The organism is Oceanobacillus sp. FSL K6-2867 (genome assembly GCF_037963145.1).
Classification (GTDB): Bacteria; Bacillota; Bacilli; order Bacillales; family Amphibacillaceae; genus Oceanobacillus.
This window is the reverse complement of sequence record NZ_CP150144.1, coordinates 2,940,092-2,997,762: the sequence shown is the minus strand read 5'-3', so window position 1 is coordinate 2,997,762 and position 57,671 is coordinate 2,940,092. Positions and strand designations below refer to the sequence as shown.

The following is a 57,671-nucleotide window of genomic DNA, read 5'->3' as shown; positions in this document are numbered from 1 at the left end:
AGGTATGGATATGTATGAGGATGAGAACCAGATAGCGTTTGTGCAAGCGGAATATGAAAAAGCACAAGGGTTAAAGGATTTGACAGAGGAAGAAGCTTTATCAGAAACGCTGTATGGTCTGCCTGCCTATTATTTTCAAGAAATGGATTCCTTTAATGCGGGTGCCTTAGCTGCAGAGTCCGAAAAACCTCTATTGCTGTTGCAAGGAGAAGATGATTTCCAAGTTTACTTTGATAAGGATTTTGCGTTATGGCAGGAAATCTTAGCCGACAAAGAAGACGCAACCTTTATTAGCTACCCTGGTCTCAATCACTTTTTCGTTGACTATGACGGACCTGATGCAGGAACAATTGCCGAATATGAGCATCCAGGCGTTGTCGATGAGCAAGTAGTGGATAATATGGCAGAATGGATTCACAAACATACAAACAAATCACAATGATAGAAAGGTGAGGCTAAATATGAAGAAGCTTTTATTTATCTTATTAGCGCTATTTGTATTGGTTGGATGTAATGAGAACGAAGCCGAACCACCAGAAACAGATGAACAGACTACAGAAGCAAATGATGCTGGGGAGCAAACGGATGACAAAGCTACCAATGAAGGTACGGATGAAACGAATCATGCAGCAGCTACTGATTCGAATGGAACGGATGCAGATTCAGAAGGGAATATTGCACTTGCTGAGGAATTTATCGAACAGCTTGCTAACGAGGAATTCGAAGCAGCAACAGCGCATTTTAACGATATGATGGCAGTACAGCTTACACCTGTTGCACTTGATGAATTATGGGTTTCCCTCCAGGATCAGCTCGGTGGATTTATCGATCAGCAATATAGCTCCACCGAAGAAGTCGATGACCACCAGGTTGTATTAATCGATGGACTTTTTGAAAGTGCTGATGTCGTATTTAGTCTCGCTTTTGATAATAACAATCAAATTGCTGGTTTTTATATTCAATAGAAAAGACTTTAGAGACGGAGTCAATGACGTGCAATATTTCGACTTGGACTTTAAAGTGGCTGAATATTTATTACCAATAAATACTGTAAAGCAAGATAACTTAATATCTGAGGGAACTATTATATTGTTCATCTCTATTTCCCAAGTTGGTTTTATTTATTTCCAGTTGCATTGTTTACTGTATTATACTAACTGGCAGTTTAGTACAACAAGAAGACTGATAAAAATTGAAAAATAAGAATAAGCAAGAATTGATAGTAGTTATCTATAATTTTTTGTTAATATAATCACACTAATTGACACACTCCAAATAAAGCGATATTTGAGTTTACTCAAAATTTATAAAAGTAAGCATCAAAAAGTTTATTATAAAAAAAGAGCTTTTTGATGCTTATTTAATTATTTAGCCATGAATAGTAATGAGATTAATGGCAAAGTAAGAGAAAAAGTCCTGTTTTTTGTAAACAAATTTTAAGAATTGCAGTTTACATTACTTTTGCTATTATAAGTCATCTTTTTAATTTTCAAGCCTACTCGTCCTACTAAGATTTAAGCACGATTCTCTTCACCAAAAGATGCACCCAACTGATAAGCCTCATCCAACAATCCTGTAAAATGCTTCTCCTTTTCCGCAAGATCCTCAAACTCTCCGAGTGTATTATACATAAAATGTACGTTCGAATCTTTAACCCCACAGTATCCCGCCAAGCCGATGTTCAGGTGATGTTCCATCATTCGGTCATAATCTCGTTTTTTATATTTTTCCTCTGGAAAGCCAACCATAGCAATCCAACTGACTTTTTGAACGGGTAATTTTTTCGGACCATAAGCAAAACCATAATTCCAGACTCGATCAATATACCCCTTCATCAAAGCGGGCATGCTGTACCACCATACAGGAAATATATAAACCAATGCATCACTGGCTTCAATTCGTTTCATTTCCCGTCTTACTTCTTCAGAGTATACTTTGTTCGGATTATCCCAATCAGCCTCATCCTCCGGGAATACGAGTGGATTGAACTGTTCTGCGTATAAATCGACAATCTCATATTCATGACCTCCTTCAGATAGGCCGGCAGTGAACCTTTTTGTAATGTTTGCTGTGAGTGAATCCGATCTGGGGTGGGCTGTAACTGCAAGTATTTTCATATGATTTTCCTCCTGTTTCTATCCGGTATATACATCTTATAATAAATAATATCAATGATTAGAAGGTTTAACCTTTTAGATGCTTATTTTCTAACTACTTATTACTGAATAGTTCGATTAATGTTGAAATAACGGGATCTGATTAATTCAAATATAAAAAATTTATAGATTCTGAAATGATGTTCTTAAACGAACTGATGCTTTGTTTAAGAAAAATATTGATAATGATCTCAATAGAGGTCCTTATTTTGTTTATAATATTCTTTATAAGTTACTAAATGGCAATAGAATAGACACACAAATTGACATTGATTTTGACACGTCAATTGACAACTAATTTTCATCGAGACTGAGACACAACTAAAGTGTTTAATGTTAAAGACGAACGATGCACAAACTTAGCGAAGTATATTTCCGGAGCGGGTATTTGCACCATCCATGTTCGGACTTTGTTTGACAGAAACACTTATGTCCCAGTCGCTGGTTGAAAAATATTGAATATTTGAATGACAAAAAAAACATAATATATAGTCTATACCTTGATATAACAATAAAATGGCATACGTCAATTCGTATGCCATTTAGCGTGTCATTTAACTAATATGCACCTCAAAGCGGAACCCTTTATTACTTTAGATGCTGATTTTTTAAATCCTCCTGCTAAACTGGTTCCGCCAAGTGATCTTTTTTATGTCTATCTTGGTTTTGATTCTACAACGTCTCCATTTTGATACACATCATAAAATCCGACTGTTCCAGTACCTCCGTCATCCATATAATCTTGACTTCGTGCTCTCAAAGAATAAAATACGCTTCCATCTGAGTCCTCATAAAGTACACCATTGCTGCTAAACACTAGATCATCATTATCAAGGGCAGCCTCTGCATAAGCAACCGCCGATTCTACTGTAAACAACTCTGCTTGATATTCTTCAAGTAATACAGTCCATGTATTAACACCGACAATCCCGTCTTGGGCTAACCCATTCTCAGCTTGCAACCCGCGAACCTGTTGGTCTGTGTGAGAGTCAAAATTCCCATCAACTTCTGTTTCAAATCCAAAGTGATTTAACATCACTTGAATAAATTCAACTTCAAAACTTTCTTGGCTCCCCTGGTTGACGATCGGCTGTTGTTCAGGTGGCCAATTTAATATTGTTTCATATCCTGCTGGTATTTCTGATTCTGCTTGTTGAACCGATTCATTTTCTGGGGCTGCATCTACTGTTTGATTAAAATGAGGTGCACCTACAAGCGCAACCACAATCGCGGGAACTACCAATAACCATTTCTTCTTCAACATCATTCACTCCTTAAATAATTTGGTTGTAATTCAGATATTCCTTTTAGGGATGCATAAAACGCTTACTTATAAACCTCTCTGTTTTTTCACATGGAGATCACCTCCTAACCTGATTCATTACTTTTCCGTTATTGGAGTAACTTTGAATGATTAGCATTGGTTTTATAACGATCGGGCAGCTTACCGTACGTTGCTATTTTCCATATAAATTCCATGGGACCGATCTTAAAATATTGAAACCAAATGGTGCTGTATATCATTTGGATTATTAAAATTACGAAGGCAATGTTCATTAATGTTGTTTGATGCACATGACCTTTTAAATCGAATAAACTACTAGCTGTTAAAATCAGAGCGGTTTGAACAAGATAGTTCGTTAACGCCATTCTTCCCATATACTTAAGAGGTGTTAATAACTTTTGAATCCAATTGTGCCGAAGCAATAGTGTTAAAGTAGTCACATAGAATGCACTTACAAAGGGCGCAGAAATTGCACCAGCAAGATCGATTTGTCCATTTTCTTCCATTAAGAAATATTGAATAAAAAATACTGCAGGCAAGAGGCAAAGAGATGAAATTTGCACGATACGGAATGCTTTTTGATGTGCTGTAATATTTTCAAAAACGCCCCATTGCCCCATGCATAACCCCAGTAGAAACATAGGCAAGATCATAAAATAACTTCCGCCAAGAAGTACGGCAAGGATTAATAGTATGACAGTGATAATAAAGTTTATCTTCGGTTTAAACTTGTAAAAAGGAATAAGGATGAATCCGAAAATCGCATAGGGAAGCAAAGCTTCTCCTAATTGGAAGAATTGATGGATCAATCCAAACATGGATAATACGATCAACCTTTTTATAAACAAGGCTGTACTTTGATCACCGCGATTTACTGCTCGTGTCATGAAAATATAGAAACCAATTCCAAATAAAAAAGAAAAGATAATAAAAAATCGCTCGTGTACCGCATAATTTAAGATTTGGCTCCAAAAATAGTCTGCTTGAAGGGAGGAAGGTAATATTATTAGTGTAATATTCGCGAATATGATGCCTAATAGAGCAAACCCTCGCAAGAAATCTAAAGTATCAATACGTTGTTTCATCATAAACTCCTCCTTTACTTATTGATAAAGCTGAGTAAAGTGCTCGATCAGAAGCCAGAATAAATCCAAAGAACGGGATGACCTTTCCTATTGATAATGCTATGATGACGGAAAACACGGAAACCAACATCAATTTTCCTTACAACAATTTACCGAATAATAGGATGGAAATATTAATTGTTTAGTTTTCCCCAGTTGTATAAAAGCTCATAGACATATTGAGTTGAATCTCTTTCTTTATATTTATCTAGTTTCCCACTTTTCCATAGATTCATAGATACTTTAAAAAGTCCTGACTGTACAATTAAGCGTTTACCTTTCAATGCTTGATAAAAAACCTCAAACACTTTTTCATTAACAAGGTAATCGTCTTTTGCCGAGGTTTGGGTGAGCTCAGACATCTCTTTATCGCTATTCTCTCTCACTTTGAGAACGTCAACTTGTTTGTTATTAGAGCTGCCCGCCCCTTGTTTCCATAATTCAAGCCAACGATCATATGTTATATAATGATTCTTATCTGTAAAATAACTTTTATTGACGACAATCAGCACATGGATACGTGGTTGATAATCATCACGGTCTTTATTGTAGATGACTTCCAATTTTCTCACATAACCCTTTATCCTCTTTTTAACCTCTTTATGTTCCATTAGTTTTTCACAAGCTTTACTGTGCAATTTAACTTCATTTTCCAATTCATGAGCTAACACGTTTGGAGCTATCAACGTAAGAAAAATGAATTTCTTTTGATACTTCTGTTTGATATATTCCATTTGAATTGCCAGCGCTAAAGCATCCCTTCTTGCTTTAAACCAGGAACAAATCATCTGACAAGAATTGAGCTTATGCTGTTTCCTTTTTTTCAACTTTTCATCACTCGCAAACATGATAATTCTATTCTTATCCATGCATATTCCTTTCTGGTTTATCGTTAAGTTAATGTGTCCGTTTGTTAATTTATTCAACAGCATGGTTCTTGAAATATAAATTCGGGATGGTCCCTGCGAAAATCAGCAAGCTGATCCCCTTTCATTTTTGCAATAGTATCATTTTCTATATAAATATCACCTTTAGATGGGGTATCAATGTCGCTAATACATGAAGATGTTGACTTTCCAGCACCGGATGGTCCCATGATTCCTACAAATTCACCATGATCTATCGTAAAGGAAATGTCCTCCAGTGCTTTACATGTATTCGTTCCTTTTCCAAAGACTTTCTCAACATTTTTAACCTGTAATAAAGATTCCATTATTCCTTCACCTCTTTCGTATGTTGTCTTTACAATATCCCTTCATCCTTAAACTACAATCACATGAACCTTACAAAATCCTTAAATACGTTCCATCGCACAAAATTCCTGTTAAGATAGGATAAATAGAGAGGGATAATAACAAGTATGAAAAGGTGGTAAATATGGAAAGACCACGTATCCTTATCATTGACGAAGAACAAGACTTATGCCAATAAATGAAAACAAGCTTAACAAAGGAAGGGTTTTCTGAAATCGAAATGGCAGGCACCATATAATAAGGATGGAAAAGATTTCAAGCTTTCGAACTCGTACCCTGGAGCTTTGAGTTGAACATATTTTTAACACCTTCCCTCTTGTTAGGGTTGGTTTAACTACTTGTGGAAATGAACGTATGATTCGTGTAGGGGAAAAATTAGGTATGAAAATGGAAGCTCGTATTCGGAAAGTTCGCTACTACGCTAATCGGTGTGTTTCTTTAAAAAGGAATGCTCTCTTCGTATCCAATTGAAAAAAAGTAAATGTTATTATTATATTAAAGATGGTAAACATTGGAGGCTCGCCACTGCAATTAGACTTATAACGAAATTAAGTTCTTGATATATCCCGTCAAGGACATATTTTGAATCAGTGCTTTAATAAAGGAGTTGTATAAAATGGATGAAAAAAAAGATACAGAAATAAAACGCTCTTCAAAATCAGAAAACATTCTATCTCAAATCAATAGTAAAACGAAGCTAGGCGACTTACGAAAAATCGCGAAGGACATTAAAAAAGATCACGAACTAGCTATGGAACTTTGGTCAACCGAAGCGTTTTTGCCCAGACTATTAGTAATCTTAATTATGGACAAAAAACTTCTTTCACAAGATGTGCTAAATAAGCTGGATAAGGATATGCAGACTCACACTTTTGATGAGCGAAATAACTTAATGGATTGGTTAATGGCTAATCAACTCACCAAAGATAAGAAGAAAATTGCATTGATGGAGTCATGGGAAAATAGTCCTTCTGCTCTTCAAAGGCGGGCTTTCTGGTATTATCAAGGGCGATTGAGATGGACTGGACAAACACCACCTGATAACACCCCAGACTTGCTATCTGCATTAGAAGCTAATATTACGCAGGAAGAACCGGAAGTGCAATGGGCTATGAATTTCACCGCAGGCTGGATAGGTGTTTATGATGAAAAAAATCGTGCACGTTGTATTAAACTAGGTGAGAAAACGGGTCTTTACAAAGATGAAATAGTAGCAAAAGGATGTACTCCCAGCTATTTGCCGGAGTTCATTACGATTGAAGTTAACAAACGACATAATAATTAGTTGCCTCTGAAAAATTTATTAGGGTTTAATGCAAAAAATAAAGGAATTCAAAGCCTCAATATGAAAGGTGTAATAAGCTTGGAACGAAAAATAAAGAAAACAATGCGTTATTTCAGCTAGTTAGTGAAATATGCAAGAAAAATGTAAAGGATTAACCCACTATCTCTTTTTGATCTGTAGGGAGTTTATCTTTAAGAAGAACAACTTTCCAGTTACGCAGTACAAGAATACTGTTCAGTAGGAAGTAAAAAAGGACGATAGCCATAAAATTGGTAATCGTCTTCTTCATCTAAAAGTGAAGCAACGTTTCTAATCCTTCCAAGGTATGCGAAACTTTAGAACTAGCTTTGTAAGGTTTCTTTTTATCTTGAAAACCATGAATCTGACTTCCACTGTCACTTTTAGCTACATCGAGACCAACTACTGGATTCATTCATTATCCTCTCCTTGGAAGTATTTTCCGGCATCCCTAATCTTTCTTGCAGTATCATAGTTTCGCTTGTTATACGAGATTTTTGTCCTAACCAGCCTCAATCATGTTTCTACAAATAGGGGGCGAACAGTTTAGTTGACGAGATCACATTTCCCACTTGTATTCCGTTTTACCCCAGCTACAATATAATCATAAGACCATATAAAATAAGGTCAACCAGAAATATTTGGTGCTTTAATTGAATAAGACAATAATTGGTAATAAAAAGACCGACTTATCAAAAGTAGGTCTATTTTGTGCGATTCACTGTGTGTTCTGTCAGTGATTACATATGAGATTTTATATGATATTTGACTGTTTGCACCTCACAAGTAAACCCGTGACTTAAATGGAGGCAGTTCTTTTATTTGTAATCAGTCCTGTGGTTAGGTGCGCGCTTTTAATCGATTAGTCGATTGTTCAAGATATACTTCTATTCCCCCACCTTTCCTCATAAATTAAATTAAAACTATTAATCGGAATGATTACTATTTACAAATCGTAATGATTACGATATGATAGGAAATATTAAAAATCCTAAACAGGAAAGGAATACGATAAATGAGATTTATCCAGGCATTATTTATTTTAGGTTTTACAACATTTTTACTGATTGGCTGTTCTTCAACTGATGAAGGTACAACGAATGCAAAGGATTCGGATAAGCTTACTATTTACACATCTGTCTATCCATTTCAGTATGCTGTGGAGAAAATCGGCGGCGATTCTGTTGAAGCTAAAACGGTTTATCCCCCTGGCGCAGACGCACATACATATGAGCCTACATCAAAAGACATGACTGCAATTGCAGATAGTGATGCATTTATTTTTATAGGTGAAGGTATGGAAGGATTTGCGGCAAGTGCAGCAGACGCGCTTGCTAATCAGGATGTGGAATTAATTGAAATCGGAAAATACGAAGAGCTTTTCCATGGACATGGTGAAGAAGCACATGAACACGAGCATCACCATCATGAGGGTGATGAGCACAGCCACAGCAGTCATGCCGAGAAAGAGCATGAACATGGAGAAGGCAGTCATGAACATGAGCATGGGGATGAGCACGCACATGATGACAGCGAACACAGCGATTCTGAAGATAACCACGAACACGATGACCACGAGCATGACGAGCATCGTCACGAAGACACTAGTGAAACAAATGATGAAAATAGTGTTTCCATTACTATCGATGGCCTGGCTGGACATTATCATACTGGCGATTCGATTCAGTTAACTGCCCAGCTAAGCGAAGACTCTGACCATGATCATTGGCATTGGTATACATTAGAACCTGATGCGGAAGATTGGGAAACGGTACCCGATAACGGAACCGCCACATATGATGGCGAGGCTGTTGTTGATGGACAGCAAATTAAGGCTACCCTTTTTGGAGACGATCATGAAGTAGTAGCAGAATCAGAGCCAGTAACAATCGCAATCGATGATCATACTGGCGATCATGACCCGCACCTTTGGATTGATCCATTACGGATGATTGAGATCTCTCGCATCATTAAAGATGAGCTGATTGCATTAAATCCGGATGGAGAAGCTGATTACAATGCGAATTTTGAAGCATTGGAAGCGGAACTTCTTGCACTGGATGAGGAGTATTCAGAGCTATTAGCGACAAAAGAAAACAAATACATTATGGTGCCCCATGCTGCTTACGGATACTGGGAAGAGCGCTATGGTGTCAAACAAATTGCAATCAGCGGTCTATCATCAAGTCAGGAACCGTCGCAAAAACAATTAACTGAGGTTATTGACCAGGCTGAGGAACATAATTTGGATTACATCCTCTATGAACAAAACAGCCCGAACCGGCTTTCCGAGGTTATTCAGGAACAGATTGGCGCGGAAGCTTTAACGATTCACAATCTATCTGTCCTGACAGATGAAGATATTCAAAATGAAGAAGACTATATTTCCTTAATGCGATCTAACTTAGAAATACTCGACAATGTGACGAAATAATTATTTGCTGCGGCAGGGACATCAAATTGTTTAGATGAAGGACGGAGGAAATATACGTAGACTCTCATGGAAGGAAAGGCATAGGTAAGACACTGAAGTGCATAGCACAACGGATCTCACCAGCCGCCCATGGAAAACACAATATATTTCTAGAGCAAGTTATGGTTGGATTAATTTATCAAAAACAGTTTTGTCTATGCCTCACTAATTTATGGAGGGAAAATGAATTTGCTACGACAACATAAAATTCCAGTTACGATTCTCACCGGTTTTTTAGGCGCAGGAAAAACAACTTTATTAAATCGTATTTTGAACGAGGATTCGCAGCAGAAAACAGCTGTGATTGTGAATGAGTATGGAGATTTATCGATTGATAGTCAGCTGATCACCAATACAAAGGAAGAGATTATTGAAATCAACAGCGGCTGTATTTGCTGCAACGTTCGAGGTGACTTAATTTCCATTCTTTCCTCTATGCTGCGGCAGCAATTAAATGGCGAGCTGAAATTTGATCGGGTCATTATTGAAACGACAGGACTTGCTAATCCAGCGCCTGTCGTTCAAACCTTTTTAATGGATGAGGTCATGTCCCGCTGGTTTGAACTGGATAGTGTTTGTACAGTGCTTGACTCGAAGCATCTTCCTCAGCATATTAATTCAGAGGAGTTACAGGAGCAAGTCGCTTTTGCGGACGTGCTTATTTTTAATAAAACAGATCTAGTAAATGAAGTAGAACTGAAAAAACTGCAAGCACGAATTACACAAATGAACCCGAATGCAAAAATGTTGCATTCCATTAATTGTGCGATTGATATAAGTGATATTATTGGCATTCAATCATTTGATCTTGGACAAAAGCTTCAAATACATCCCAATTTATTAACGGACGAGCACCACCATCATCATGATGCTGTGAATTCTTTTGTATTTACCGACAATCGTCCCCTCAATTTGGATCGTGTCAATAGATGGTTCAGCTATCTCGTGCAAATAAAAGGTGAAAGCCTGTACCGCTATAAAGGAATTCTCCATATTGACGGGATGGAAGAACGTGTTGTATTCCAAGGTGTGCATATGTTATTTTCCGGTACAAATGACCGTCCATGGCTGCCAGAGGAAACGAAGCAAAGTGAAATCGTCTTTATCGGAAAAGATTTGGATAAATATGAATTGGAAAAAGGGTTTTACGCGTGTTTGCAATGAACACTCTATTACAAAATTAAAAGAAAGGAAGATCATAATATGGCTAAAAAGTCTAAAGTTGCTAAAGCAAGGAAGCAACAAGCACTTGTAGAAAAATATGCTGATTTAAGAAGAGAATTAAAAGCAAAAGGAGATTACGAAGCACTTCGCAAGCTGCCGAGAGATTCTTCCCCTACGCGACTGAACAATCGCTGTGAAGTAACCGGACGTCCAAGAGGCTATATGCGAAAATTCGGCATGTCCCGGATTGCTTTTCGTGAATATGCGCATAAAGGTCAACTGCCTGGCGTGAAAAAATCGAGCTGGTAGTAATCAAAAGCGTAAGCGCCCGGTTAGCGACGTACGGACTGGACTGAGCCGAAGGAGATAAAGGAAACACGGCGATCGAAGGGAGTCGATGTTGACTTTCACCGCAAGGGTATAAGTGCGACTAAGCCTCATGTCTTGACAGTCGGCAAGTCTTCTTTATCGTACGGAGGTGAGGGAAGTCTTGCTAGTCGTTGGGCGCTGGAGCTGGACGTAGCTGATTAGGTAACTAAGTTATCCACAGCATTCGAATTTTATATTTTCCTAAGGTAAGCTATTAAAAAATAGGGTCTCACTCAAAATCTCGTGGTTTTGAGTAAGACCCTTCTTTTAAATTACTTCGTATCGAGCGGTTCTAAGCGCGCTTCGATTGCTTCACGCTGATCTTCGAAGTAAGGCGGCAATGCTAATGATTCACCCAAGTGTTCAATGTCTTCATCTGAAGTAAATCCTGGACCATCTGTTGAAAGTTCAAACAAAATGCCATTAGGCTCTCTAAAATAAAGTGCTTTAAAATAAAAGCGCTCCACAACTCCTGAATTGCCAAAGCGTGCTTCTGTAATACGGTCACGCCATTTTTTCAATTCCTCTTCATTTTCGACACGGAATGCAACGTGATGCACACTGCCGCGGCCTGGTCGCTCTTTTGGCAGATCATTTCGTGTTTCTAGATGGATTTCCGCTCCTGTTCCACCTTCCCCAGTTGAAAAAACTAAAATATCATCCTGCCCCTCAACCGTTGATGGATAGCTGCCTACCTGTGTAAATGTTAGCAGCTCGTTAAGCACTTTAATTGTTGGTGCTGGATCTTGAACCGTTAATTTTACCGGACCAAGCCCGACAATACCTGTATCCACTGGAACAGGGCTGCGTTTCCAAGGTGTTCCACCTGCCACACCTTGATTCATTTCATCGGAAACTAATGTCAAACGCTGTTTCTCTGGGTCACGGAAGTGGATGACACGACGTCCACCTTGCTCCATAATCCCATCATGATCAACTTCATATTCATTGAAGCGATTTTCCCAGTAAGTAAGTGCGGCATCATTCGGCACACGCAACGATGTACCGGAAATACTGCTCACACCTGGATACGTATTCCCCGCTCTTGGGATCTCAAAAAACGTTAGATCTGTTCCTGGATTCCCAACCTCATCTGCATAAAATAAATGGTACATGGATGTATCATCCTGATTAACGGTTTTCTTAACGAGACGCATGCCAAGGACAGTTGTATAAAAGTGATAATTTGCTTTTGCATTGGCAGTGATCGCTGAAACGTGATGGATTCCTTTTAATTGCATGGCTATTCCTCCCAGTGATTTTATTATGAATTCATTTATTATTAATTAACTTATTTTTAATTAATTATATAATACGATTTATTTTGTTATTTGTCAATGGATATAACATTAACTTAACCGAATATGGCTGGTAAGAAACATCGTACTACGTGAAAAAAATGTCATATTATGTTCATCATCTTCTATGCTATAATACGAACGAGGAGGTGGTAACAATGGACAAGTCGGATCAAATTATTGAGATGCTCGGAAAAGTGATGAGTAAGTTGGATGAGCACAGTCAAACACTAGAAAACCACGGCTCTCAATTAAAGGAACACGGACAAATTTTAACTGCATTGCGAGCGGGACAGGATCATTTAAAAGCAGAGTTAGACGGGATGAAACTAGCAAGCGCAAAGGAATTTGGAGAAGTAAAGGAGCTAATCAATACGATTGCCATCAATCAAGAGATTTTGCGCAATGACACGTGGACAAATAAAGTAGACATCCAGCGTATCAAGAAAACGATGGGAATGGCCTAACATCACCTCGTTTGTGCCTCTTAGAATGAACGCTCCCGAATTAAAAATTTTTTACCTACACTTAAAAAGCAGGTCGGAGATGCTATCCAACCTGCTCTTCTCTTATCTATATAGCTTTTAACAATAACTTTTTCAAAAGCGGTGCAAAATGCTCCGGTAATTCAGCTACACTTGGTACCATGACACGTTCCCTGCCATAGATATTTTCCATCGTTGCATCTTCTCGCTCGCCAATCTCTCCATCGGCTAAAAACATTCCGATGACATCAATTCCTTTTTTGCGTGCTTCGGATACAGCGAGATGGGTATCGACAATACCGTTTTGATCATAGCCAGCTGCTGCGGGCTCTCCGTCGGAAAATACTAAAAGGAATTTATTTTTTTCGCGCCGTGCTTCTAAATCCTTTAATGCGACACGAATGCTGAAACCGTCACGATTATCCTCTTCAGGTTCGAGCTGCATGATTTTGGGACCATTGTTTTGATAAAACGAATCCGTGTGCGTGTGAATCATATGGAAATAATTCGGCTGATAGCCTTCCTTCACTTCATTCGCATCCTCCCAGAATCCGATGATGGAATGAGGAATTTGTAATTGCTTCAGCACCTCATGAAACAGCACAATTCCTTTTTTCGTTTCTTCCATTTTTCCGACCATCGAAGCGGAACAGTCAATCAGCAATGTAAAAACCGCATCGAATTCCTTCGATTCCTGATCTTTTTTATAAAATACCCGTGAAGTATCATCCAAAACAAGTGGCAGTAAATTTTTCGATAAGCGTCCTGCAAGCAGGTCTTTTCGCGGTGTCGTTTTCTTATGTTCGATCGTCTTCTTAATCGTATTGGCAAGTTTTCGCCGGAATAGATCAATTTCCGCTACATATTCCCGGTAAAGCTCCTCATCTTCTCTTGTTGGGGCATGCGCTTCTTTTATCAGCTTAACAGCATCGGCATTTTCTTCCCCATAGCTGCTTTCCGAACCTTGCTTCTGGTCCTTTGCCTCCTGCTTATCCAGTGCCTCCATTTCCGAATAGTCTTGCTGCTTACTTTCGCCGGACGTTCCTTGAATGGAAGCCATCGCCTGATCAGCATCCTCGGTTTCCCGTGCTCCACCGCCTAGCATGCTTGTTTTCGAACCTTGCTCCAGCTCAAATTGCAGGAAGTTTTGCTTCCTATCCTCATTTTTATTTTCACGGTGCCAAGTAGAAAACGTCTCATCGAAGTATTCGCTTTTTTCTTTATTTACTTCGTCTTCATCATCATTAACCAATTCATCCGTTCGAGTTAGTTCATCAAATAAGGTGTTTTTCGTATAGGTCTCGAGGTGTCCGATTGGAAAAATAAAATATTCATTAATGGAATCCTTATAATCGCGATTCAGCTTAAAAACAATCTGCTCGCAAATTCTTGCCGTTGCGTCCGTACTTGTTGCTTCATAAACAGAATAAAGCAGCGGCTTCAGCTGTTCAAGATGTGACAGCTGCTCCTCATTCGCCCTCGGGAAATTAGGATCGGGACTGTCTGCCTGAATCAGCAAATAGATCAGGCAGAATAATTCATCGAGCGCAAAGCTTCTCGTCACATTTGCAGCTAACTGCATTTCAAAGTAATTCCTTAAATAATTTCTCCGTTTTTGGAACATCACCACTGTTCCCGGGCGGCTCTTTTTCACAATTTCTTCCAAACGGATGTCCTCCAGGAGTGCGAATAACTGCGTAGCGAATTTAGGCAGCTCGGATTCCTGAATGCTTTCCATATATGCTTGCAACGTAGGTATATGAGAATAATGCAGCGTGCCGATTGTCCGTAAGAGCACATCCGTTTTAAACCCAGCTTCCTTCGTGTCCTGATCCAGCTTGCGCCAAATCTGGCTCACTGTTACCCTCTCATCAATTAGATCAATATGTGAGCCGTAGCTATATTCAAAGTCCAGATTTGGATTTCCAGATAAAACGGTCGCTAAGTCCTGTAACTGCATAAATAGTTTGGTGTCCACTTTTGAATCATGAAAACGATTCATCTGGCATTCTCCTTTAAAAAAACTTGGCAGCCACCAGGTTTTTGGGTGGATGCCTTGCTGGAATATTTTATATTATCCTGCTTGCTAAAATAACGTTTCTGCCAGGTTTTTCACAAATTCACGTTCGCGTTCTTCATCCAATTTATCAACAATCGAACGTAAAATTGCCCGTTTCGGAGGAATCAACACACTCAAATCACAAGCATCAAGCAACGCACGAATCGATGCCGCATCCTCAGACAACTTCCCTTGAAAAACAGCGGTAATTAAATCACTGGATAATTTTACAAATAAATCAATGAGCGTATTATCCGTTAATTTTGTATTGGAAACAATAAGCTGCTTTAACTGCTCGCCCTCAATATATGGAACCTCAATAACTATGAAGCGGTTTTTCAATGCTTCGTTAAGCGGAACAGTGCCAATGTATCCTTCATTGATCGCCGCAATCACGCCAAAGCCTTCTTTGGCAGTAATTATTTCATTTGTAAATGGATTCGTGATTGTTCTCCGATAATCAAGCACCCCATTAATAAGCGGCAATGTTTCCGGCTTAGCCATATTTACCTCATCAATATATAGGAAGCAACCAGCTTTCATCGCATTTGTCACAGGACCCGGGATAAACTCAATCACCTGCTTTTCATCCTCATAAGCAATTGTTTTAAACCCAAGCAAGCTTTCCGCATCCAAATCCACCGAACAGTTCACACTGAACATCGGCTGCTGAAACAACTGTGATAGCGTCTCCGCAAATTTCGTTTTCCCTGCCCCAGTAGGACCTTTTAACAAAACATTTTTCCCCATACTTAAAGCAGTAATAGCATCTGCAAGTAAATCCATATGCGGCGGCACATAGCCACCAGGTCGAATTAAATCCTGAAACTCCTCAGCTTGTCTTACTTTCCGTGTCTCATTTAGTTGTTGATTTATATTTTCAGGTAACTGATAATTTATGTTCAATGCAAAAACTCCTTCCTAGGACATTGTATACATGATTTGGGGGAGAAATCAAAGATTGGCTTTAGGGGGATGGTGTTTTGGCCGGGGAGGGTGCTGTTTCTTGGATTGATGGTGCTGTTTTGGACGGGGGTGGTGCTGTTCCTTGGCTCCATGGTGCTGTTTTCTCTGGCCGTGGTGCTGTTTCGGCCCGGGGTGGTGCTGTTTTGGCCCGAGGTGGTGCTGTTTCGGCCCGGGATGGTGCTGTTTCTTGGCTGGGTGGTGCTGTTTCGGCCCGGGGTAGTGCTGTTTTCTCTGGCCGTGGTGCTGTTTCGGCCTGAGGCAGTGCACATTAAAAGGGATAGAACATCCAAGTTCTATCCCTCTTTATAAAATCCTACAAATAAAACTCCTGTCCATCCTCCAATACAAAAAATCCAGCTGTTTCAATTAATTCTCTATATTTTTTATCCAAACCTATTACGGGATTGGAGTGGTTGAAGTGGGTGAAATAGATATTGCAGCTATTTTTATAGGCTTTAAACTTTTCCATTGAGACGGTTATTAATGGATGGGGAATATCATGATACGATCGCCCAATCTGTTCAAATTCTGCAACCGAGTAAAATGTCCCATCAATGAAGCAGTAGTCGATGTCTTTCATTAGTTCATCGAGTTTTATATTCCATTGTTCCCATCTGTCGATATCTGGAATATACAGCAATCGTTTTTGTGGACCTTGTATAAGGAAGCAAAACGTCTCGGAAAACTCATTGCGATGTGGGACAGATAGTGGAATAATACTTGCACCCTCCGGCAATTCATAAGCTTGTCCTGCTTGTAATGGGTGCAAATCAATATTGTTAAAATCAATTAACTGCTTCCACGGATAATGAGAGGATAGAAAATCGTTCATCTTTTCCCCTGCCATAACAGGCAGCTTGTGAGTAGAAACTGCTTCTTTTCCTAGAAACATCAGACCTGTGTAGTGTCCAATATGTGCATGTGTAAGAAAAATGCCATCCATCATTTTTCTCCATTGCTTTTGCTGCTGGACCATCATAAGCTGTTCTTTAAAATCTGGTGATGGGTCGATCATATACCACTTATTACTTTCCTCAAAATGCAATGATAGCGATGCAGCGAGACGGCGATAATTTTTATCCTGCCTTGCTTGCTCACAGTTTTCACAAAAGCAATTTGGGTGGGGAACTCCTGCGTCTTGCGCAGTCCCCAGAACTTTTACGAACATTATAAGATCTTCTCCTTTGTGTTTTGCAATGATGAAGTCGCGGGAATTCGTTTTATCGAGAATCCTGTGTAGCCAAATATGATATTTATGAGTGGCACAAGAAAGGCAAAAAAGATAAACGGAATAAATTCAATTGCCGGAACACCAAGCACACTTGCGGCAAAGACAGCTGGCACTCCCCATGGAACAAGGTTTATCCCTACTGTTCCTGCGGCCTCTACACTTCTCGATAAATTCAATGGTGAAAGCCCGAACTTTTTATACGTTTCAAGAAATCCCCTTGCAGGCAAAATAACTGCAAGAAATTGTGCCCCACTGGCAAAAGCTATAATAAAAGTTGATAGAATGGTTGATAAAATCAATGAGCCTACTGAACGGATTCTAGCAACGATGGTAGAAACAATTGTTTTAAATACGCCGGTAGCTTCAAGCACGCCACCAAGTGCTGTCGCGATAATAATAAGTCCAATCGTGTTGAGCATCGAGTTGATGCCGCCATTGGACAGCAATGAATCAATTTCTTCGATTCCACTTTCTGATACGTAACCAGAAGTCATTGCTTGTACGACCTCTGTCAAATTACTCCCTTGTACAAGCATGGCGGTAACTCCACCAAGAACTGCTATAAGCATCAAGGAAGGAATTGCTGGATATTGCTTTAGCATTAAAAACAATGTAAAAATTGGGACAACGAAAAGTAATGGATGGATAACAAACTGTGCTTCCAGCCCCTGCATAATTTCCCCGATTTTTTCAAGACTAGCGGCGGTGGACACATAATTCAGACCGATCATCCAATATAATAGGATCGACAATACAAACGCAGGAATCGTATCCCAAAGCATGTGACGCACATGTGCAAATAAATTTTCACCAACCATTGCGGGCGCTACGTTTGTCGTATCAGAGAGCGGCGATAATTTATCACCGAAGAAGGCTCCGGAAATTACTGCTCCCGCAACAAGCGGCAGCGGAAAGTCCATCCCCTGTCCAATTGCGATAAATGCGAGTCCAACGGTGGCAATGGAAGTAAAAGAGCTTCCAAGGATTAAGGATACAACCCCCGTTACAAGACATACAAGCGGAACGAAAAAGGCAGGATTCACAATAGCGAGTCCATAATAAATAAGCGTTGGAATTACCCCGCTCAAAATCCATGTTCCAATAATCGTACCGATAATAAATAAAATAAAAACAGCTGGCAATGCTTTTGAAACCCCATTAGAAAGGGCATTTTGCAAGTCATCCCATTGGTATCCTATTATTTTCCCAACGATACATGCGGCTGCAATTCCACTTATAAGCGGGATAAACATTCCTGCATCCCAGTAAAAAATCGACATCGCTGCTGCACCTATTAAAATAATAAGCGGAATAAGTGCCAGTAATAGATTTGGTTCTCTTCCCTTCATCCTATAACTCCCTTCCATGACGCATCCTATCTTAGTTGCAAATTAATATATGACTACTTTATATTGTTTGAAAAATTACGTCAATAGCAATAAATGTATTACTATATTTAGGTAGTTGGGGATTTTAATAGCTTTCCTTCCAAACAACAGCTACTATTTTGTCCTCGAGTGGATAAACCAGGGGAAATAAAATTACAAGCTAATGAATATGCTCTACGCCGATTCAAAGTGGTACATAAATTTTAGTATGCTTCCTGCTGAACAATTTAGATATTTAAATCCTTTTATGTCAGCATAGCGATGAAAGGAAGAATGCGGAACGCTAAGATATTTGGACTCCTAAATATTAGATATTTTTAGATTTTCTCTCCTCCCCTTGATCCGTCACTTAAAGTTTGAGGTCTGTTTTTCTTTCATGGGAAATGCAGCCGCAAATTACTGAGATAAAGTGAATACTCGAGAGAAAATAAAACCAAATACCAGAACTGGAAAAAGCTGATTTCCTTTATACAAGAAAATCAGCTTTTTAATACTTTTAACGTTATAGCTCATCCAAGTTACCTAATTTAAATTAGTCATCTAAATCGTCATCATCGTTATCATCGTTATCATCGTTATCATCGTCATATTCTTTATCTAATACTTTTCCTGTAGCACCATCAACTTCGACTTCTGCCTCTCCTTGATTCGTGTCTAGTTCTAATTCATAAACATATTGATTATCATCTTCATCTAATTCAACTTCTGTTACTGTTCCTTTTACAGCTTTTTCTGCAATTTCTATTGCTTGTTGTTTAGAAATAAAATTGTCGTCTTGAAGAATTTGTTCTTTGTCATCATAACGATCATCTTCGTCATTATCATGATCATATTCTTTATCTAATACTTTTCCCGTAACAGCATCAACTTTTACTTCTGCTTCTCCTTGATTCGTGTTCAGTTCTAATTCATAAACATATTGGTTATCATCTTCATCTAATTCAACTTCTATAACTGTTCCATTTACGGTCTCTTCAGCAGTTTCTATTGCTTGTTGTTTAGAAACAAAATTGTTGTCTTGAATCGTTTGTACGCTGTCATCTGTTTGAGCTCCTACTGTTACTGCTCCACCTAAAATTGCTGCTGTTGACAATACACCGATTAACATTTTGTTTTTCATTACCTATCTCCTCCTAAATTCAACTTTATTTTTGGTACATGTTTAATATAGCCGGCTGAGATTAAAAACAAGTGAACGTAATATTAGAATTCAATTAGAATTTAGGGTTAAATAAGATAAACAGTTTAGATAACAGGGAAATTGCTGCTTTCATTTTATACCAACCAAATTTGCATTTAAAAAATATGATATAACACATGCGTTATGAAACAAAAAAAGCCGACATTTTAATCGACTTTTAACTTTTCCTATTTTAAGTTAGACAACGCAATTAATTTACGTTGCTCATTATAATTAATGTACCATATATTGTAAAGGCCACGTCAAATGCTTTCCACATCATATTCTCGATGTTCCCGTATAGAAAGTGTTTATTTCCTATATCTTGCTTACTATTTCTTCAAATCTAGCTTTTTTATTTTGTGATCGTTGATTAATCTGATTTGGTTTATATTCTTTTAGTGGTCGTTCCGTTCCAAATGGGAAAAGTTCCTTCAGTTCCTCTGTGTTATATTCCGCAAGAAGGTGTCTTTCCAATGTCTTATATCTTATTTCAAATTCTTCTTCTTGGAATTCAGGCATCATTTCTTCTGAAGGTGACTGTTTCATGCCAGATATCCATGTTTCGAAGTCATACATACCTCTATCAATGATACCGCATAGATCTTCCAATGACTGGGTTAACTCCATCAAACAATCCAATCCATTGTGTAAAAAAAATCCATTTTTCTTTGCCTTTTCAATAGAGTGTTCTAGTCTGTAAAGATTCCCACTGTAACTAAATTCAACAAAGCAACTCGTACGATCCCAATTAAACTTGTAATTTTGAACCTTTAAACGTTTCATAACAACAGTAAGCTTTTTTTCATACACACTTTGTTCATTAGTTGGCATCCATCTTAATAAAGTTTTTGAAAGAAAATTTTTCTTGAGCATATCGTTCACCTTCCTTGTATATTCGATTAGTGCTCCCGAGACAACGTCCTTATACTAATCATTTCTACAAGAGGGAACGAAATTCCTTTAATAATCGTTTTACATTTCTCGACTATTTTTTTAGTATAATTGAAAAAGATGGTTTAATTGCTTATTCTATTTAAATTTTTTGGAACGCCTTGTCTAACTTTTTCACCAGTTAATGGAATAAGTTTATAATACAATCGCAGCTAAGACGTTAACCACTGCAAGAATCCATTTTTTAAAACCTTTATCAAAAAAAACCCTCACTTTATTAAATGAGGGATTTTGTTTACTAATTATATTATTCAACTGGTGATAGTTCGTTTTCCGTTACCCATTTATGATTTTCAACTTTTTCTCCAGTCTCCGAATCTGTATAGCTTACCATGTAGACATTGTTTTCTTCTGCCGAATCAATGGTAGCCGTAGCTCCTTTCATTCCTTCCATATGATCTGCATTTAACACAACTTCATCTCGTTGCTCATATGGCTGTTCTTCTGGATTTTCAATTTCTTCATGGATAACCCATTTATGATTTTCCACTTCTTCTCCACCAGTTGTAGGTGTATAGGTTACAGCATAAACTGTTGTGTCATAAGCGCCTTCAATGGTTGCAACAGCTCCATCCATGCCTTTCATGTGATCCGCACTCATCACAGCTTCACTTCCCACAGGATATGTTGGATCCTCTGCGTTCGCTAAATCCTCAGGAACTTCACCTGAACTTGAATGATCCATACCTGCATGATCTGATTTTTTAGAATCATTTTCTTCTTCGGAGTTAGATTTTTCATTCATTTCCGTGCTTTCGCTTGAGCCATTCTCAGTATCCGTATTACTATCAGGGGCAGTTTCCTCATTCCCGCCACAAGCTGCTAATACAACAGCCATCAGTAAAGCCACAATTCCTATCATTAATTTCTTATTCATCATTTTTTCCCTCCATTTTATAATTGCCAACTAAATTATTTTTTAGGCGCTAAGCATTACTAGGTCCAATTCATTTTTCTATTCGCCACCATTTCAGCACAATAAAAATTGCACAACCTTTCCCTGGTCATTATCCTCTTCCCCCGTACGGTATATTTTTACGAAAGAGAAAAGTGCAAATACATTGCACTTGGAAAATAACTTCTTAGATTGCCTTCTCCTGTAAAATCATTTTACATAAAAATCTAACACTAATATACTTTCCACTCTTTATGTATTTTTAAACATACATGGAATAAAATTTGTATCAGGCCTTCTCAAGAAAAATTAACCATCATATAACCCACATATATTCTATCTACTATATCAACTGCATGATTGTTATGCAGGTATTGTCACCTTCAAAAGTAGAAATTTCAGATTCTGTTGTTCTTCTATATTGTATATTGGATAGCTCCTTCTTTTGATACTATACAATAACAACCGTACTGCCCTCCCACTAACACATGGCGTTAATCCTTCTAGATTTAACATTGTTACTGTTTATTAATAACAATCCGCAATTTATAATTTGCGAGGCTTTGGAATAAAAACAAAAAAAGAGCATCAAATTATATTTGGTTTTGATGCTCCATTCATTGTACATTTTTATTTTGTGATTCATAATATTCTTTGAAAAATAGATAAGCAATATTTTTTTCTATACTTCTTTATTGTAAAGATTTATCTTACTCTCCTGATGCTGGGTCTTCTCCCTCTCCACTTGATGGATCTTCAAATCCTGATGCTGGGTCTTCTCCCTCTCCACTTGATGGATCTTCAAATCCTGATGCTGGGTCTTCCCCCTCTCCACTTGATGGATCTTCAAATCCTGATGCTGGATCTTCTCCCTCTCCACTTGATGGATCTTCAAATCCTGATGCTGGGTCTTCTCCCTCACCGCCTGATGGATCTTCAAATCCTGATGCTGGATCTTCTCCCTCACCGCCTGATGGATCTTCAAACTCTTCTGATGCTGGATCTTCCATTTCCATTTCTCCATTAGCAGGTTCTTCTTGTCCATTACTACATGCTGTAGCAAAGAAAGGCGTTAATAAAAGAACTGATACCGCCATTCGTTTTTTAAAATTCATTTTTACTCCTCCTAAAGATTTCATTAGTGTTAGTTTACTTAAATGTCTTGTGTTTCAACTCCTTTCGCTATATCTAAAACTAATATATACAAGCCTTTCCTGAAATATTGACTATTTACAGAGTATTTACTGTTATTTAATCGGACTGAAAATAATGTATTAAAAATGAAAAATAATAATTGACATATAAATAAGTAAGACCAAAACATAATACTTCATAAGAAATTGGGAAGGTAGAGGTGAGTTTATCCGTTCTCCTAACTCAAAGGAAAAACGATCGTCTAGATGCTATTTCTAAACTATTGTTTTTCTGGTAAAACAGGCATGCACCATTCTCTATATTAGTGGTTAGTCTAAGACAAGTGGGGGCTGGTGCGAGCCTGAATCTGACCATGGGATATGGAGGGGAAATGTGTGCTTCCACTGTGAGGTCTAATAGAAATGCGCAACACATTGCATAACCGAGTATGAGAGGCTCGCTGAACTATCAGATGTCAGCCGAAGCCGTAGTATTAGAGATATCTAGCATATTTGGAAAAGGCTGAATCACTTAAGGTGAATTGTCACTTTTTACGTACACAATGCTTAAACATATAAATCTTCCTAATAGAAGAAACTGTGAATACCGTGAGAATACCTGTAATATATCATGGACTTTCCGATATGTATTGAAACCTAAATTACCACTCATCTTGTAGTTGTTGATATACAATGGGATGTAGTTAAATCAGTAATTACAACTAATATTACTTCATTTACCTTTAGTTCTTCTAAATTTATATCAATAAAACTACTGTTTACTTTCTTTTTTATTATCTGTCCTTTACTACTTTCTACACGGCAAAAAAGAACTCAAAAATCGGTTGCAAATGGGATAATCAAATAATCGTTCGAAAAAGGACACCTACAAGAATTTGGGACGACCTTTTTTACAATTAATTATCTACAATCCCTCTCTTCCAGTCGTCTGATTTTTTTCAAAGTGTTTATCTTTATATTTCTGAAAAAGTCCGACTGCAATTGTTAGCCAAAATCCACTAGCGAAGTATCCGCCAATAATATCACTCGGATAATGTACACCAAGATAGACTCTACTTATTCCAATCAAAACAATAAATAGGCTGCTGAATAGGATTAAAATGGTACGTCCAGTGCGATTTGGAATATGACGCCATAAGAGGAAAGCCAGAATGCCATAAAATGCAAAGGCACTCATGGCATGACCACTAGGAAAACTATAGCCACCAATATCAATTAAACGATGAAGCTCAGGACGTGCTCGATGAAAGATTTGTTTTAAAATCCAATTTAGGATTGGCGTACTAATAACAACCGACCAAAGTAAAATGATTTCTGCTCGGTGTTTCATTACAACATATAGAAACAAAGAAGTCAGCAGAACAATGACAAGCATGGCGGAAAAAGAGCCAATAAATGTGAAAAACTTCATGATGGACGTTAGTGTTGATGTTTCGAACCCTTGAATAAAGGCAATCACTGTACGATCAAAGTTAGTAATATCTTGATTGACTACTACAAAAGTCACCATTATACTAAATCCGAAAAGCGTGACTAAACCGGTAATCAATGCTCCTGTTGAGTGCTTTTTATGTATCATACTGAAAAACTCCTTAGATGAAATTACCTTTTATTTAGAGGTATACGGAATCATCCCGTCTTCTCCAACAATACTTTAAGTATTATTACCTTATTCCCACCACTATATTTAATTGGATTATCTACAATAATGGTTACATGTTTTCTGAAACTGCTCTTCTGGAATAGCCCAAATGTATTGCATCTTTTGCATCTATTTCATTATAAATTTTTAAATTGGGATAGATGAGCATATAATTACGAACGATTTCATTTATTGTATCAGAAATAAGAAAGAATCTAATCATGAAAATTGGCTAAATAAAGGTTAAATCATTATGGAAAGATCAATAACCATACATAAGCCTGATAAAATAAATAGGTAATTTCCACCTTCCCTTTCCACTTTTTTATAATGTATACTCTTAGTTGTTAAAAATAATTTTAGGGAGGGAAGGAGATTAAAGGCATTTATCCCTCAAGGAACTATAAGAAATAGCTGTTACTTTTTTCATCCTTTTCAATGTTTTTGCATTTTCGCCACAGACTAAAATCCAAAATGTATCCTCCTCAACACGTTTCTTTCCTCAGAAGTTTATATGAAATGGGATTTAGCCATTGTCTACAAGTCAATATAGGCTATTCTGTCAAGATTTTCGCGAAGGCTATCAACATCGATTCACTTTTTATGGCCATAGTATCCAAATTAAAATATTAAGGAGTGGAAAGTTTTGCAATTAAAAAAAATTTGTCTTTCCGTAATATGTTCTCTTTTTGTTTTGATGGTAATGGTACCAGCGACACATGCAGCAGAAAAAGATAATACGATTAAATCGTTCGACTATATAACTGTCGATGAAAAAGATGTAAATTCGCTGACCAATGTAAATGTCAAATCCAACGAAGAAATAAAAATAACCCTGGTTCTGCCTGAACAGAATCAAAAGGGAGATTGGTTGGCGCATGGATTTACGAGCGAGGAAACTTTCCAAGCATTTATTGAAAAAGATAAACAGAGACTTGAAAACGAAGTCGATATCATGGCCAGCGGTCCTTGTTGTACTGATTTCTATGAGTATAAAAATAAAGGTGGACAGTATATTTATTGGAGATCTGGGTTTAAAGACTTGCCTTCCAGCTGGAATGACAGAATTTCCTCTTTAAGTACAGCTTCTCCATCTAATAGCTATATGACAATTCTGTGGGAGCATACTTCAAATCAAGGAAAAGGCAAAGGTGTCTCATTTAGACATTCCGATTGGTATGGTAAAACAGCTAATATGGCTTCGGATTGGAACAATAAGGCTTCGGCAATCGAAATCAGAAAATAACCAGAGTTTTTAAAAACCGCTATTCTCCCATCGCTTTAAAAGGAATGGGAGAATAGCGGTTTTTATCATTTTCATCGCATCTGTTACCTGTTTTACTCAAGAAACGGGCGGGATTGTTGAATATCATAAGCCTATTTCTCTGCTAAAAAATGCTGATTCCATATCTCGGGTTATTGGCGGGATATAGACGTCTTTATCTTTATCATAGCTATTCACTGAAAAGTCTACTATACGTCACATTTCACTCCCTAGATATCCTTGAGATCTTTCAATTCGGTCTAACTCACCAAGGATTGCTATTTTAACGCAAAATAACTTCCTGCTCGGATACCCCAAAACTAAATCCGAAGTCATGAATCAAGAAGTTCGTCCTTTCCAATTAATCACAATAATTCCTGCCGCCACTAGCATAATCGCGAAAAGAATAAATACATTTAATGTCTCTCCAGGAATAAACATCGCCGATAGCACGGTTCCTGAAACAGGAACGACAAATTTGTAAATACTTATCTCGCCAGCCTTATTATATTTTAAAATCGAATACCAGAGCGCAAATGCAACGGCCGATAAAATTGCGGAATAAATAAATAAAGCCGTACCGAGACCATTAAAGATAATTGCATTTTCACCGAGCTGCGGATAGCCGACGGCAAGTAAAAGCACTGCACCTATCGTCAATTGCCAGCCTGTCAATGCAAATGGATGGATTCCAACCGCTAATTCTTTTGCCATAATCGTTCCGATAGCACCTGTCAATGCAGCTAATATCATATAGCCTTCCCCAGTAAATTGAAATGCCAGCTCAAATTCCTGTCCCCAATTCGCAACGATAATTCCGGCAAAACCAGCGACTAAACCGATAACCTTTTTCCAATTCATTCGGTCATTTCGATAAAAGAAATGCGCTAATATCACAGTAAAAAACGTTCCGCTTGCAGATAGAATAGAGCCCTGCATGCCCGACACTTTTGCTAATCCATTGTAAAAGAAAAAATATTGCAATGAGGTTTGAACAATGCCAAGAACTACAATAACAAGCAATTGCCTGCGCGTAATGAGAACCTTCTTCGGATTGGTTAAAAGCAGTCCAACAAGCACAATAAGTCCCGCTAGTAAAAAGCGCAATCCCGCAAAAACAATTTTTGCAAAGGTATCATCGGGTGCCATCTGGAGTTCTTCATAGCTTACCTTTAAAACAGGAAAAGCACTCCCCCATAACAGCGAGCAAAAAATCGCAATCCCAATGACTGCCCATTTATTTTGAAACATGTTTTTCACGTAAAATTCATCTCCTGCTAAATCTAGTTGTACAATAGTCTAATGTAGCTTATTGATAGGTAGTTGGTCAAGAAAAGAAAACTGGGGATCACAGGTCTTTAGCTAAGCTGCATTTATATAGCATAAGAAATTTTTTCTTTCTTATTTGCCAAAGAAAACTTGGCATTTATATAAATAGAAGAATGCATATAGTTTAAAATAACCCAGCTGGATTTAGCTGGGTTATGCCTTAACAATTAAATAATCGGATAATACTGCTCATATCTCGGGTTGCAGTAATAAGGCGGTCTTGGCCCGATTTTCGGAACGAGCCACAAATTCGGATTATCATCATACCGCATTTTTTCTTTTTCATTTGAATGTGTCACTAATAACAGCTTTACCTCCGGGCTGTAATAATCATGCATTGTCATAACCTCCTGCCTGCGCTTCCCAATTACTTTATTCATCTCATACAGCTCATGAGCACGTACATGTAATCGATGCACAACATTCGCCCATTTTACATAAATTAATTTCAGCATGTATGATGGAGGAGGAATATAATGACAGACGAGCGAACCTATCCAATGTACCCCAATTACGGAAAGATAACGCAGTATGAGGATATCGCTATTACAGTGCCTGAGCAGCGTCAATACCGGCAGCCGGGTGTTGAAGCCAAAATGGTACCAAGGCCAATCATTGAAAACCCGAATTATAAAGGAAGCGGAAAGTTAAAGGGAAAAGTTGCCCTGATTACCGGTGGTGACAGTGGAATGGGAGCTGCAGCAGCGATTGCCTTTGCAAAAGAAGGAGCAGATATAGCCATTTCCTATTTTGATGAACATGATGATGCAAACCGTACGAAAAACAGAATCCACGAACTGGGCAGGCGCAGCCTCCTGTTACCTGGTGACCTTAGAAACAAACAGCAATGCATCGATATTGTTGAAGAGACAATCAATACATTTGGCAGGCTTGATATTCTATGCAATCATGTCGGGATACAGTTTCAGCAATTAAGCTTGCTCGATATTACCGATGAACAATTCGATGACACATTTAAGGTAAACATCTATTCCCATTTTTACACCACACGCGCCGCACTTAAATACTTAAAAGCCGGCAGCTCCATTATAAATACCTCTTCTGTTGTCGCTTTCGACGGAAATGATCAGCTCATTGATTACACAGCAACAAAAGGAGCAAACATCGGCTTTACACGAGCATTGGCAAACAGCTTAGTAAGTAAAGGAATTCGTGTGAACGCAATCGCACCCGGACGGATATGGACACCACTCATCCCATCCAGCTTTTCCGCTGACCAAGTACCCCTTGCCGGTAACCCAATGGATCGCCAAGCTCAGCCATTCGAAGTAGCTCCAACCTTTGTCTACCTTGCCTCAGACGACTCAAAATTCGTAACAGGACAAACATTGCACGTTAACGGCGGACAGGTGCTTTCATAGTATTGTGCTGATAATTTAGGGCGGGGGTGGTGCTGTTTTGGGACGGGGTGGTGCTGTTCCGGCCGGGGATGGTGCTGTTTTGGGACGGGGTGGTGCTGTTTCGGCCGGGGATGGTGCTATTTTTTTGGGTGGTGGTGCTGTTTCAGCCGGGGGTGGTGCTGTTTTTTTGGGTGGTGGTGCTGTTCCGGCCGGGGATGGTGCTGTTTTGGGACGGGGTGGTGCTGTTTCGGCCGGGGATGGTGCTATTTTTTTGGGTGGTGGTGCTGTTTCAGCCGGGGGTGGTGCTGTTTTTTTGGGTGGTGGTGCTGTTTCAGCCGGGGGTGGTGCTGTTCCGGGCGGGGATGGTGCTGTTTTTTCGGGCAGTGGTGTGACATGGCAAGTGCGGTCTTTCAATTGTTTTGCTTACTATATTAACGGGTAATTAGTTAGCAGTTGCTAATTAACTTTATTTTCTTATTCTAAAAATCCTTTCTTAATAAACAATTATACATTTTGTGAAATTTATCACTTATTCGCTTTTTTGTAACATAAACAACGCTTAGATCCATTAAATTAAGCTTATAATAGAGGTAGAGAGGGAGGGTTTTTCCTATGAAAAAGAAAAATTTAGTCGCCCTTTTACTAGCGTTTGCAGTTCTAATAATTATCATCGCCTTGCCAAATCCGGATACACTCCCGGTAGCAGGCCAGCGTGCGCTTGCTGTACTTGCATTCGCGGTTATTCTGTGGGTGACAGAAGCTGTGGCGTATCCTGTAAGTGCTGTCATGATTGTTAGTTTGTTGGCTGTCCTTATTGGTACTTCTCCAACAGTGGAAGATCCGACAATTGTATATGGTACGAAACAAGGTCTCAGTATGGCTGTCGATGGATTTAGTTCATCCGCTGTATTGCTTGTCGGTGGAGCGCTTGTCCTTGCAACAGCGATGGAGCTTACCGGATTACACAGACGGATTGCGCTTTACATTATGTCAAAAGTTGGGACAAAGCCTGGTGCACTTGTTCTCGGTACGATTATCGTCAGCTTTGTGCTTGCATTATTTGTACCAAGTGCAACTGCCCGTGCAGGTACATTGGTTCCAATTCTGCTTGGTATTATTGCTGCATTTGGACTAGCTAAAGAAAGCAAATTAGCTGCACTGCTGATGATTACTGCTGTCCAATCGATTTCCATCTGGAATATCGGGATTAAAACTGCAGCAGCTCAAAACATGGTCGCACTTGGTTTTATGGAAAAAGCATTTGGAATCGATGTTACATGGGGGGAATGGTTCTTATATGCCGGGCCATGGGCGATTCTGATGTCAGTTCTCCTCTACTTCGTTATGGTCAACTTAATTAAGCCGGATATGTCCGAAATTAAAGAAGGAGTAAGCATCAAAAAGCAATTACAGGAACTCGGGAAAATCAGTGGTAAAGAACTTCGTCTAATTATCATTGCGGGAATGTTATTACTTTTTTGGGCAACAGAAGGTACATTACATCCACTTGATTCAACGACCATTACGATTATAGCAGTAGCTGTCATGTTAACGCCGATAATTGGAATTTTCACTTGGAAAGAAGTACAATCCAAGGTTCCATGGGGGACTTTAATTGTTTTTGCAACGGGGATCTCTTTAGGAACGGTACTATTAGCAACAGAAGGTGCAACATGGCTATCCTCTAATACATTTGAAGCACTTGGTGTTACGAATATGTCTCTAGTTGCAATGATTGCAGTTCTTGCATTATTTAATATTTTAATCCATTTAGGGTTTGCTAGTGCGACAAGCTTAGCATCTGCATTTATCCCAATCGTTATCGCACTGGTCGGCTCGATGGAACCAGCATCATTTAATGGTCCAGGACTGGTATTAATCATGCAATTTGTGATTAGCTTCGGCTTCCTATTACCAGTTAGTGCACCACAGAATATGCTTGCATATGGGACAGGAACCTTTACGATGAAGCAGCTACTGAAATCCGGTATCCCACTTACGGTCGTGGGCTATCTTCTCATCCTTCTGTTCAGTGCGACGTATTGGAAATGGGTTGGATTGCTCTAAATGCAGTCAAAATAAAATAGGGCAGTCGAATTGACTGCCCTATTTCTGGATTAAGCTATTTCAACAGACCAACCAATTGCAAGCCATGTAAAATCCCATCTTCGCCTACTTCTTTTGTTACGAATTTGGCAGCTTTTTTTGCTAAATCATGTCCATTTCCCATTGCAATGCTATTGTGAACATATGTCAGCATTTCAACATCGTTCAGTCCGTCACCAAATGCATAAACATGTTCAGGGGAAACTCCTAAATGCTTTACTAGATTTTCAATGCCCTTCGCTTTTGATCCACCAAGCGGCAACACATCCACCGAATATTGATGCCAGCGGACAAAATCAAGCTGATCCACTGCCGCCTTGTATGCTGTTTCGTGATCATTTTTACAAAAAAGCAATGCTTGGTAAATTTCATTCTTTTCATAGAAGCTTGGATTAAATCCTACTTTATTATCCACTTTCAACGAATCTATTGCTTCTGTCAATTCAGCATGCTCTTCCACATTTGAATACCAGCCTTCATGGTCCATATAGACCAGCGGATGTTCTTGCTGTCCGGCATGGGCTGTTAATTGCTCCAGTAAATCGCGTTGGATTGGATTTTTAAAAACAACTTCATCGTCCCTTACGACATATTGCCCATTAAAACTCACAAACGTATTGATATTTAACACTTCACGCAAGTCTTTAAAGTTAAATGGGGAGCGACCTGTCGCAATCGCAATTTCATGCCCATCTCCCTGCAGCGTTTCAATAGCTTCCTTTGTCGAAGCAGGAAGCTGCTTTTCATCATCATACAATGTTCCATCTATATCAAAAATAATTAACTTTTTTTGCATGCTGATACCTCTCTCCATGGTATTTCTACTTTTAGCTTAAGGGAAAAGGAGGGGGAATGCAATTGATTAGACTGGTGAAATGGTATGAATCTATGACTTTATCATGATAAAGAATGTTACAATTGAACTTTCCTTCTTTTTAAAACTCCATCCTTAATTTTCTTTCACTCACATCGCTATAGTGAATACCCTTATCCTATCTAGACGAAAAAATGAGACGCATAAAAAGTGTCCTATTGCTACAAACTTCCAACAAACTCTTTAACCTTTCAACCTTTGTTAAATCTTAATCTCATGCGCTAAGTTTGTACATTGTTCGTTTTTAACATTAAACACTTAGTTATGTCCCAGTCTTGATAATTATTTTAAGCTCCTATTTTTTCTTTCACATACTTTTCATTCTTACTGAATATTGTAAGACCAGTTGTGTTCTTATGGAATTTAGGAAAGAAGAAGCTTGCGATATATCCAAATCCAAATGATGTAAAGAAAGATACCATACTTACAGCAAATGGAGTTAACTCCGTTTGCTGGATAAAGTATGAAGCAATTGCACTTAGGAATAATCCAACTAATACACCCGGGGCATTTGCACGTTTCGTGAAGATCCCGAGTGCAAATATACCAGCAATCGGCACACCGAATAATCCGGTTATAGCCAAAAATAAATTCCATGTTTCAGCACGATTCGTGGAAATAAGATATAAAGCAGCAGCTAATCCAAGGATACCAGCAATGATAACTACCCATCTTGCAAGTGCAACATCATTGGATTTCTCATTATTGAAAAAACGTTGTTTAAAGTCAACCAATATACAAGCTGAAATACTATTAAGACTTGATGAAATGGTAGATTGAGCAGCCGCGAAAATAGCTGCAATCAGTAAACCTGCAACACCTACTGGCAATGACGTCACAATGAAATATGGAACGATTGCCGAGGTGTTAAACCCTTCAGGAAGGGCTTCCACATTATTGTAATAGCTGTAAAGCACCGTTCCCATCCCATAAAATATAGGAATTGTGATTAATGCAAGAATTCCATTTGTCCACAAGGATTTATTTGTATCTTTGATAGAACTTGTTGTCTGGTAGCGCTGTACAACATCCTGACTCGCTGTATACTGATGCAAATTATTGAAGATGGAACCAAGGAAAATAATTGGGATTGCTGCAGCTGCAGTACCAAACTGAAAGTTTTGCGCTGTAATAAATTTTTCATTTGACATCGCATCATTCAATACAGTTGAGAAACCACCATTAACTGCAGAAATACCAAGTACAACAACAAACATTGCACCGCCGAGTAGTATAATCCCTTGAATAACATCACTCCAGATTACACCTTCCATACCACCTAAGAATGTGTAGATAATACATAACCCTCCAACAGCTGCTGCAATGAGCACCGGATTAATTTCTGAAACGGAAGTAATGGCTAATGTTGGCAAATAAATAACAATCGCTACACGTCCAATATGAAATAAAACAAATAATAAGCTCCCTATCACCCTTAGTGAAGGTCCGAATCTTTCTTCAAGATATTCATACGCTGTTGTTATATTAAGTTTTCTGAAGAAAGGAATATAGAAATAAATCAATATCGGTATAATCGCAAATATTGCAAGGTTCCCTGCTGCATAGGACCAGTCCGTTAAAAATGCCTGCTCTGGAGTAGACATAAATGTAATCGCACTCAAAGTTGTCGCATAAATACTGAATCCCGCTGCCCATGCAGGAATTTTACCACTTGCTTTAAAGAAGGCATCCGTATCCTTACCGGCCTTTTTCGTGAAGTATAGACCCACGCCAAGCATAGCGATTAAATAAACAACTAATACGATCCAGTTTACTGTACCAAGACCCACTTTTTCCATTATTTTTCCTCCCCTTTGTATGCGCTTAAATATTTACTATTCAAAAAATTAATTAATGAGTCCGGGACAAAAGTACTTTTATGAAATAAAAACCGAACATGATTGGAGCAAATAACCGCTCCGGAAATATACTTCGCGCACCTTAGGGCGGCTGGTGAGCCCTCTTGTGCTATCGCACTACGGTGTCTCACCTATGCCTTTCCTCCCTCAGGGGTCTACGTATATTTCCTACACTAAGTTTGTGCACCGTTCGTCTTTAACATTACACACTTTAGTTATGTCCCAGTCTCTGTTTGGTCTTATGAAAACCTAGCATTCGTTAAAAGTATTCTTGTAATTCTATTTTGCTTTCTTAGAAACTCTTATCTATTCTTAAATTCAAGCTTCCTGGGTGAGGCTTATTTCAGCTTAAACTTGTTTTCTGTCTGCGAAGTAAATGCTTCGACGCATTACTTGCCCACTTGTACAGAAAAAATACAAGTACACTCTCTGCTTAAATCACAAATTAAAATCTTTCACCAGTTTTTCCACAGCTTCCCTTTTAGCTGGATCAAATGGACTCATTGGCCGCTTCACTGTTCCAGCATCGATACCCTTCACATTCAATACTTCCTTCAATGTCTGATACAACCCAAGTTCCAGAACTTTTTCTATGATATCGTTCATGACATGCTGTACTTCATAGGCGCTGGCAACTTCTCCCTGCTGCACCATTTCAAAAATTTGTTTTGCAAGATTACCATGGATATTATAGGTACTTCCAATTGCACCGTCCACTCCGGAGACCGCACCATATATTAGCATTTCGTCAAATCCTGAATAGATCAGTTTATTTGGATATTTCTTACGCAGACGCTCTAACATAAAGAAATTGCCATCTGTATATTTAACACCGATAACTTTTTCATTTTGGAAAAGTACATCAAACTGTTCCAATGACATGGATACGCCTGTCAAAGCTGGAATAGCATAAATAATCATATTGTTGCCTGTTGCTTCAATAATTGTTTCATAGTAATTCTTGATCTCATCAAACGTAAATTTATAATAGAATGGCGTAACAGCTGAAAGGCTGTCATAGCCCAATTCTGTTGCATACTTCCCAAGTTCCACAGCCTCATCTAGATTGATTGAGCCAACTTGTGCGATTAATTTAATTGCTCCATTCGTTTCTTCATGTGTAATTTTAAAAATTTGCTTCTTCTGGTCGGTTGTCAGCATGAAGTTCTCTCCAGAGCTTCCGTTTACATATAACCCATCAACTTGCTGCACGTCGATATTATTTCTGATTACTTCACGTAACCCCTGTTCTTTAATTCTCCCCTGATCATCAAAAGGAACGAGTAACGCTGAAAATATACCTTTCATGAAAAATCCTCCTAAATTTTATAATTGCTAAAACGCATTCATAAAGTTATAATATTGTCAGACCAATTTTCAATTTCATCATAAAAGGGTTTTCACAAAATGTCAACACTTTTCGTAAGGGGTTTCATTAAAACTATGAAAATATGATATGATTTAGGAACAAAAGCGCAAGCGCCCGGTTAGCGACGTACGGACTGCGCCCCGTAGTTTGGGGTGGTTCGACTGGTCGAACATTCCTACGCAGGAGATAAAGGAAACATGCCCCTTTAGGGGTATGCCGACGTTAGGCGCAGCCTGGTTTTAGTCGGCCATCCTTTTTCCTGGAGTCGATGTTGACTTTCACCGCCAGGGTATAAGTGCGACTAAGCCTCTGGCACAGCCAATCGGCAAGTCTTCTTTATCGTACGGAGGTGAGGGAAGTCTCGCTAGTCGTTGGGTGCTGGAGCTGGATATGGCTGTTTAGGTAACCAAGTTATCCACAGCATTCAAATTTTACAGTTTCCTATCCAGGAAAAAAAGAGGGATCAGCGTGGAAATTCAGAAGACTTCTCTAGTGAATATTGTTATCGAAAGAATAAAAAACTCTATTCTGGAAAATAAGTTAAAACCAAATGATAAATTTTTAACGGAAAAGGAGCTTACGGAGCAGCTGAAGGTAAGTCGAACTGTAGTAAGAGAAGCATTAATCTCACTTCAAGCTGTGGGGATTTTAAAGATTAAGCCCGGTGGCGGAATCTACATTGCAGACACGAAGCTTGGAACGATCAATTCCATTTTAAAACATCATTATGAAACGTACGGTGTAAAAATAAGGGAATTAATCGAAATTCGAAAGATCATCGAACTTGGGGCATTGCGCCTGATTATCGAAAAGCAGGTTCCATTGGATATACTACAGCTAAGAGAAATAAATGAGTCCTATCTTCAAGCGATTACAACCAATGGGGATACGAAGAAGTTTGATCGTATTTTCCATCAATCCCTTATTAAAGCAACTGATAATGATACCTTTTATGACTTCAGTGAAATTATTCATCAGTACTTTGCTCTCGTAAGAATAGATTTAACAGAGAATCAGGAATCCTTAATAGAATCGTACAAACAGCACAATGAAATTGTTGATGCCATTAAGGATAATGATTTGCTTCATGCTCAGAAAACAATGACTGATCACTTTGAACCAATTTTTACTTTTATTAAGAAAATGGAGGAAGAATCGTGAAAATGGATCCAGTCGACGTGACAGAAAGAAAGTCTCTAAAAAAAACGGTCATACAGGAAATTAAAAAATATATAATCGATCAGCAACTAAAGGCAGGAGACAAACTTCCGACAGAGCGTACATTCACTATGATGTTCGGGGTAAGCAGGTCTGTGGTCAGAGAGGCCTTAAGTTATCTCGAAAATACTGGGGTTGTTACAACAACACAGGGAAAAGGCGCATTCATAAATGAATCAAACATAGAAAATCTCCTGAACAGCTTTTTCTTCCTTTGGCAGGTTAATGATGGGCAAATCGAGGACATATTAAGCTTAAGAATCATTTTTGAGTCAAGTGCCATTGATGAAATTATTCGGCAAAATCGAATGGACGAACTAACTGAATTAAAAAACAGGGTGGATGACAGTAAAAACTGCCAATCATTAGAGGAATTCAGAGAAGCGGATATTGCTTTTCATAAGCATCTTCTAGAAGCAACCAATAATAAGCTGTTTATTCAAATGACGAACATGATTACAACTTATTTTTTTGAAACGGAATATATTGAAATGACAATAGACGAATATCAAAAAGCTGCATCAGAGCATTTACAAATTGTAGAAGCAATGATAAAAGGAAATGCTGAACAAGCAAAATCATTACTCACAGGACATATTCAAAACACAAAGGTATAGGGGGCTTCATATGGGGATTTACCTGTCCATTGATATTGGGGGTACTTACATTAAATATGCCCTGATGGATGAACAGCATAGACTTTATAACCATCAGAAGATTGAAACACCCTTAAATATCAATCATGCCATTTTAAAACAGATTGAAACAATAGTAGAGAACACAACCGTTCAATACGAGATTGATGGAGTCGGCATCAGCACCGCAGGGATTGTAGACAGGACAGCAGGGGAAATAATTTACGCTGGACCGACCATTAAAAACTATAAAGGTACAGCTTTCAAATCTTTACTCACTGACAAATACAAGCTGCCGGTACATGTTGAGAATGATGTAAATGCAGCACTGCTCGGAGAAATTTGGAAAGGTGCTGCCAGAAATCAGAATAATGTTGTTTGCATTACCTTGGGTACAGGAATTGGCGGTGCACATTATGATCATCAACTAAAGGATGGATTTAACCGCCAGGCAAATTCAGTGGGATATTTATTGTATGACCCAGAAACACAAACAAACTATGAAGAACGCGCATCAACAGCAGCACTACATAAGAGAATAGAAAAAGAATTAGGAAGCGAATTCTCAGTAAAAACCGTCTTTGAACATGCGAAAAATGGAAATGAATCCTGTGTTTCCATTATTGTGTCCTGGGCAAAAGAAGTAGCAAAGGGACTAGCACAAATTATTTTAATATCAGACCCAAAATGCATTCTAATAGGTGGTGGCGTTTCAGCTCAAGGGGATTATCTTCTCAAACAGATTCAAAATCAGCTCGAAGTATTCCTACCGGAGAATTTCCTGAAAACGGAACTGAAGATAGCTGAATTATTTAATGACGCCGCATTATATGGAGCTGTGTATCCTTTTTTTAATAAGAAAAATAACAATTTTTGATTGGGGGAATAAGATATGCTGGAAAAAATAAAAGGAAATTTGATAGTGTCCTGTCAGGCATTACCTGATGAACCACTACATAGTTCATTTATTATGTCCAAAATGGCATTAGCAGCATTAGAAGGTGGAGCAAAAGGCATTCGAGCCAACTCTAAAGCGGATATTATCGAAATTAAAAAGGAAGTCGATCTGCCAGTAGTAGGTATTGTAAAACGTGATTATGAAGGTAGCTCTGTTTTTATAACTGCAACTTATCAAGAAATAGACGAATTAATGGAAAGCGGCTGTGAAATGATTGCAATGGATGCGACAAACAGGGAACGACCAAATAATATTGAACTTGCAGAGCTTGTGAGCTATACACGGGAAAAGAATAGTAATATTGAGCTCATGGCCGATATTGCTACACTCGAGGAGGCTGTTCAGGCAGAGCAACTTGGGTTTGACTGTATATCCACTACTTTGCATGGTTACACCGAAATAACAAAAGGTAAAAAGCTTTACCATGATGACTTAAAATTTTTGAAGGATGTTTTGGAAAATGTGAACATACCAGTTATTGCTGAAGGAAATGTAATCACACCAGAAATGTACAAGCGTTGCATGGAACTTGGCGCATATTCCAGTGTCGTTGGTGGAGCGATTACAAGACCGAAAGAGATTACGAAACGTTTTGTTGGAATGACGGAGTGATAATAAAGTAGGATAGGTGAATATCGCCTCAGCCCCCGGTGTGGATTTCCCCACACCGGGGTTTCTAGAAATCGGTTCGCGAGTTTTGCATCGTTCTTTAACAACAACGAAAATTGAATTGATAGTTTTAGAGCTTTTATACTTTTCCAAAATGACATCGTTACTTTTGACTTCTTCGTTCTCCCTTGCCTTGGAAAGATGATGTTGATAAAAGCAAGTGCAATACTTCGAAGCGTTCCGTTTCATCCATTTCGAGCGTTATACCACCTGGTTTTCGCTTGATACTACCATTTGAAATCTCTGGTAAATACAAATCAATTGGTTTTAAATCATTTCGCACTGTCTTTTCTGAACAATCCAGGCGCAAGGCAAGTTCCTCGATAAGAAGTGGCTCTTGATATTCAGTTAAAAGTATTTTTAGTAGTTCTTTTTTTCTCTCATTCATCGTTTATCTACTTGTTAATATAAAAAAAGATATAACTCCAAACAATAATGGATATTATATCTTCTTTTTATTAATCACATGCTCTTAAGTTTTGAATCATTTATAAGCTTATTTTTCTTACATCTAGCATCTTAATCCATATGCGAGCCACCATTAATATCAATCTCTTCCCCAGTTATATAAGAAGCTTCCTCTGAAACTAAGAATGCGATTGTGGAGGCGATCTCATCGGTTTCACCAGGGCGGCCGACAGGTATACCATCGATCACTTTTCTTGCGTCTTCTTCAGGGAGTGACTTCCAAATTTCCGTGTTTACCAGGCCTGGTGCTACACAGTTAACGGTAATTCCATCAGTCGCTACCTCACGTGCTAGATTTTTTGAGAATCCTAATACCGCTGCTTTTGATGCTGAATAGTGTGCTCCGCCAAACACGCCACCGCCTCTTTTAGCAGATACGGAAGATAGACTTACTATTCTTCCAAATTGTTGTTCCTTCATCGGTTTTAATACTGCTTGTGTACAGAGGAATAATCCAAACATGTTTACATTAAACACTTTCGTCATATCTTCTAACGTCATATCCTCTACGGTTACTTTTTGAGAGATTCCTGCATTGTTAACCAGAATATCAATTCTTCCAAATTCGGCTAGAACCTGTTCTATCATCGCATCCACCGATTCTTTACTCGTTACATTTACCTCTACCCCGAGCGCCTTGCTTCCGGATTCCTCTAACGCTTTTACAGTGTCTTGAATTCCTTCAGCATTTAAGTCCGCTACAACAATGGCTGCACCTTGCTTTGCTAATCTCAGGGCAATATTTCTCCCAATTCCTTTTGGAGATCCACTCCCGGTTACGATAGCCACTTTATTATTTAATTTAAACATGTTTAAATCCTCCTAGTTGTTGTTTTTCGAGTATGATATTTCCTTACATATTTCATTTTTTGTTTCAGATATTTTTTGTGCCACATAAATTCCTATAAGAATAGCAATGTTATTTTTGGTATAGCAGCTATTACAATAAGCCCAATTAAAAGAACAAAGAAGAACGGAATGGATGCTCTAGCCAATACCGGTATACTTAATCCTGAGATTCCGGAACCAACAAATAAGTTTACACCTAATGGCGGTGTGATAAATCCAATTGCCAGTGCAGTAATCATTACAATTCCAAAGTGTATTGGGTCCATTCCGATTTCCATAGCAACTGGAATCAGAATTGGTGTAAATATAATTACTGCTGCTGATGTATCAATAAACAAGCCGATAATTAATAGCATCATAATAATAAGCAGCAATATAATGAAGTTATTTTGAGAAACAGATAAAAATACGTCTGCAAATGCCTGTGGTATTCTTTCCATCGATAAAATATTTCCAAATGCATTTGCAGTTCCAATAATAATCATGATTGCTACAGAACTTAGTGCAGAGTTTCTTAGTATTCCATGAAGGTCACTAAGCTTTATTTCCTTATGTAAGAAAACACTGACAAATAAAGCATAAACCACTGCTACAACTGCAGCTTCTGTTGGTGTAAAAATTCCACCATAAATCCCGCCTAGAATAATGATTGGGACCAGCAAGGACCATTTCGATTTATTGATTGCTTGGAATAATTTCTTAACACTGAATTTCTCATTTGTTCCTTTGTAGCCCATTTTTTTCGAATAAAAATATGCCCAAACTATTAAGAACAGCCCGATCAGAACACCTGGAAGAATACCCCCAATGAATAAATCTCCAATTGACTCATTTGCTGATACTCCATATAAAACCATTGGTATACTTGGTGGCAAAATAATTCCCAGTGATCCTGCGGCCGCAATAAGAGCTGTTGCAAATTTTTTATCATATCCTTCTGCAGCCATTGCGGGAATCATAATCCCTCCAACCGCTGCAACTGTAGCAGGCCCAGATCCTGAAATGGCTGCAAAAAACATTGCTGTGATAACAGCAGCCATTGCAAATCCACCTGTGAACCGTCCGACAAATACATTAGCTAAGTCAAACAGCCGTGTTGAAATTCCGCCTTTCCCCATTATTTCCCCAGCAAGGATAAAGAATGGGATTGCCATTAAGGGAAAGCTGTCTGTAGAAGTAACTAATCCTTGAGACAGGAAAGTAATCGATAGGTTAGGAGAATAAATAGCTGTAATAAGACCAGCCATTCCTAATGCTATCCCAATAGGCACAGTCAATGCAGTAAACAGAAAGAAGGTGCCGAATAAAACAAAAACTGTCATGCTGTTTCCCCCTGTTCATTAGTCAGCTGCTTTGAATCTTTATTCTTTAACTCTTTTAATTGCTTTACTTCAAGTAGCATATTTTGGATAAGCCGGATAGAGGTTAAGGCCATTCCTACAACCGGAGCAGCATATACCCAAGCTAAAGGTATTTGCAATGCAGCTGATTCCCTGGTAACTCGCAAAACAATATCCAAACCAAAGTAGGTCATAACCATTGCAAATATTAAGAATAAAAAATTAGCAATTAGCGCGATAACCAGTTTCCCCTTTTCCTGAAACAACATTGTTATTGCATCAACACCTAGATGCCTCTTTTTCTTTACCGCATAGCTTACACCTATATAAATCAGCCATATAAACATATATCTTGCCAGTTCTTCAGACCACGTCAGCGAGTTATCAAATACATATCTCATAACAACCTGCATGAAAATAATCACAACTGTAAACGCACTCAAAAATACAAGGATGTATTCTTCAAAATGCTCGTCTAACCACCTTACTACCTTCATAACTTCCCCCCCTGATTTAATCCAATTACTCAGCCGCCTCAATCACACGATCTACAAATTCCTCTCCAAATTTCTTTTTGAAATTCTCATAAACAATATCTACATTTTCTTCAAATAATTTCGTATCCGGATAAATTACGGTCATACCAGATTCCTCTAATTCCTCAATTATTTGTTCTTCCTTATTTGTTACTAAATCTCTATGAAATTCTGCTGTCTCTAAAGCGCTCTCTTCAACAATTTTTTGCTCTTCTGCTGTAAGTGACTGCCAAAATTCTTCACTGATTGCAACAGGCATTGGAATGTATTGATGGCCTGACATAATTAAGTGATTCTGAACTTCATTAAATTTACTTGCATACGTATTGGCAACCGGATTTTCCTGTGCATCAACCGTTCCTTGCTGAAGCCCCATATATAATTCTCCAAAAGCCATAGGAGTCGGGTTTGCACCTAAAGCTGAAAAAGTGCTTAACGATATCGGAAACTCAGGAGTTCTAATTTTAAGCCCTCTTAAATCTTCCAGATTCTCAATAGGCTTATTTGCAGTAATATGACGGAAACCGTTTTCAAAATAGGTGAGAATTCTCAGGTTATCTTCCAAGAAAGGTTCTGCCAGCTCTTTTCCAATTTCCCCATCTAAGACCTCCCACGCTTTTTCATAGGATTCAAATAGATATGGCAGTTCAAATACTCCAATTCTTTGATCATATTGACTGAATGCACTAGCTGTGACCATTTGTAAATCGTTTAATGTAACACTTTCCACCTTTTCAGATTCTGACCCTAGTTGATCACTTGGAAATATAATTACTTCCATTTCCCCATTTGATTTTTCTTCCACTAATTCCTTAAAATGCTGCACAGCTATATGTCTTTCGTTCGTTTCCGCAGCATCATGGCCAAACCGGATTGTCGTAACATCTTTAGAAAGCACATTACCTGTTGTAAAGAAAACTACTACTAATCCAATAGACAATGCAACAATCAACGAAACTACTATATTTCGAAGCTTATTCAATTCTTCCCCTCCTATCCCCCTGCAATATCGATCGTGAGTAGTAAAAATTTAAGTGATTCTTTAAAGGGTGAATTTAGATTAAACGATTTCATACATAATATCTTCATATACCCCTACTAGAAGCTGCAGGATTCTTTTTTATCTTAATACACTTTTCACTAAGATAGCTAAACTTTTTGCCAGCTACCTTAGTGAATTAAAGCTCACCACATTCTTTACCGCTGCATCTGGTTTTTTTCTTCTTTACTTATCCTGTATTCTTTCTATTATTTATAACTGTTTTACTAAAGTATCTCTTCAGCCATATTTACAATATTTTCTACAGTTATTCCGTTTAACTCTAACAGTTTTTCGTAAGGAGCAGATTCTCCAAATTGGTCCTGAACACCAATTCTTCTTACTACCCCTTTTCCTTGCTCGGCTACTATTTCACTAACTGCACTGCCTAAACCATTAATAATATTGTGGTCTTCCACTGTCACAATCTTACCGATTTCAATACATTCTAAAACAGCTTCCCGATCAATCGGCTTAATCGTATGCATATCCAGCAACTTAACTGAAATACCTTTGTCTTCCAATATCTCTGCCGATTGTAAAGCTAAATGAACCGTATCTCCATTTGCAATTAACGCAACATCCTTACCATCTTTTAAGTGTTTGGCTTTTCCAATTTCAAATTCCTCATTTTCATCATAAATCACAGGAACCGTATCTCTCGTAAAACGAAGGTAAACTGGACCGTATACCTCAGCTGCTTGTTTTACTAGTTTTCTAGTTGAATGATAGTCTGCGCCCATAATCACTGTCATATTCGGCAATGTACGAAGCACTCCCATATCCTCGATTGCTTGGTGACTCCCACCATCATTGGCAGGTGTTAGTCCACCATGGGAGCAAGCAATTTTAACGTTCAAATTCGGGTAGCAAATTTCTTGGCGAATCTGTTCTGCCATACGTAAAGAACCAAATACTGCGTACGTGCTTACGAACGGAATTTTACCAGTTGTTGCAAGCCCTGCAGCTAATCCCGCTGCATTTTGCTCTGCAATTCCAACATTAATATGCTGCTTTGGAAACTCATTCATAAATTTTGTTGTTTTACATGAACTGCCAATATCAGCGTCTACCACTAAAATATTTTTGTTGTCACGACCCAATTTTGCAATTTCATCACCAAAGGCTTGTCGTGTTGCTATTTGTTCTGTAGCTTTCAAATCTATTACAGTCATGCATGTAACCCCCTTGCTAATTCTTCCATTGCCAGATTGTACTGTTCTTCATTTGGTGCTTTTCCATGCCAGCCAACGACATTTTCCATATAGGAAACACCTTTTCCTTTCACCGTGTTACAAACAACACATTTCGGCTTTCCATTTTTCGCTTCTCTTACTTCATCCAAAGTTTCAACGATTTCTTCCATGGAATGGCCATCAATTCGTTTCGTTTCAAAGCCAAATGCCTGAAATTTCTTTTCCAGATCATGGTTTGGCATAACCTCTTCTGTCGTTCCATCAATTTGCAGTCCATTATCATCAATAAATACAACTAGATTATCTAATTCATATTTCACAGCTGTTTGTGCAGCTTCCCAAATCTGTCCCTCTTGGCATTCTCCATCTCCAACAACCGCAAAGACACGATAGGCTTTTTCATCCAGCTTTCCACCTAGTGCCATTCCCACAGCACAAGACAGACCTTGTCCAAGAGACCCTGTGGAAATATCTACACCTGGGCATTTTTTGGAATCCGGGTGTCCTTGGAATGGAGAACCATATTCTCTTAATGTGTTGATCGTTTCTAATGGCACAAACCCTTTATGCGCCAAAGCAGCGTATTGAATCGGTGCTACATGCCCTTTCGATAAAACAAAGCGATCACGATCTGCCCACTCAGGTTCTTCTGGATTCACATTCATTTCGTTAAAATATAAGGCAGTTACGAAATCCGCCGCTGAAAGTGACCCTCCCGGATGACCAGATTGAGCTTTATATACCATAGTTACTGCTGTTTCTCTTAATTCTATTGCCTTCTTTTTTAATTCTTCAAGTGTCATACTTTCCATTCCCATCACCTCTGTTGTAAATGATTAAATCTACATGATTAATAGCAATTAAACGATTTCCAAAATAAAAATAGGGAAAGCGCAGTCAATCAATATATATGTGTGGTAAATCCATTAACTTAATAAACAGAATTATATATTGTAAGCGGAGTCATGTCAACACCGATTTTTTAATTTCATGGTTGCATAATCGATTCTGATTGAGCTGAAAACAAAAAAGAGCCTGGAGTAGTTATAATATCCAGGCTCTTTCTAAATAATAATCTTGGTTACCCAAATTGAGTATGTGAACCAGAAGTTTAAAGCAATCCACTTTCCTTACGATACAATTTTTCTGGGAAAACTTATCGTCAAGGAAAATCAATTAACACTTTAATGGCATTATCCTTTTTTGTTGCCGCAGCTTCCATAGCTTCGTTTATTTCATCCAACTTAAAAGAGTGTCCTGTTAAAACCTCTAATGGATATTTTTGCTGCGAAATGATGTTGATAGCTTCTTGAAAATCTTCTCTTATGTACATTGACGACCCAAGAATTTGAATTTCAGACATAAACACTTTATTTAAATCCACTCCCGTTTTGCCTTCAAAAATAGCAATGGAAATCATCTTTCCCTTTTTAGAAATAATTTCAAAAGCATCGTCTACAACCGATTCAAAACCTACCGTTAAGAAAACCTTATCCACACTTCCCAGATGTTCTTTCACATAATCTGTTAAAGAACATTCCCCTATATCTACCGTATCTGTCATACCTAATGCCTTACCTGCTTCTAAATTATGTTTTAATGTATCTGTAATGACAATGCGATCAGCCCCGGCATTATTAGCTGCTACTGCTGTCAATAAACCTATTGGACCTGATCCAAGAATTGCTACTTTATCCCCTTTTTCTATCCCTGCAATTTTAACAGCATGAACTCCAACCGCCAGCGGCTCTGCAAGAGCACCAACCTTGTATGGTATGTCCTCCGAAAGCCTGTATACTGTTGAAGCTGGTGCTGATATATATTCTGCAAATGCCCCTTCCCACTTTGAGGTTCCTAAAATAGTTTTATTATTACATAGATGGTAGTCACCCCGCTTGCAATATTCGCAGTCAAAACAACCATATTGAGGCTCAACGGTTACAATATCCCCCTCATTAAATCCATTAACATCAGAACCTAGTTTGAATACAGCACCAACAACTTCATGCCCTAAAATACTTGGCGGCTCTCTAAATGGATGCTTGCCATTGTATGCATGTATTTCCGATCCGCATATTCCTGTTTGAAGTACTTTAATCAACACTTCGTCCGATCCAACAGACGGCATTTCCTTATCAATGAGACTAATATTCTTAATTTCATCAAATAACGCAGCTTTCATGTTCGGCACATCCTTTATGAATTTTTTATTACACTCCTCTACCTAACGATTAATCAGAAAAACAAATGGTTTGATATGACTATAGAAGACGAAAGCCGTTATGGAAGACGCAAATCATTTCCACTTCTCCCCGCGACAAGCATCCTGATACCAATAATCTCAATCACTATACAATTAGAGACTTTTCTTGGATTGAATTTCGTATCAAAATGTAAAAGTTTTACTCTTATTTAATCGTTTAACCAATATTATAATGGAAACGCTTTTATGTCAAAATGTTAATCTTTATTGGATGATGGTTTTAATTAAATCAATTACCTTAGCAAGGCATTGTATAATATAAGTAAAATCATGATGTTATTTACGCTTTCTGAAAATATAATAGTTGAATCTGAAAATAATCTCATGTAAGATATTATGTAAATCTAGTCAAGGTTAATTGTTTTAATAAGAGGAGATAAAATGAAAAAAGAAGTCACAACAATGAAAGATATTGCAAGAGAGGCTGAGGTTTCTGTTGCAACCGTTTCGCATGTTATTAACAATACAAAACACATCTCAGATACAACTCGAAACAAAGTGCTGCAAGTTATTGAAAGGTATAATTACGTGCCTAACTCTGCGGCAAAGAACTTGAGACAGCAATCAACAAAGACTGCGGGACTAGTCGTGTCCAGTTTCCCTGATTCATTTGTAACTGAAATGATTTTTGCTATTGAGCAGCGTGCCAAAGAAATGGGATACAATTTGCTATTGGTTAATACAACTGAAGATCGTGATTACGAAGAAAAGACAATTAATTTACTCCATTCCAAGCTTGTTGACGGTATTATCCTTTCACCGACATCAGGTGATATTCAATACCTGCAAAAGTATACAAACGATAATTTTCCAATTGTCATGGTAAACCGTTATGAGACTTCAATAAAAAATATCCCTAGAGTTACCGGGGATAATTATCAATTGGGATACGATGCTACATTGCACCTTGTAAAGCATGGTCACAAAAGAATAGGCTTCATTTATGCCTATCCAAATGTCTCGACAACAAACGATAGGATCAGAGGCTACCAAGAAGCGCTGAAGCAGTTTAATATTCCAGTAAACGAGGATTATATTATCCAAGGCTATGCAAAGGTAAAGGGCGGAGCTGCTGCAACAGAAGAGCTGCTTGCAAAAGATAAGCAAATTACGGCACTTTTCGTTCAAAATGATTTAATGACGATTGGTGCAATAAGCAAAATCAAGGAATTAAATTTAAGTATTCCGGATGATATTGCAATTATTGGATTCGGTGATTTTTCATCATCTCATATTATCGACCCGCCCGTAACTAATATTCTCTTGCCACCTGAAACAATTGGAAGAACAGCGTTTGATGTGTTATTAAATAAAATTAATAATCCAAATTACATGAGTCATATTGAATTGCCACCTTCCATGTTAATCCGGAAATCATGTGGCTGTTAAAATCCGCAGCAAAGTTATTTAATTTTACCATCCAATAGAACAGCATCAAGAAACAAATTAAATACTTTCAAATATAATTTTTTATAGGGGGAAGTTTTCATGGCATCGATTACATTTAATCAAGATCCAGTTACATTACTAGGAAATGAAGTTAAGGTTGGTGATACAGCTCCTGATTTCACTGTATTATCTAATGATTTAAAAGAAGTAACGTTGGATGATTACAAAGGGAAAGTGAAATTAATTATTGCAGTTCCATCGATTGATACTGGTGTTTGCTCTGAGGAAACGATTCGCTTTAATAAAGAAGCAGACACGATTCCAAATGTCCAAATTCTAACCATCAGTATGGATTTACCTTTTGCACAAGGACGTTGGTGCGCAGCCAATGGTGTAAACCAATTGGATACTTTATCAGATCATCGCAATGCTGATTTCGGTAAAAACTATGGTGTATTAATCGAAGATCTGCGTTTATTAGCAAGAGCTGTTTTTGTAGTAGATGCTAATAATAAAGTAACTTATGTGGAATATGTAAGTGAGGCAACCAACCATCCTGATTACGATAAAGCACTCGAAGCAGCAAAAAATGCGTAAACGAAAAAAGACGAGGAAGCGTGCTGAGCGCTTCTTCGTTTTTTATACTAGAAAATCCGCAAACTTCCACACTAAAAGAAGGTAATTAATATGGATCTTTATAGTCTATCAGCATATGATTTAGATAAGCTGGAACAGTTATATCTACTCGACCTGTTATTAATCTAAAAAATTGAAATCCTTACAAGACTTAAGTACAGTAAAATTAAATCATACATTCATGGAGGTTTAAAATGGACAAATTCATGGAACGAGCAATTGAACTAGCAACCGAAAATGTTCAGGATGGCGGGCAGCCATTTGGTGCTGTACTCGTAAAAGATAATAATATTATAGCTGATGGCGTGAATGAACTGCACAAAAATTTTGATGTCAGCGGCCATGCGGAATTACTTGCTATCCGACGTGCGCAAGAGAAATTACAAACGAACAACCTATCTGGTTATGTTATGTATGCAAGCGGAGAACCATGCCCAATGTGCCTAACAGCGATGTACTTTGCAGGCATCGACCAGGTATTTTATTGTGCAGCGGTTGAAGAAGCAGGAGAAGCAGGATTAGGTAAATCAAAAGAGATTTATGATGATCTTAAAAAATCGAAAACGGAACGCAGTTTATCCGTGATACGAATGCCATTGCGTGAAGGTCAAGCAGATCCAATGAAACTCTGGGCTGAAAGATAAATAGCTAGACCGATCCTAATACTAGTACACTATTTGATATTCGATATGAGAATCCCTCGTTCTTGACCATAACCAGGGATTTTTTTGCTGTCGGGAGTCAGTCAAAAATAGACTGAAAAACGTTTATAATTACGTATCAAATCTTACAGCTAGTTCATTTGGAGCAATAGAATAGAATTAATCCACAGACCCAAGAAATAAATAATTTGTCGGGTTGGAAAAACATTCTCAGCGTTGTACTCTAAAGCTGAAAGATGAAATTCACAAAGGAGGAGAATATGATGATGGACAAGTTATTCAGAAGACAGGCCACCGGATTGCTTGGATTAACGATGATTTTAGCTGTTTCATCTATACTGCCCTCTGTTGTAAATGCTGAAAATGAGAAGAAAGCCGAAGAGAACGTTGTAATAGAAAACAAAGAGAATATCACGGTAGATGGTGTTGACTATTCCAAGACTGAGGATGAAGAGAAATTCAATCAAATCAAAGAATCAGCAAAGTATACCATTATTGATACAGATGGAAGTGTTTACGGGTACACTTCAAAAGCAGATTATAAGAATGCACAGAAAGAATTTGCCGAAAAGTGGCAAGAAGAACAACCAGCTAATGGAGATATTGGCATAAAGAGTGATTCCGGTGTAAGTGAATTTTTCAGGGATGCTAACTTTCAAGGATTTCTGTTCCAGCAAGGTGTCGGCTATGAATGGAACATCCCTTTTAGCTATAACGATACCATTTCTTCCATGAAAACGGCGGGAGCCAGCAGTGGAACTCAGGTTTGTTATGACAGTTATGCTGGTGAACCATGCAAGACATTCCCTCCAGGACAGGATATCCCATATGTAGGTGATGGTTGGAATGATCAAATCAGCTATGTGAATGTTCTCCATTAATCTAAATAAGGAAGCTGGAACAAGACCAATAAATTAATAAAGAGTGGTACGCTCCACAAAGAGTTGGTGAAGGTACCACTCTTCATTATACTTATCCAAACAAGACAGGCAACAAACATTCGTTTACGATACTCGAATTTTGATTAATTCCCAACTTCTTGTCAATTATCGTTTTCCTTCTGTCTATTTCCAAATTCATAAATCCTGTTCTCCTTACAATTATATGTGGCAGTTTATTAAAGAAACTGGCGGGACTATGAAATAAAAGATTTAGCAGTAAAACTTATCATACTTTTTAAATGAACGGATAAAATAATATCCTGTGATATATAATCATTCTTATAGCTATCGTTAGTACAATCAATAATGTTATGTTACACTAAACCAAATCTTCAAATAAAAGGAGAATGTTACATGAGTAAAAAATGGTTATTAGGTTTGTCCCTCGCCTTATCCGTATTTGTCATAACTGCTTGCAGTAATGGGGATGAGGAGGCTAAAGACGATAAAGAGGAATCAAAAACACAAGAAGAAGCTCAGGGAGACGGTGAAGGTGCTGAACAGCCGGAGATGCCTAAACCTGACTTGGAAGATATTCCGGAAGTAGTTGCAGAAGTAAATGGAGAAGAAATAAGCAAGGAAGAATTTGAAACTACGTACCAAGCGCAATTTCAGCAAATGGCTATGCAGTCACAGATGACTGGACAAGAGCTTGATCAGGATCAATTAAAGAAGCAAATTGCTGAAAGCATGATTGGTTCGGAACTTCTCATACAGGAAGCGGACAACCGTGGTTTTACCGCTTCGGAGGAAGACGTCAATAAAACAGTGGATGATTTGGTAAAACAAAATGGGCTTCAATCGAAGAAAGAATTCATGGCCGCTCTTAAAGAACAAGGTCTTCCTGAAGAAGAGGTAATGACCCAGGTTGAAACGCAAGTAAAAGTGGACCAGCTTATTGCAGACGAGTCTGGTGACACAAAGCCCACAGAGGAAGAATTAAAAGAAGCTTATGATCAAATGAAAACTCAACAGGAGCAAATGGGTGGAGAGGAAGCAGAAGTCCCATCTTTTGAGGAAATGAAACCTAATCTTGAAGAACAAATAAAAATGCAAAAAGAAGGCGAAGCAGCTCAAAAGCTTGTTGAGAAACTGCGTAAAAACGCAGACGTCACTGTCAACATATAAAATATTAAAACCAGGTTCCTTTTTGGACCTGGTTTTAATATTTGTGTATAATGCTAAAGTGAAGCTATAGAGCTGTTTCTGCCCTCTTATCTCTCCTTCAGCTTCATTGCCTCAGCCATAATCTTTGGAAGGTCGGTGTTATCATGAAATCCCGCGAATTTATGGGATTGTGGACCGTAAGCATAAACTGGAATATCAGCGCCAGTATGGTTCGTACTTGTCCATCCAACATTCGCACGATCACTTACCACTTTATTGATGGCAAGCGGAGCATTTTCAGCCTGCTGTATTGCTTGAACTTCTTCTTCCGTTAATTCAAATCCAGTATGTGTTTCCAAAACCTCACTAACATTCGAGCGGTCTTCGTTTAATTGAGCTGCCATGTAATCGCCTGTTGCAGTTACATTAGTTAATAGGTCAGCATTTAAATTCATAGAACCATTTGAACCAGTCGTCATTCCTCCTGTGTCATGGTCACCGCCAACAACGACAAGTGTCTTACCATCTTTTTCAGCAAAGTCGATTGCTTCTTCAACTGCTTTTTCAAATGCGGCAACATCTGACATTGCCCAGGCTGCATCATTCGCATGTCCTGCCCAGTCAATTTGACTTCCTTCAACAACTAAGAAAAATCCGTCCTTGTCTTCTTCCAGAATATCAATTGCAGATTCGGTCATTTCAGCAAGGCTTGGTTCTTCTGTTTCCGCGCGATGGAACTCTGGAGCAAGTGCATCATCTGCAAATAAGCCTAAAAGCTTTTCTCCCTTATTAACCGCAATTCGTTTATTATCCAGTAATTGATCACGCGTCTCAACGAATTCATATCCTTGCTCTTCAGCCTCATCAATTAAGTTAAGCTCTTGTTGATTTCCACCTTCAGAGTCGGGTAAGAAATTGTTTTTCCCGCCACCAAGAATAACATCTACTTCATTTGCAATCATTTGTCTAGCAATCTCTGTTTCGTTATTTCGGCTATCAACATGTGCTGTGAATGAAGCTGGTGTTGCATGGGTGATTGTCGAGGTCGCCACAAGGCCAGATGCCTTTCCCTCTTCCTGTGAAGCTTCTAAGATTGTCTCAAGCTCGTTTCCTTCTGGATCCTGACCAATGACACCATTATTCGTTTTTTCACCTGTAGACATGGCAGTTCCTGCAGCAGCAGAATCTGTAATGTCAGAGTTAGCAGAATATGTCGAGAACATCCCCTTTAAATGTGAATCCCAAACAGCCTCTTCTCCCTTATATGTACGGTAGTTGCTCGCATAGTTTGCACTAAAACCATCAGGGATCATAAAGATAACATTCTCTACCTTTTTATTCCCATTTTTACTAGTTGAATTCGGTTTAGCGGCATCTGCAGTTCCTAAACTTAAACCTGATAATACAAGTGATGCACTTAGAACGACGGCACCAATTTTTTTATACATCCAAACAGCTCCCCTCAAATTTTTACTACACTAATAGGGTAAATGATAGATATCTAAAAGAAGTTACACACTAGTAAAAATCTAGTAAACTTTTATCACCCTAAATAACCACCCCTTTTTTCTCAGTATTTTATTTACATAGTTTTTACCTTCTATCAATGTTGGTGAAATATTAGTTTGCTACTATAAAGTCACAACCGAACAGAAGCAATATATAAAGATGGATTTATCAAGAGAAGCGCATTACTTCCCCTTTTTCCCAATTATGTTCCCAACTTCACAAATTGGTCATAATTAAAAGCTCTATTTTCCGTTAACCCCTTTACATTAATACGCTTTCATATATAATATAATTAAGTGATATACTTCACAAATAAACTTAAAGGAGGAATATTGATGAATAATACAGATACAATGCTTACTTGTGTATACCAAACAAAAGGTATGATTACCCGTGAAAATATTCGTACAACGTTTTTAGATTACCAAATTGCAGATATAACTATTCATCCGGACATACCGCTGCCTGCTGAAGGAAACCATCCTATTTCCATAAAAATTGAAGGAACTTGGTACAAAGCAATTGCGTCTGTTGCAAGCAAGCTGACAAATGAACACAATAAAGCAGTAAAAGCATATATTTATAAATTGAATCGGCAGCTCAACGCATGCAGCGTATTGATTTCATGGGATAAATACCTAAATACGTCCAAAAAACAAATGCAATCCGAATCATTCCCTGCAGCCGCAAATTTATAATGCGTACTACTTTATAAAAGCCAATTTCATCTAATTGCAGCCATATAAAGTAGTATCGCTGATGCTTGTCTGCAGGGGGTACAAATTTTTTAATTTACTGCAGCTTCCCCCTACACTCCACAATTACCTCATCCATAACCTTCCCATCCTGAATTAAATAAGCCTTCTCATGCAAATTAGACACGGGACAAATATGATTCGGTATAATTTGTACCTTATCACCTATATTTACTTGCTCACTGAATGCTTTATTATAAATAATTGCATGCTCGTCAAAAACACCATCAACATGGACATCTTCATATTCTTTTATCTTGCCCAGGCCAGTTGTTGCGGTAATCCCTTTTGTTCGCTTTTGTGCAGTGATTCCTTTTGCTCCTACATCAGTAATGACACGCTCACCTGTTGGCTTGCTTATGATGGTGGTAAGAACAGTTGCGGCAGCCTTTTCAAAACTTCCGAATGCATTCGACTGGGATGCATCCATTAGGATATAGGTGCCAGGTCTGATTTCCGTTACACCTTCTGGAATGTCAAAGCCGAATAAAAATGGCGGTGTAGAACCGATGCTTACTACTTCAGGTGAAACTCCTAATTCTGTACAAATTCCTGCAAAATGCAATGTTCTTTCTGCACTAGCAGTATAGAGCTCTTTACAATGCTCCACATTCTCTGCTGCATATGTGTGGCCATCGTGGGAAAATACACCTTTCAGATTTACATTGCTGCTATTTTTCACCGCGTTCACGAGTTCTCTAAACACCTCTTCTTCTATAACACCAGATCTGTTTTCTCCTACTTCTATCTCAATCAGCACTTGCGCTTTATTTGTTGCTCCTTCAAATACTTCCTCTATTTCATTTAGCTGATAAACGGAATCAATTCCAAATGATATATTAATTGAATTCGCCAATTCCCTTATTCGCTGGATTTTCTGTTTCCCCACTACCTCATTGGCAATAAAAATATTGTCTAAACCGTGTCGAGCCATTACTTCTGCTTCTCCTACTTTTGCGACCGTAATTCCAGAAGCACCATGCTTCTCTTGCAATAGTGCAAGCTTTGGCATTTTATGTGTTTTGGTATGTGGCCGCAATTTCACGTTTTGCTTATCCGCATATGCTTGCATATCTTTAATATTTCTCATTAGAATGTCTTGATCAATTAATAGTGCAGGTGTATCCATTTCTTTATAATGCATTTATTTATTCTACCTCCTTAATTGCTGCCATTGCCTCTATCTCAATTAAGCAGCCAAAATGTAAAGGATTGGTAGGCACAATGGCTCTCGCCGGCTTATGTTCACCAAAAAATTTTGCATAAACGTCGTTAATTTCGTCCCAGTATACGACATCGGGTGTGTACACTCTGCAAAAAATAACATCTTCCCGCACTAGGCTGCGTGCCTTTAAAACCAACTCTAAATTGGCTAATGCTTGTTCAGCTTCGGCTTTTATACCACCTGATGGAACCATACCTGTTTGCGGATCTTTCGATAATTGCCCGGATATATAAAGCACTCCATTATATTCCATCCCAGGAACGTAATGGCCACCCTGCTGCTTCGAATATTCTGTATGGACTGGCTTCATTTGAACTTCCCCCAATTCATTTTTTATTTACTTAATTGCTTTGAGACCTGCTCCACATAAAGGAATAACTGTCGTTAAATTTTTTATAGGATTGCCTTGCTGTGCGACATATGTAAGATAGCCTGCATACGTTGCAGCAGATGTTGGCTCAACGAAGAAGCCTTTATATGCCAGCTCTTGTCTCGCATCTTCAATCTTTTGCTCTGGTGCAGCTATCATTTCTCCACCGGTTTCTTTTATGACCTGCAATATTTGATGATGTCTTGCCGGATTGGCAATCGCAATACCTTCTGCCTGGGTTTCTTTCGGTTCTAGAGGCTCTATCTCTTGCGCTCCCGATTGGAAAGCTTTAAATAATGGTGCACATCCTTCTGCTTGAACGGCAATAAATTTAGGAATACTAGGAATTAAACCTTTATCATGTAAGTCTTTAAAACCATAATAAGTCCCTAACAACAGTGTGCCATTTCCAACAGGGACAATAATTGCATCTGGAACATTCCCATTCATATCTTCCCAGATTTCATAGGCATAGGTTTTTGTTCCTTGATAGAAAAATGGATTGTAAACATGACTTGCATAGAAACTTCCGCTTGCTTCAACTTCTTTTATTGCAGCATCCGCCGTATCTTCTCTCGTTCCAGGGATTAAATGTAATTTTGCTCCATACGCTTTAATCTGTGATAATTTATTTGGCGAAGTACTGGCTGGAACGAATATGTCGCATTTTATACGGGCTTTAGCTGCATAGGCAGCAATTGCAGTTCCTGCATTACCACTGCTATCTGCTACAATCCGTTTTACATGTAAAGCTTTGGCCGCTGTAATGAGCATGGATGCACCACGGTCCTTAAATGAAAGGGTAGGCATCATATAATCCATTTTAAGGAAAACGTTATCAGAATTATCCATTGTAACCATTGATGTAAAGCCTTCCCCTAACGTAACCTGCTGTGATTTACTGAATGGTAATGCTTCCTCATAACGCCAGAGTGAAGGCGTTCGTTGCTTAATTTTATCAAGTGGAAAATCAATATCAAACTCCGCAATATCCAGCAATCCTCCACATGGGCATCGGTAAATAAGCGTTTGCGGATCGTGAATCTCACCGCATCTGCTGCATTTGTATTTTACCTTCATGCATAATCACCTCCAACACTTGATTCTCTATAATTTTTTATATATAATTAGTTAAAAACACACTATACATATAACTTTATCTATAAAACAAATAAACGTCAATAAAAAATTATAGGCTTTATTTCTAGGGAGATTGTGATTTTAATGTCTAAAGATTTTTTCTATCCTTATATAACTGCAGCAAAAATGATCGCTAAAACGTTCGGTAGAAACTGTGAGGTTGTTGTTCATGACTTAACGACTCCGCAAAACTCTGTAATTTTCGCTATTAACAATCATGTTACTGGAAGAAAGGTTGGTCAATCCTTTGATCATCTGATTCGAGAGGTACTACTGTCAGGACAATTTAATGAAGACTTTGTGGCAGGTTACGAGACATATGACCATAATGAAGAATCAATAAAATCTTCTACATCCCTTATTCGAGATGCAGCTGGAAAAGTGAAAGGCGCATTATGTATTAATTATCGTTTAAATTCTCTTTCCCATGTGAGAGAATTCGTGGAAGATATGATGACATTTGGAGAAGAGTATGTCAAACCAGCAGCTGAAGTGCAAAAGGACAACGTTGTTGAGATTGCAGATGAAATCATTGATTCTATTATTAAAGGTTATGAAGTGGAAAGCCTGAAGCGAAAAGACAAAATCCAAATCGTAAAATTTATGGATGAAAAAGGGATTTTTCTGATTAAAGGAGCCATTGATAAGGTGGCTGAGAAATTAAATACGTCGAGGGTTACGATTTATAGTTATTTGGATGAGATTAAGAAAGAGAATGGCAGCTAAAGAGCACGTGCAATTTAAGATACTCATTGGAATGCGAATGTCATTCTAAAAAGAGGCTGAGACATAACAAAAGTGTTTAATGTTAAGACGAATGACGCACTAACCTGTCCCTGCCTCTTTCTCAATTTCCAAGGTTCATTTTCTTGAATACCAAGCAAATTTCTTTAAACCTCTATTGATTCACTTCAATTTGATATTCCTTATGCTCATGCAAACCCTGGTCATTTTCAATATGGACGACCATTGTATATATACCATCTTCTTCAAAGGAATATGAACCAGTGTATTCGCCTGAAACATTTTCTTTCGTTTCCACCCAATCTTGATCTTCTGAATTATTATCATTAAGGATTTCATAACTGACACTAGCTTCCATAAGAGGTTCATTGTCCATTTGCAAGTGTACTGTAAGATCGATTTCCTGATTCACATTGACTTTTTCTGGCTCCATAAAATGTATTCCTAATTCTTCGGTGTGATCAGAATGTTCATGCCCAGCTGCATCATCATGATGCCCATTTTCATGACCTGTATCTGTATCAGTTCCTGCACCTTCACCAATCGTAATTGATTTTTTTGGCATTGTGTGCAAATCTCTAGCTGTTGTGTGGGCATACATTTCATAAATACCATCTGAATCAAAGGTTATTTCTGCAGTGTACGTGCCATCTCCTTTATTATCAGCTTTTACCTTTGTACTGTTTTCTTCGTTTCCTTGTTCCCAGTACTCAAATTCTACTTCATCTGCATCTTTTACTTTTTCGTCACCGTATGTAACGGCTGCCTTTAATTCTACCGTTTCACCTGCGTCAGCTTTTTCAGGAACTTCAAATTCCACATCAAGTGATTTAAGTTCCTCAGATTCTTGACTTCCCTCATTTTCTCCGCTGTTTCCACATGCAGTTAAAGCTGCAGCTATTAGGAAGGATATAATTAATAGATAAGTTTTTTTCATTTTATTTTTGCTCCATTCTTTTAATTTAGGATCGTTCCTGTAATATTTTTAGGTCGTTAATAATTTCTTCTATTGATTCAGATTCAGCACCACTGTATCGTTTAATAACTTCTCCTTCTGGGTTTACTAAGAAAAAACTGGTGCCATGGATAACCTGGTCAGTGCCATCTTGCGGCTCTTCCAAAAAAGATTTAAATGATTTTATCGATAGCTTTTTTATCGTTTGAAAATCATAGCCAGTTAAAAAGGTCCAATTGCTCAAATCAGCTTGATAACTTTTCGCATACGCTGTTAATACCTCTGGTGTGTCATACTCTGGGTCAACACTAAATGAGATGAGCTGTGCATCTAATTTTTCTTCTTTCATTTTGTCTTGGAGTTTAGTCATATTGGAAGTCATTGGCAGGCAAACTGTTGTACAATTCGTAAAAACAAAATCAGCTATCCACCAATTTCCTTTTAATTCCTCCAAAGACAATGTTTCATTATCTTGTGTTGTATACTCAAAGTTCTCTACTTCCTCTGACATATTTGTTTCTATATC

Annotated in this window: 58 protein-coding genes and 2 pseudogenes (2 of these 60 running past the window's edge); 24 read left to right on the top strand and 36 right to left on the bottom strand. The window is 38.2% G+C overall.

Translation table 11 applies throughout. The annotated features are described in order from the left end of the window. Together NSQ77_RS14580 and NSQ77_RS14575 are read left to right on the top strand one after the other, a co-directional pair. A protein-coding gene (locus NSQ77_RS14580; RefSeq protein WP_339226760.1) for an alpha/beta fold hydrolase crosses the window boundary here: on the top strand, positions 1-442 show its 3' end. 863 nt of this gene lie to the left of the window's left edge; only the last 442 of its 1,305 coding nucleotides appear in the window; the start codon falls outside the window, past its left edge; it ends in the stop codon at positions 440-442. A gap of 19 nt (positions 443-461) precedes the next feature. Further along, on the top strand, positions 462-965 hold the full coding sequence (locus NSQ77_RS14575) for a DUF3887 domain-containing protein (protein ID WP_339226759.1): 504 nt from the start codon (positions 462-464) through the stop codon (positions 963-965). A gap of 549 nt (positions 966-1,514) precedes the next feature. Here the strand turns inward: NSQ77_RS14575 and NSQ77_RS14570 are convergent. The 5 genes from NSQ77_RS14570 to NSQ77_RS14550 all read right to left on the bottom strand — a co-directional run bounded on the left by NSQ77_RS14570 (position 1,515) and on the right by NSQ77_RS14550 (position 5,778). Continuing rightward, a complete protein-coding gene (locus tag NSQ77_RS14570) occupies positions 1,515-2,117 on the bottom strand; it encodes an NAD(P)H oxidoreductase (RefSeq protein WP_339226758.1) in 603 nt (200 codons plus the stop codon). Between the two features lie 694 nt (positions 2,118-2,811). After that, positions 2,812-3,417: a peptidoglycan-binding domain-containing protein gene (locus NSQ77_RS14565; RefSeq protein ID WP_339226757.1), complete on the bottom strand. Its 606-nt coding sequence runs from the start codon at positions 3,415-3,417 to the stop codon at positions 2,812-2,814. A gap of 131 nt (positions 3,418-3,548) precedes the next feature. Then, positions 3,549-4,526, bottom strand: a complete 978-nt coding sequence (locus NSQ77_RS14560; RefSeq protein WP_339226756.1) for a DUF418 domain-containing protein — start codon at positions 4,524-4,526, stop codon at positions 3,549-3,551. Between the two features lie 173 nt (positions 4,527-4,699). Next, positions 4,700-5,434, bottom strand: coding sequence for a protein rep (locus tag NSQ77_RS14555; protein ID WP_339226755.1), 735 nt, complete (start codon positions 5,432-5,434; stop codon positions 4,700-4,702). A 53-nt stretch (positions 5,435-5,487) separates the two neighbouring features. Further along, the gene (locus NSQ77_RS14550) at positions 5,488-5,778 is read right to left on the bottom strand and encodes an ATP-binding cassette domain-containing protein (protein ID WP_339226754.1); all 291 of its coding nucleotides are present in this window, start codon (positions 5,776-5,778) and stop codon (positions 5,488-5,490) included. Between the two features lie 307 nt (positions 5,779-6,085). On the opposite strand from NSQ77_RS14550, the pseudogene NSQ77_RS14545 reads away from it, so the two are divergent. Together NSQ77_RS14545 and NSQ77_RS14540 are read left to right on the top strand one after the other, a co-directional pair. Further along, a pseudogene (locus NSQ77_RS14545) lies at positions 6,086-6,289 on the top strand (GNAT family protein); the annotation flags it as partial. A 145-nt stretch (positions 6,290-6,434) separates the two neighbouring features. Beyond that, positions 6,435-7,103, top strand: coding sequence for a DNA alkylation repair protein (locus tag NSQ77_RS14540; RefSeq protein ID WP_339226753.1), 669 nt, complete (start codon positions 6,435-6,437; stop codon positions 7,101-7,103). 289 nt (positions 7,104-7,392) lie between these two features. On the opposite strand, the gene NSQ77_RS14535 is transcribed toward NSQ77_RS14540, so the two are convergent. After that, complete coding sequence (locus NSQ77_RS14535; protein WP_339226752.1) at positions 7,393-7,536, bottom strand: hypothetical protein; 144 nt, start codon at positions 7,534-7,536, stop codon at positions 7,393-7,395. A gap of 600 nt (positions 7,537-8,136) precedes the next feature. Here NSQ77_RS14535 and NSQ77_RS14530 point away from each other — a divergent pair. The 3 genes from NSQ77_RS14530 (at position 8,137) to rpsN (ending at position 11,067) form a co-directional block, all read left to right on the top strand. After that, positions 8,137-9,555 (top strand): zinc ABC transporter substrate-binding protein, encoded by a 1,419-nt coding sequence (locus NSQ77_RS14530; RefSeq protein ID WP_339226751.1) that lies wholly within the window; start codon positions 8,137-8,139, stop codon positions 9,553-9,555. A 222-nt stretch (positions 9,556-9,777) separates the two neighbouring features. Further along, positions 9,778-10,758, top strand: a complete 981-nt coding sequence (locus NSQ77_RS14525; RefSeq protein ID WP_339226750.1) for a GTP-binding protein — start codon at positions 9,778-9,780, stop codon at positions 10,756-10,758. 39 nt (positions 10,759-10,797) lie between these two features. Beyond that, positions 10,798-11,067 (top strand): 30S ribosomal protein S14, encoded by a 270-nt coding sequence (gene rpsN / locus NSQ77_RS14520; protein WP_339226749.1) that lies wholly within the window; start codon positions 10,798-10,800, stop codon positions 11,065-11,067. A 332-nt stretch (positions 11,068-11,399) separates the two neighbouring features. Here the strand turns inward: rpsN and NSQ77_RS14515 are convergent, their stop codons facing one another. Then, positions 11,400-12,368 carry a ring-cleaving dioxygenase gene (locus NSQ77_RS14515; protein ID WP_339226748.1) on the bottom strand — a complete coding sequence of 323 codons (969 nt, stop codon included), beginning with the start codon at positions 12,366-12,368 and terminating at the stop codon, positions 11,400-11,402. Positions 12,369-12,583: 215 nt separating this feature from the next. Here NSQ77_RS14515 and NSQ77_RS14510 point away from each other — a divergent pair, with 215 nt between their 5' ends. Next, a complete protein-coding gene (locus NSQ77_RS14510; RefSeq protein WP_339226747.1) occupies positions 12,584-12,892 on the top strand; it encodes a hypothetical protein in 309 nt (102 codons plus the stop codon). A gap of 106 nt (positions 12,893-12,998) precedes the next feature. Here NSQ77_RS14510 and NSQ77_RS14505 read toward each other — a convergent pair whose 3' ends face one another. Together NSQ77_RS14505 and NSQ77_RS14500 are read right to left on the bottom strand one after the other, a co-directional pair. Then, entirely contained in the window at positions 12,999-14,912 is a 1,914-nt protein-coding gene (locus NSQ77_RS14505) for a VWA domain-containing protein (protein WP_339226746.1), read from the bottom strand. Between the two features lie 84 nt (positions 14,913-14,996). Next, positions 14,997-15,875, bottom strand: a complete 879-nt coding sequence (locus tag NSQ77_RS14500; RefSeq protein ID WP_339226745.1) for a MoxR family ATPase — start codon at positions 15,873-15,875, stop codon at positions 14,997-14,999. Between the two features lie 77 nt (positions 15,876-15,952). Here NSQ77_RS14500 and NSQ77_RS14495 point away from each other — a divergent pair, with 77 nt between their 5' ends. Next, complete coding sequence (locus tag NSQ77_RS14495) at positions 15,953-16,192, top strand: hypothetical protein (RefSeq protein ID WP_339226744.1); 240 nt, start codon at positions 15,953-15,955, stop codon at positions 16,190-16,192. Positions 16,193-16,248: 56 nt separating this feature from the next. Here NSQ77_RS14495 and NSQ77_RS14490 read toward each other — a convergent pair whose 3' ends face one another. The 8 genes and pseudogenes from NSQ77_RS14490 to NSQ77_RS14455 all read right to left on the bottom strand — a co-directional run bounded on the left by NSQ77_RS14490 (position 16,249) and on the right by NSQ77_RS14455 (position 24,316). Next, positions 16,249-17,103 carry an MBL fold metallo-hydrolase gene (locus NSQ77_RS14490; RefSeq protein ID WP_339226743.1) on the bottom strand — a complete coding sequence of 285 codons (855 nt, stop codon included), beginning with the start codon at positions 17,101-17,103 and terminating at the stop codon, positions 16,249-16,251. Next, positions 17,103-18,515: a Na+/H+ antiporter NhaC gene (gene nhaC, locus NSQ77_RS14485; protein WP_339226742.1), complete on the bottom strand. Its 1,413-nt coding sequence runs from the start codon at positions 18,513-18,515 to the stop codon at positions 17,103-17,105. Before nhaC ends, NSQ77_RS14490 begins: the two co-directional genes overlap by 1 nt. 571 nt (positions 18,516-19,086) lie before the next feature. Further along, on the bottom strand, positions 19,087-19,674 hold the full coding sequence (locus NSQ77_RS14480) for a PepSY domain-containing protein (protein ID WP_339226741.1): 588 nt from the start codon (positions 19,672-19,674) through the stop codon (positions 19,087-19,089). A 378-nt stretch (positions 19,675-20,052) separates the two neighbouring features. After that, positions 20,053-20,610, bottom strand: a complete 558-nt coding sequence (locus NSQ77_RS14475) for a hypothetical protein (protein ID WP_339226740.1) — start codon at positions 20,608-20,610, stop codon at positions 20,053-20,055. Between the two features lie 325 nt (positions 20,611-20,935). Continuing rightward, positions 20,936-21,568 (bottom strand): YdhK family protein, encoded by a 633-nt coding sequence (locus NSQ77_RS14470; protein ID WP_339226739.1) that lies wholly within the window; start codon positions 21,566-21,568, stop codon positions 20,936-20,938. A 725-nt stretch (positions 21,569-22,293) separates the two neighbouring features. Then, positions 22,294-22,698 carry a hypothetical protein gene (locus tag NSQ77_RS14465; RefSeq protein WP_339226738.1) on the bottom strand — a complete coding sequence of 135 codons (405 nt, stop codon included), beginning with the start codon at positions 22,696-22,698 and terminating at the stop codon, positions 22,294-22,296. 661 nt (positions 22,699-23,359) lie between these two features. Next, a pseudogene (locus NSQ77_RS14460) lies at positions 23,360-23,514 on the bottom strand (cysteine hydrolase); the annotation flags it as partial. A gap of 127 nt (positions 23,515-23,641) precedes the next feature. Continuing rightward, on the bottom strand, positions 23,642-24,316 hold the full coding sequence (locus NSQ77_RS14455) for a phosphatase PAP2 family protein (RefSeq protein ID WP_339226737.1): 675 nt from the start codon (positions 24,314-24,316) through the stop codon (positions 23,642-23,644). 760 nt (positions 24,317-25,076) lie between these two features. Here NSQ77_RS14455 and NSQ77_RS14450 point away from each other — a divergent pair. After that, the gene (locus tag NSQ77_RS14450; RefSeq protein ID WP_339231023.1) at positions 25,077-25,625 is read left to right on the top strand and encodes a hypothetical protein; all 549 of its coding nucleotides are present in this window, start codon (positions 25,077-25,079) and stop codon (positions 25,623-25,625) included. 357 nt (positions 25,626-25,982) lie between these two features. Here NSQ77_RS14450 and NSQ77_RS14445 read toward each other — a convergent pair whose 3' ends face one another. Together NSQ77_RS14445 and NSQ77_RS14440 are read right to left on the bottom strand one after the other, a co-directional pair. Next, on the bottom strand, positions 25,983-26,894 hold the full coding sequence (locus tag NSQ77_RS14445) for a DMT family transporter (RefSeq protein ID WP_339231022.1): 912 nt from the start codon (positions 26,892-26,894) through the stop codon (positions 25,983-25,985). A 245-nt stretch (positions 26,895-27,139) separates the two neighbouring features. Next, complete coding sequence (locus NSQ77_RS14440) at positions 27,140-27,391, bottom strand: hypothetical protein (RefSeq protein ID WP_339231128.1); 252 nt, start codon at positions 27,389-27,391, stop codon at positions 27,140-27,142. Between the two features lie 57 nt (positions 27,392-27,448). On the opposite strand from NSQ77_RS14440, the gene NSQ77_RS14435 reads away from it, so the two are divergent. From NSQ77_RS14435 to NSQ77_RS14425, 3 genes are all read left to right on the top strand, one after another. Continuing rightward, entirely contained in the window at positions 27,449-28,354 is a 906-nt protein-coding gene (locus NSQ77_RS14435; RefSeq protein WP_339226736.1) for an SDR family oxidoreductase, read from the top strand. Between the two features lie 37 nt (positions 28,355-28,391). Beyond that, positions 28,392-28,775 carry a hypothetical protein gene (locus tag NSQ77_RS14430; protein WP_339226735.1) on the top strand — a complete coding sequence of 128 codons (384 nt, stop codon included), beginning with the start codon at positions 28,392-28,394 and terminating at the stop codon, positions 28,773-28,775. Between the two features lie 170 nt (positions 28,776-28,945). Next, the gene (locus tag NSQ77_RS14425; RefSeq protein ID WP_339226734.1) at positions 28,946-30,400 is read left to right on the top strand and encodes a DASS family sodium-coupled anion symporter; all 1,455 of its coding nucleotides are present in this window, start codon (positions 28,946-28,948) and stop codon (positions 30,398-30,400) included. Positions 30,401-30,455: 55 nt separating this feature from the next. On the opposite strand, the gene NSQ77_RS14420 is transcribed toward NSQ77_RS14425, so the two are convergent. The 3 genes from NSQ77_RS14420 to NSQ77_RS14410 form a co-directional block, all read right to left on the bottom strand. Beyond that, positions 30,456-31,235, bottom strand: coding sequence for a Cof-type HAD-IIB family hydrolase (locus NSQ77_RS14420; protein ID WP_339226733.1), 780 nt, complete (start codon positions 31,233-31,235; stop codon positions 30,456-30,458). A 365-nt stretch (positions 31,236-31,600) separates the two neighbouring features. Beyond that, entirely contained in the window at positions 31,601-33,112 is a 1,512-nt protein-coding gene (locus NSQ77_RS14415; protein ID WP_339226732.1) for a sodium:solute symporter, read from the bottom strand. A 498-nt stretch (positions 33,113-33,610) separates the two neighbouring features. Beyond that, the gene (locus NSQ77_RS14410; RefSeq protein ID WP_339226731.1) at positions 33,611-34,480 is read right to left on the bottom strand and encodes an N-acetylneuraminate lyase; all 870 of its coding nucleotides are present in this window, start codon (positions 34,478-34,480) and stop codon (positions 33,611-33,613) included. A 529-nt stretch (positions 34,481-35,009) separates the two neighbouring features. On the opposite strand from NSQ77_RS14410, the gene NSQ77_RS14405 reads away from it, so the two are divergent. From NSQ77_RS14405 to NSQ77_RS14390, 4 genes are read left to right on the top strand one after another with little or no spacing between them, the layout of a single operon-like run. Continuing rightward, positions 35,010-35,702 carry a FadR/GntR family transcriptional regulator gene (locus NSQ77_RS14405; protein WP_339226730.1) on the top strand — a complete coding sequence of 231 codons (693 nt, stop codon included), beginning with the start codon at positions 35,010-35,012 and terminating at the stop codon, positions 35,700-35,702. A gap of 2 nt (positions 35,703-35,704) precedes the next feature. Next, positions 35,705-36,376 carry a FadR/GntR family transcriptional regulator gene (locus NSQ77_RS14400; protein ID WP_339231020.1) on the top strand — a complete coding sequence of 224 codons (672 nt, stop codon included), beginning with the start codon at positions 35,705-35,707 and terminating at the stop codon, positions 36,374-36,376. Between the two features lie 10 nt (positions 36,377-36,386). Then, on the top strand, positions 36,387-37,271 hold the full coding sequence (locus NSQ77_RS14395) for an ROK family protein (RefSeq protein WP_339226729.1): 885 nt from the start codon (positions 36,387-36,389) through the stop codon (positions 37,269-37,271). Positions 37,272-37,286: 15 nt separating this feature from the next. After that, complete coding sequence (locus tag NSQ77_RS14390) at positions 37,287-37,964, top strand: N-acetylmannosamine-6-phosphate 2-epimerase (protein WP_339226728.1); 678 nt, start codon at positions 37,287-37,289, stop codon at positions 37,962-37,964. Positions 37,965-38,124: 160 nt separating this feature from the next. On the opposite strand, the gene NSQ77_RS14385 is transcribed toward NSQ77_RS14390, so the two are convergent. The 8 genes from NSQ77_RS14385 to NSQ77_RS14350 form a co-directional block, all read right to left on the bottom strand. Further along, positions 38,125-38,409 (bottom strand): HTH domain-containing protein, encoded by a 285-nt coding sequence (locus NSQ77_RS14385; protein ID WP_339226727.1) that lies wholly within the window; start codon positions 38,407-38,409, stop codon positions 38,125-38,127. Positions 38,410-38,540: 131 nt separating this feature from the next. Continuing rightward, positions 38,541-39,299, bottom strand: coding sequence for an SDR family NAD(P)-dependent oxidoreductase (locus NSQ77_RS14380; protein ID WP_339226726.1), 759 nt, complete (start codon positions 39,297-39,299; stop codon positions 38,541-38,543). A 92-nt stretch (positions 39,300-39,391) separates the two neighbouring features. Beyond that, positions 39,392-40,660 (bottom strand): TRAP transporter large permease, encoded by a 1,269-nt coding sequence (locus NSQ77_RS14375; protein ID WP_339226725.1) that lies wholly within the window; start codon positions 40,658-40,660, stop codon positions 39,392-39,394. Then, positions 40,657-41,175, bottom strand: coding sequence for a TRAP transporter small permease (locus NSQ77_RS14370; protein ID WP_339226724.1), 519 nt, complete (start codon positions 41,173-41,175; stop codon positions 40,657-40,659). Before NSQ77_RS14370 ends, NSQ77_RS14375 begins: the two co-directional genes overlap by 4 nt. Before the next feature lie 25 nt (positions 41,176-41,200). Next, positions 41,201-42,196, bottom strand: coding sequence for a TRAP transporter substrate-binding protein (locus NSQ77_RS14365; protein ID WP_339226723.1), 996 nt, complete (start codon positions 42,194-42,196; stop codon positions 41,201-41,203). A gap of 284 nt (positions 42,197-42,480) precedes the next feature. Beyond that, on the bottom strand, positions 42,481-43,428 hold the full coding sequence (locus tag NSQ77_RS14360) for a transketolase C-terminal domain-containing protein (RefSeq protein ID WP_339226722.1): 948 nt from the start codon (positions 43,426-43,428) through the stop codon (positions 42,481-42,483). Next, on the bottom strand, positions 43,425-44,261 hold the full coding sequence (locus NSQ77_RS14355) for a transketolase (protein WP_339226721.1): 837 nt from the start codon (positions 44,259-44,261) through the stop codon (positions 43,425-43,427). The genes NSQ77_RS14360 and NSQ77_RS14355 overlap by 4 nt, the downstream gene beginning before the upstream one ends. A gap of 350 nt (positions 44,262-44,611) precedes the next feature. Continuing rightward, the gene (locus tag NSQ77_RS14350) at positions 44,612-45,631 is read right to left on the bottom strand and encodes an alcohol dehydrogenase catalytic domain-containing protein (protein WP_339226720.1); all 1,020 of its coding nucleotides are present in this window, start codon (positions 45,629-45,631) and stop codon (positions 44,612-44,614) included. Positions 45,632-46,093: 462 nt separating this feature from the next. Here NSQ77_RS14350 and NSQ77_RS14345 point away from each other — a divergent pair, with 462 nt between their 5' ends. From NSQ77_RS14345 to NSQ77_RS14325, 5 genes are all read left to right on the top strand, one after another. Continuing rightward, positions 46,094-47,101 carry a LacI family DNA-binding transcriptional regulator gene (locus NSQ77_RS14345; protein ID WP_339226719.1) on the top strand — a complete coding sequence of 336 codons (1,008 nt, stop codon included), beginning with the start codon at positions 46,094-46,096 and terminating at the stop codon, positions 47,099-47,101. Positions 47,102-47,200: 99 nt separating this feature from the next. Beyond that, the gene (gene tpx, locus NSQ77_RS14340) at positions 47,201-47,698 is read left to right on the top strand and encodes a thiol peroxidase (protein WP_339226718.1); all 498 of its coding nucleotides are present in this window, start codon (positions 47,201-47,203) and stop codon (positions 47,696-47,698) included. A gap of 233 nt (positions 47,699-47,931) precedes the next feature. Next, positions 47,932-48,381 carry a nucleoside deaminase gene (locus NSQ77_RS14335; protein WP_339226717.1) on the top strand — a complete coding sequence of 150 codons (450 nt, stop codon included), beginning with the start codon at positions 47,932-47,934 and terminating at the stop codon, positions 48,379-48,381. A gap of 281 nt (positions 48,382-48,662) precedes the next feature. Continuing rightward, positions 48,663-49,280, top strand: coding sequence for a hypothetical protein (locus NSQ77_RS14330; protein ID WP_339226716.1), 618 nt, complete (start codon positions 48,663-48,665; stop codon positions 49,278-49,280). 414 nt (positions 49,281-49,694) lie between these two features. Next, positions 49,695-50,468 (top strand): SurA N-terminal domain-containing protein, encoded by a 774-nt coding sequence (locus NSQ77_RS14325; protein WP_339226715.1) that lies wholly within the window; start codon positions 49,695-49,697, stop codon positions 50,466-50,468. 86 nt (positions 50,469-50,554) lie between these two features. On the opposite strand, the gene NSQ77_RS14320 is transcribed toward NSQ77_RS14325, so the two are convergent. Then, positions 50,555-51,895 carry an alkaline phosphatase gene (locus tag NSQ77_RS14320; RefSeq protein WP_339226714.1) on the bottom strand — a complete coding sequence of 447 codons (1,341 nt, stop codon included), beginning with the start codon at positions 51,893-51,895 and terminating at the stop codon, positions 50,555-50,557. A gap of 396 nt (positions 51,896-52,291) precedes the next feature. Between NSQ77_RS14320 and NSQ77_RS14315 the strand changes: the two genes are divergently transcribed. Beyond that, a complete protein-coding gene (locus NSQ77_RS14315; RefSeq protein ID WP_339226713.1) occupies positions 52,292-52,654 on the top strand; it encodes a riboflavin kinase in 363 nt (120 codons plus the stop codon). A gap of 94 nt (positions 52,655-52,748) precedes the next feature. On the opposite strand, the gene NSQ77_RS14310 is transcribed toward NSQ77_RS14315, so the two are convergent. From NSQ77_RS14310 to thrC, 3 genes are read right to left on the bottom strand one after another with little or no spacing between them, the layout of a single operon-like run. Continuing rightward, entirely contained in the window at positions 52,749-53,855 is a 1,107-nt protein-coding gene (locus NSQ77_RS14310; protein WP_339226712.1) for a D-TA family PLP-dependent enzyme, read from the bottom strand. A gap of 4 nt (positions 53,856-53,859) precedes the next feature. Next, the gene (locus tag NSQ77_RS14305; RefSeq protein ID WP_339226711.1) at positions 53,860-54,246 is read right to left on the bottom strand and encodes a RidA family protein; all 387 of its coding nucleotides are present in this window, start codon (positions 54,244-54,246) and stop codon (positions 53,860-53,862) included. 27 nt (positions 54,247-54,273) lie between these two features. Beyond that, on the bottom strand, positions 54,274-55,386 hold the full coding sequence (gene thrC, locus NSQ77_RS14300; RefSeq protein WP_339226710.1) for a threonine synthase: 1,113 nt from the start codon (positions 55,384-55,386) through the stop codon (positions 54,274-54,276). Between the two features lie 144 nt (positions 55,387-55,530). On the opposite strand from thrC, the gene NSQ77_RS14295 reads away from it, so the two are divergent. Continuing rightward, entirely contained in the window at positions 55,531-56,172 is a 642-nt protein-coding gene (locus NSQ77_RS14295) for a PAS domain-containing protein (protein WP_339226709.1), read from the top strand. Positions 56,173-56,344: 172 nt separating this feature from the next. Here NSQ77_RS14295 and NSQ77_RS14290 read toward each other — a convergent pair whose 3' ends face one another. After that, positions 56,345-57,127 carry a FixH family protein gene (locus tag NSQ77_RS14290; protein ID WP_339226708.1) on the bottom strand — a complete coding sequence of 261 codons (783 nt, stop codon included), beginning with the start codon at positions 57,125-57,127 and terminating at the stop codon, positions 56,345-56,347. Positions 57,128-57,152: 25 nt separating this feature from the next. Beyond that, a protein-coding gene (locus NSQ77_RS14285) for an SCO family protein (protein ID WP_339226707.1) crosses the window boundary here: on the bottom strand, positions 57,153-57,671 show its 3' portion. The gene runs 60 nt beyond the window's last position; only the last 519 of its 579 coding nucleotides appear in the window; its start codon lies off the right edge, out of view — the gene reads right to left on this strand; its stop codon occupies positions 57,153-57,155.

Excerpts from the sequence above, each read along its gene's own strand:
- tpx (WP_339226718.1), top strand. The coding sequence starts at position 47,201 with ATGGCATCGATTACATTTAATCAAGATCCAGTTACATTACTAGGAAAT.
- NSQ77_RS14325 (WP_339226715.1), top strand. The coding sequence starts at position 49,695 with ATGAGTAAAAAATGGTTATTAGGTTTGTCCCTCGCCTTATCCGTATTT.
- NSQ77_RS14480 (WP_339226741.1), bottom strand. The coding sequence starts at position 19,674 with ATGAAAAACAAAATGTTAATCGGTGTATTGTCAACAGCAGCAATTTTA.
- NSQ77_RS14330 (WP_339226716.1), top strand. The coding sequence starts at position 48,663 with ATGATGGACAAGTTATTCAGAAGACAGGCCACCGGATTGCTTGGATTA.
- NSQ77_RS14540 (WP_339226753.1), top strand. The coding sequence starts at position 6,435 with ATGGATGAAAAAAAAGATACAGAAATAAAACGCTCTTCAAAATCAGAA.
- NSQ77_RS14530 (WP_339226751.1), top strand. The coding sequence starts at position 8,137 with ATGAGATTTATCCAGGCATTATTTATTTTAGGTTTTACAACATTTTTA.
- thrC (WP_339226710.1), bottom strand. The coding sequence starts at position 55,386 with ATGAAGGTAAAATACAAATGCAGCAGATGCGGTGAGATTCACGATCCG.
- NSQ77_RS14475 (WP_339226740.1), bottom strand. The coding sequence starts at position 20,610 with ATGCTCAAGAAAAATTTTCTTTCAAAAACTTTATTAAGATGGATGCCA.
- NSQ77_RS14395 (WP_339226729.1), top strand. The coding sequence starts at position 36,387 with ATGGGGATTTACCTGTCCATTGATATTGGGGGTACTTACATTAAATAT.
- NSQ77_RS14535 (WP_339226752.1), bottom strand. The coding sequence starts at position 7,536 with ATGAATCCAGTAGTTGGTCTCGATGTAGCTAAAAGTGACAGTGGAAGT.
- NSQ77_RS14415 (WP_339226732.1), bottom strand. The coding sequence starts at position 33,112 with ATGGAAAAAGTGGGTCTTGGTACAGTAAACTGGATCGTATTAGTTGTT.
- NSQ77_RS14315 (WP_339226713.1), top strand. The coding sequence starts at position 52,292 with ATGAATAATACAGATACAATGCTTACTTGTGTATACCAAACAAAAGGT.
- NSQ77_RS14295 (WP_339226709.1), top strand. The coding sequence starts at position 55,531 with ATGTCTAAAGATTTTTTCTATCCTTATATAACTGCAGCAAAAATGATC.
- NSQ77_RS14380 (WP_339226726.1), bottom strand. The coding sequence starts at position 39,299 with ATGTTTAAATTAAATAATAAAGTGGCTATCGTAACCGGGAGTGGATCT.
- rpsN (WP_339226749.1), top strand. The coding sequence starts at position 10,798 with ATGGCTAAAAAGTCTAAAGTTGCTAAAGCAAGGAAGCAACAAGCACTT.
- NSQ77_RS14470 (WP_339226739.1), bottom strand. The coding sequence starts at position 21,568 with ATGATGAATAAGAAATTAATGATAGGAATTGTGGCTTTACTGATGGCT.
- NSQ77_RS14450 (WP_339231023.1), top strand. The coding sequence starts at position 25,077 with ATGGTAATGGTACCAGCGACACATGCAGCAGAAAAAGATAATACGATT.
- NSQ77_RS14445 (WP_339231022.1), bottom strand. The coding sequence starts at position 26,894 with ATGTTTCAAAATAAATGGGCAGTCATTGGGATTGCGATTTTTTGCTCG.
- NSQ77_RS14570 (WP_339226758.1), bottom strand. The coding sequence starts at position 2,117 with ATGAAAATACTTGCAGTTACAGCCCACCCCAGATCGGATTCACTCACA.
- NSQ77_RS14515 (WP_339226748.1), bottom strand. The coding sequence starts at position 12,368 with ATGCAATTAAAAGGAATCCATCACGTTTCAGCGATCACTGCCAATGCA.
- NSQ77_RS14555 (WP_339226755.1), bottom strand. The coding sequence starts at position 5,434 with ATGGATAAGAATAGAATTATCATGTTTGCGAGTGATGAAAAGTTGAAA.
- nhaC (WP_339226742.1), bottom strand. The coding sequence starts at position 18,515 with ATGAAGGGAAGAGAACCAAATCTATTACTGGCACTTATTCCGCTTATT.
- NSQ77_RS14355 (WP_339226721.1), bottom strand. The coding sequence starts at position 44,261 with ATGGAAAGTATGACACTTGAAGAATTAAAAAAGAAGGCAATAGAATTA.
- NSQ77_RS14455 (WP_339226737.1), bottom strand. The coding sequence starts at position 24,316 with ATGATACATAAAAAGCACTCAACAGGAGCATTGATTACCGGTTTAGTC.
- NSQ77_RS14550 (WP_339226754.1), bottom strand. The coding sequence starts at position 5,778 with ATGGAATCTTTATTACAGGTTAAAAATGTTGAGAAAGTCTTTGGAAAA.
- NSQ77_RS14345 (WP_339226719.1), top strand. The coding sequence starts at position 46,094 with ATGAAAAAAGAAGTCACAACAATGAAAGATATTGCAAGAGAGGCTGAG.
- NSQ77_RS14360 (WP_339226722.1), bottom strand. The coding sequence starts at position 43,428 with ATGACTGTAATAGATTTGAAAGCTACAGAACAAATAGCAACACGACAA.
- NSQ77_RS14305 (WP_339226711.1), bottom strand. The coding sequence starts at position 54,246 with ATGAAGCCAGTCCATACAGAATATTCGAAGCAGCAGGGTGGCCATTAC.
- NSQ77_RS14465 (WP_339226738.1), bottom strand. The coding sequence starts at position 22,698 with ATGAATTTTAAAAAACGAATGGCGGTATCAGTTCTTTTATTAACGCCT.
- NSQ77_RS14505 (WP_339226746.1), bottom strand. The coding sequence starts at position 14,912 with ATGAATCGTTTTCATGATTCAAAAGTGGACACCAAACTATTTATGCAG.
- NSQ77_RS14290 (WP_339226708.1), bottom strand. The coding sequence starts at position 57,127 with ATGAAAAAAACTTATCTATTAATTATATCCTTCCTAATAGCTGCAGCT.
- NSQ77_RS14385 (WP_339226727.1), bottom strand. The coding sequence starts at position 38,409 with ATGAATGAGAGAAAAAAAGAACTACTAAAAATACTTTTAACTGAATAT.
- NSQ77_RS14560 (WP_339226756.1), bottom strand. The coding sequence starts at position 4,526 with ATGAAACAACGTATTGATACTTTAGATTTCTTGCGAGGGTTTGCTCTA.
- NSQ77_RS14420 (WP_339226733.1), bottom strand. The coding sequence starts at position 31,235 with ATGCAAAAAAAGTTAATTATTTTTGATATAGATGGAACATTGTATGAT.
- NSQ77_RS14410 (WP_339226731.1), bottom strand. The coding sequence starts at position 34,480 with ATGAAAGGTATATTTTCAGCGTTACTCGTTCCTTTTGATGATCAGGGG.
- NSQ77_RS14320 (WP_339226714.1), bottom strand. The coding sequence starts at position 51,895 with ATGTATAAAAAAATTGGTGCCGTCGTTCTAAGTGCATCACTTGTATTA.
- NSQ77_RS14425 (WP_339226734.1), top strand. The coding sequence starts at position 28,946 with ATGAAAAAGAAAAATTTAGTCGCCCTTTTACTAGCGTTTGCAGTTCTA.
- NSQ77_RS14435 (WP_339226736.1), top strand. The coding sequence starts at position 27,449 with ATGACAGACGAGCGAACCTATCCAATGTACCCCAATTACGGAAAGATA.
- NSQ77_RS14400 (WP_339231020.1), top strand. The coding sequence starts at position 35,705 with ATGGATCCAGTCGACGTGACAGAAAGAAAGTCTCTAAAAAAAACGGTC.
- NSQ77_RS14350 (WP_339226720.1), bottom strand. The coding sequence starts at position 45,631 with ATGAAAGCTGCGTTATTTGATGAAATTAAGAATATTAGTCTCATTGAT.
- NSQ77_RS14310 (WP_339226712.1), bottom strand. The coding sequence starts at position 53,855 with ATGCATTATAAAGAAATGGATACACCTGCACTATTAATTGATCAAGAC.
- NSQ77_RS14335 (WP_339226717.1), top strand. The coding sequence starts at position 47,932 with ATGGACAAATTCATGGAACGAGCAATTGAACTAGCAACCGAAAATGTT.
- NSQ77_RS14510 (WP_339226747.1), top strand. The coding sequence starts at position 12,584 with ATGGACAAGTCGGATCAAATTATTGAGATGCTCGGAAAAGTGATGAGT.
- NSQ77_RS14370 (WP_339226724.1), bottom strand. The coding sequence starts at position 41,175 with ATGAAGGTAGTAAGGTGGTTAGACGAGCATTTTGAAGAATACATCCTT.
- NSQ77_RS14525 (WP_339226750.1), top strand. The coding sequence starts at position 9,778 with ATGAATTTGCTACGACAACATAAAATTCCAGTTACGATTCTCACCGGT.
- NSQ77_RS14375 (WP_339226725.1), bottom strand. The coding sequence starts at position 40,660 with ATGACAGTTTTTGTTTTATTCGGCACCTTCTTTCTGTTTACTGCATTG.
- NSQ77_RS14390 (WP_339226728.1), top strand. The coding sequence starts at position 37,287 with ATGCTGGAAAAAATAAAAGGAAATTTGATAGTGTCCTGTCAGGCATTA.
- NSQ77_RS14490 (WP_339226743.1), bottom strand. The coding sequence starts at position 17,103 with ATGTTCGTAAAAGTTCTGGGGACTGCGCAAGACGCAGGAGTTCCCCAC.
- NSQ77_RS14575 (WP_339226759.1), top strand. The coding sequence starts at position 462 with ATGAAGAAGCTTTTATTTATCTTATTAGCGCTATTTGTATTGGTTGGA.